This is a genomic window from Portibacter lacus (assembly GCF_021533215.1).
Lineage (GTDB): Bacteria > Bacteroidota > Bacteroidia > Chitinophagales > Saprospiraceae > Portibacter > Portibacter lacus.
The window spans coordinates 173,015-230,685 of record NZ_JAJNKA010000009.1 but is presented as its reverse complement, the minus strand read 5'-3'; the positions used below and the strand labels follow the sequence as shown (position 1 = coordinate 230,685).

At 36.5% G+C, this 57,671-nt stretch carries 34 protein-coding genes (2 of these 34 running past the window's edge); 14 read left to right on the top strand and 20 right to left on the bottom strand.

The genetic code is table 11. The features are described 5' to 3' along the window. From L2586_RS16260 to L2586_RS16240, 5 genes are all read right to left on the bottom strand, one after another. Positions 1 to 972: the 5' portion of a glycoside hydrolase family 130 protein gene (locus tag L2586_RS16260; RefSeq protein WP_235293988.1), read on the bottom strand. 84 nt of this gene lie to the left of the window's left edge; only the first 972 of its 1,056 coding nucleotides appear in the window; the start codon lies at positions 970 to 972; the stop codon falls past the left edge of the window. A gap of 72 nt (positions 973 to 1,044) precedes the next feature. Further along, complete coding sequence (locus L2586_RS16255) at positions 1,045 to 5,124, bottom strand: LamG-like jellyroll fold domain-containing protein (protein WP_235293987.1); 4,080 nt, start codon at positions 5,122 to 5,124, stop codon at positions 1,045 to 1,047. Between the two features lie 26 nt (positions 5,125 to 5,150). Continuing rightward, the gene (locus L2586_RS16250; protein WP_235293986.1) at positions 5,151 to 8,267 is read right to left on the bottom strand and encodes a LamG-like jellyroll fold domain-containing protein; all 3,117 of its coding nucleotides are present in this window, start codon (positions 8,265 to 8,267) and stop codon (positions 5,151 to 5,153) included. Beyond that, positions 8,267 to 9,724 carry a RagB/SusD family nutrient uptake outer membrane protein gene (locus tag L2586_RS16245; RefSeq protein ID WP_235293985.1) on the bottom strand — a complete coding sequence of 486 codons (1,458 nt, stop codon included), beginning with the start codon at positions 9,722 to 9,724 and terminating at the stop codon, positions 8,267 to 8,269. The genes L2586_RS16250 and L2586_RS16245 overlap by 1 nt, the downstream gene beginning before the upstream one ends. A 9-nt stretch (positions 9,725 to 9,733) precedes the next feature. Next, complete coding sequence (locus tag L2586_RS16240) at positions 9,734 to 12,811, bottom strand: SusC/RagA family TonB-linked outer membrane protein (RefSeq protein WP_235293984.1); 3,078 nt, start codon at positions 12,809 to 12,811, stop codon at positions 9,734 to 9,736. A gap of 298 nt (positions 12,812 to 13,109) precedes the next feature. Here L2586_RS16240 and L2586_RS16235 point away from each other — a divergent pair, with 298 nt between their 5' ends. The 3 genes from L2586_RS16235 to L2586_RS16225 all read left to right on the top strand — a co-directional run bounded on the left by L2586_RS16235 (position 13,110) and on the right by L2586_RS16225 (position 17,951). Beyond that, on the top strand, positions 13,110 to 14,087 hold the full coding sequence (locus L2586_RS16235; protein WP_235293983.1) for an AraC family transcriptional regulator: 978 nt from the start codon (positions 13,110 to 13,112) through the stop codon (positions 14,085 to 14,087). A gap of 284 nt (positions 14,088 to 14,371) precedes the next feature. Continuing rightward, positions 14,372 to 15,394, top strand: a complete 1,023-nt coding sequence (locus L2586_RS16230) for a hypothetical protein (protein ID WP_235293982.1) — start codon at positions 14,372 to 14,374, stop codon at positions 15,392 to 15,394. A gap of 28 nt (positions 15,395 to 15,422) precedes the next feature. Then, positions 15,423 to 17,951, top strand: coding sequence for a 3-coathanger stack domain-containing protein (locus L2586_RS16225; RefSeq protein ID WP_235293981.1), 2,529 nt, complete (start codon positions 15,423 to 15,425; stop codon positions 17,949 to 17,951). Between the two features lie 121 nt (positions 17,952 to 18,072). On the opposite strand, the gene L2586_RS16220 is transcribed toward L2586_RS16225, so the two are convergent. The 3 genes from L2586_RS16220 to L2586_RS16210 are packed head-to-tail and all read right to left on the bottom strand — an operon-like array spanning position 18,073 to position 21,451. Further along, a complete protein-coding gene (locus L2586_RS16220) occupies positions 18,073 to 19,257 on the bottom strand; it encodes an ATP-grasp domain-containing protein (protein WP_235293980.1) in 1,185 nt (394 codons plus the stop codon). Further along, entirely contained in the window at positions 19,257 to 20,669 is a 1,413-nt protein-coding gene (locus L2586_RS16215) for a leucyl aminopeptidase family protein (protein ID WP_235293979.1), read from the bottom strand. Before L2586_RS16215 ends, L2586_RS16220 begins: the two co-directional genes overlap by 1 nt. Before the next feature lie 8 nt (positions 20,670 to 20,677). Further along, complete coding sequence (locus tag L2586_RS16210; RefSeq protein WP_235293978.1) at positions 20,678 to 21,451, bottom strand: alpha/beta hydrolase; 774 nt, start codon at positions 21,449 to 21,451, stop codon at positions 20,678 to 20,680. A gap of 353 nt (positions 21,452 to 21,804) precedes the next feature. Between L2586_RS16210 and L2586_RS16205 the strand changes: the two genes are divergently transcribed. Next, complete coding sequence (locus L2586_RS16205; protein ID WP_235293977.1) at positions 21,805 to 23,268, top strand: tagaturonate reductase; 1,464 nt, start codon at positions 21,805 to 21,807, stop codon at positions 23,266 to 23,268. Positions 23,269 to 23,924: 656 nt separating this feature from the next. Further along, positions 23,925 to 24,716, top strand: a complete 792-nt coding sequence (locus L2586_RS16200; protein ID WP_235293976.1) for an anti-sigma factor — start codon at positions 23,925 to 23,927, stop codon at positions 24,714 to 24,716. Here the strand turns inward: L2586_RS16200 and L2586_RS16195 are convergent. The 3 genes from L2586_RS16195 to L2586_RS16185 are packed head-to-tail and all read right to left on the bottom strand — an operon-like array spanning position 24,713 to position 26,477. Then, positions 24,713 to 25,354, bottom strand: coding sequence for an NAD(P)H-binding protein (locus L2586_RS16195; protein WP_235293975.1), 642 nt, complete (start codon positions 25,352 to 25,354; stop codon positions 24,713 to 24,715). The genes L2586_RS16200 and L2586_RS16195 overlap by 4 nt on opposite strands. Then, positions 25,351 to 26,028 carry a hypothetical protein gene (locus tag L2586_RS16190; RefSeq protein WP_235293974.1) on the bottom strand — a complete coding sequence of 226 codons (678 nt, stop codon included), beginning with the start codon at positions 26,026 to 26,028 and terminating at the stop codon, positions 25,351 to 25,353. Before L2586_RS16190 ends, L2586_RS16195 begins: the two co-directional genes overlap by 4 nt. Before the next feature lie 47 nt (positions 26,029 to 26,075). Continuing rightward, positions 26,076 to 26,477 (bottom strand): CBS domain-containing protein, encoded by a 402-nt coding sequence (locus tag L2586_RS16185; RefSeq protein ID WP_235293973.1) that lies wholly within the window; start codon positions 26,475 to 26,477, stop codon positions 26,076 to 26,078. A gap of 352 nt (positions 26,478 to 26,829) precedes the next feature. Here L2586_RS16185 and L2586_RS16180 point away from each other — a divergent pair, with 352 nt between their 5' ends. Together L2586_RS16180 and L2586_RS16175 are read left to right on the top strand one after the other, a co-directional pair. Next, on the top strand, positions 26,830 to 27,405 hold the full coding sequence (locus L2586_RS16180) for a HupE/UreJ family protein (protein ID WP_235293972.1): 576 nt from the start codon (positions 26,830 to 26,832) through the stop codon (positions 27,403 to 27,405). Positions 27,406 to 27,638: 233 nt separating this feature from the next. After that, positions 27,639 to 29,048 (top strand): alpha-L-fucosidase, encoded by a 1,410-nt coding sequence (locus L2586_RS16175; protein ID WP_394804420.1) that lies wholly within the window; start codon positions 27,639 to 27,641, stop codon positions 29,046 to 29,048. A gap of 50 nt (positions 29,049 to 29,098) precedes the next feature. Here the strand turns inward: L2586_RS16175 and L2586_RS16170 are convergent, their stop codons facing one another. The 4 genes from L2586_RS16170 to L2586_RS16155 all read right to left on the bottom strand — a co-directional run bounded on the left by L2586_RS16170 (position 29,099) and on the right by L2586_RS16155 (position 33,379). After that, entirely contained in the window at positions 29,099 to 29,473 is a 375-nt protein-coding gene (locus tag L2586_RS16170; protein ID WP_235293970.1) for a hypothetical protein, read from the bottom strand. A 218-nt stretch (positions 29,474 to 29,691) separates the two neighbouring features. Then, the gene (locus L2586_RS16165; protein WP_235293969.1) at positions 29,692 to 31,020 is read right to left on the bottom strand and encodes an Ig-like domain-containing protein; all 1,329 of its coding nucleotides are present in this window, start codon (positions 31,018 to 31,020) and stop codon (positions 29,692 to 29,694) included. A gap of 287 nt (positions 31,021 to 31,307) precedes the next feature. Beyond that, entirely contained in the window at positions 31,308 to 33,020 is a 1,713-nt protein-coding gene (locus tag L2586_RS16160; RefSeq protein ID WP_235293968.1) for a GIN domain-containing protein, read from the bottom strand. Continuing rightward, complete coding sequence (locus tag L2586_RS16155; protein ID WP_235293967.1) at positions 33,017 to 33,379, bottom strand: BlaI/MecI/CopY family transcriptional regulator; 363 nt, start codon at positions 33,377 to 33,379, stop codon at positions 33,017 to 33,019. The genes L2586_RS16160 and L2586_RS16155 overlap by 4 nt, the downstream gene beginning before the upstream one ends. Positions 33,380 to 33,835: 456 nt before the next feature. On the opposite strand from L2586_RS16155, the gene L2586_RS16150 reads away from it, so the two are divergent. From L2586_RS16150 to L2586_RS16135, 4 genes are read left to right on the top strand one after another with little or no spacing between them, the layout of a single operon-like run. After that, positions 33,836 to 34,291 (top strand): thiamine pyrophosphate-dependent dehydrogenase E1 component subunit alpha, encoded by a 456-nt coding sequence (locus L2586_RS16150; protein ID WP_235293966.1) that lies wholly within the window; start codon positions 33,836 to 33,838, stop codon positions 34,289 to 34,291. Between the two features lie 31 nt (positions 34,292 to 34,322). Next, positions 34,323 to 36,116: a DUF1800 domain-containing protein gene (locus tag L2586_RS16145; protein ID WP_235293965.1), complete on the top strand. Its 1,794-nt coding sequence runs from the start codon at positions 34,323 to 34,325 to the stop codon at positions 36,114 to 36,116. Between the two features lie 2 nt (positions 36,117 to 36,118). Then, a complete protein-coding gene (locus tag L2586_RS16140; protein WP_235293964.1) occupies positions 36,119 to 37,576 on the top strand; it encodes a DUF1501 domain-containing protein in 1,458 nt (485 codons plus the stop codon). Between the two features lie 17 nt (positions 37,577 to 37,593). Then, positions 37,594 to 39,993, top strand: a complete 2,400-nt coding sequence (locus L2586_RS16135) for a PA14 domain-containing protein (RefSeq protein WP_235293963.1) — start codon at positions 37,594 to 37,596, stop codon at positions 39,991 to 39,993. A 280-nt stretch (positions 39,994 to 40,273) separates the two neighbouring features. Here the strand turns inward: L2586_RS16135 and L2586_RS16130 are convergent, their stop codons facing one another. Together L2586_RS16130 and L2586_RS16125 are read right to left on the bottom strand one after the other, a co-directional pair. After that, positions 40,274 to 41,731 carry a sulfatase gene (locus L2586_RS16130; RefSeq protein ID WP_235293962.1) on the bottom strand — a complete coding sequence of 486 codons (1,458 nt, stop codon included), beginning with the start codon at positions 41,729 to 41,731 and terminating at the stop codon, positions 40,274 to 40,276. Between the two features lie 12 nt (positions 41,732 to 41,743). Then, positions 41,744 to 45,835 carry a hybrid sensor histidine kinase/response regulator transcription factor gene (locus L2586_RS16125; RefSeq protein ID WP_235293961.1) on the bottom strand — a complete coding sequence of 1,364 codons (4,092 nt, stop codon included), beginning with the start codon at positions 45,833 to 45,835 and terminating at the stop codon, positions 41,744 to 41,746. Between the two features lie 319 nt (positions 45,836 to 46,154). Here L2586_RS16125 and L2586_RS16120 point away from each other — a divergent pair, with 319 nt between their 5' ends. The 3 genes from L2586_RS16120 to L2586_RS16110 all read left to right on the top strand — a co-directional run bounded on the left by L2586_RS16120 (position 46,155) and on the right by L2586_RS16110 (position 52,386). Beyond that, positions 46,155 to 49,208, top strand: a complete 3,054-nt coding sequence (locus L2586_RS16120; protein ID WP_235293960.1) for a SusC/RagA family TonB-linked outer membrane protein — start codon at positions 46,155 to 46,157, stop codon at positions 49,206 to 49,208. A gap of 19 nt (positions 49,209 to 49,227) precedes the next feature. Further along, positions 49,228 to 50,781, top strand: a complete 1,554-nt coding sequence (locus tag L2586_RS16115) for a RagB/SusD family nutrient uptake outer membrane protein (RefSeq protein WP_235293959.1) — start codon at positions 49,228 to 49,230, stop codon at positions 50,779 to 50,781. Between the two features lie 117 nt (positions 50,782 to 50,898). Next, positions 50,899 to 52,386, top strand: coding sequence for an arylsulfatase (locus L2586_RS16110; RefSeq protein WP_235293958.1), 1,488 nt, complete (start codon positions 50,899 to 50,901; stop codon positions 52,384 to 52,386). Positions 52,387 to 52,498: 112 nt separating this feature from the next. Here the strand turns inward: L2586_RS16110 and L2586_RS16105 are convergent, their stop codons facing one another. The 3 genes from L2586_RS16105 to L2586_RS16095 form a co-directional block, all read right to left on the bottom strand. After that, positions 52,499 to 52,675, bottom strand: a complete 177-nt coding sequence (locus tag L2586_RS16105) for a hypothetical protein (protein ID WP_235293957.1) — start codon at positions 52,673 to 52,675, stop codon at positions 52,499 to 52,501. A 124-nt stretch (positions 52,676 to 52,799) separates the two neighbouring features. Then, positions 52,800 to 54,380: a hypothetical protein gene (locus tag L2586_RS16100; protein ID WP_235293956.1), complete on the bottom strand. Its 1,581-nt coding sequence runs from the start codon at positions 54,378 to 54,380 to the stop codon at positions 52,800 to 52,802. 308 nt (positions 54,381 to 54,688) lie between these two features. Then, a protein-coding gene (locus tag L2586_RS16095) for a T9SS type A sorting domain-containing protein (protein ID WP_235293955.1) crosses the window boundary here: on the bottom strand, positions 54,689 to 57,671 show its end. 16,451 nt of this gene lie beyond the right edge of the window; 2,983 of the gene's 19,434 nt are visible here — the last part of the coding sequence; the start codon falls outside the window, past its right edge — the gene reads right to left on this strand; it ends in the stop codon at positions 54,689 to 54,691.

Below are 57,671 nucleotides of genomic sequence, written 5' to 3'. Positions count from 1 at the left end.
ATAATACATTGTTATTTTATCGCCATCTACAAGATGTCCATTAGTAAAGATGACGTTATTAAAAAAACCTTCCTGCTCATATGCTTCGGTAGGTTCCATTAAAGGGGCATCGGACCTTGCAATAACGATCGTAGGATCTTCTAAATCTAGAAGTACTGCCCCTAGACTATAACGACTATCCTCATCTGCACCATGATATATTTCTAACCAGCCATGTTCTGTTTTAATAGGCGATGTTCCAGCTCCTATTCGCTGACTATCCCATTTCCCATATCTTGTTTTCAGGATGCATATGTGATTTCCCCAATGAATTAAATCTGGAGAAGATGAAATCCACATATAATTGCCTCCTAATCCAACACCAGAAGGTCTACTAATTGCAAAATATTTACCATTGATTTTTTCTTCAAATAAAGCACAATCTTTATTATGTGGAAGAAAGATCATATCATTTTTTTCAAAATTCACCCAATCATCTGTTTTCATTAGACCTACACCAACGCCACTTTCCGATACTTGGGTATAAGTTAAGTGATACTTCCCTTCTAGGAAACTCACCCTACAATCTTCGATACCATAAGTTTCATAAGGACCACTACTTTTAATAATATCAGGAATATGATTAGGTTTTCTAAAATGCACACCATCATCACTACACATCAATCTTAAATGAGAAATAGTAGAAAGATAAGTGCCACTTCCATTTTCAAATTTCCTAGGATCTGAAGTATCCCAATTAGGATCTCCTTCTTTAAATTCTATGACATTTGTTTTGCCTTCTGGCGTGTATATAGGTAAGGACACCAAACCTGGCTTTTGGATAGGTCGTTCAGCTACTCTTATCAGTAACCAAATTTTATTTTCAAAAGCAAACACCCCTGGATTCATTACGCATTCTATCACCCAGTCTTCACGACTTGGCAAAAGGTCTTCCTTGGAAATAATTGGGTTGCTTCGGAATCTGTTTCCCATTTTTTCTTATTTAAAAAAGCAGGGAAATCGGTTAGAATTTCCCTGCTGAAAATTAATGTATCAATAAAACACTTACAATTTCACAAATTGAATCGAGCCTAGGTTCTTCCCTCCATAATTGATATTAAGAAAGTAAATTCCAGCATTAAAATCTATTACATCGATGTCGAAACTACCGTTAGCAACAGTCGATCTAGGAATGAGTGTTCTGCTTACTTGTCTTCCTGAAACATCATATACATTTACCACAGCATCTTGCTTGTATGGTAATTCATGAACAACGGTCAACTTCGTCGTGGCTGGATTCGGAAAGATATCTTTCACATATTTCTGAAGAACAACATTATCATTCACTCCAACTGTTCCATTAGTATATAATTTCGAAACTTCTTCAGCAGTTAATGCCCTGTTGTATATTTTCACTTCATCCAGTCCACCATTGAAATACTGGCCACCTTCTATCGGATTATTTCCCATAGCTAAAGGCCTAGCAGTTGTGTTCAACAATCCATCTAAAGGCTTTTTATTAGCTTCGACACCATTGACATAAATAATATCATTCTCACCATCATGAACAAAAGTTACATGCCACCAGAATCCTTTTACTAATTCATTGCCATCACCACTGTCCATATCAGATATAAAATTATCAAATTGGGTATTGTTACTATTTGTAGTTAAAACCACTTTCAAGTGCTGAGGAAGAGAAATCTTCATTCTTTCATCCCAGTGACCAAAATCCAAAATGTACGATTCTGCATCATCTAAATTCACTGAATCCACTCGTATCCACATCGAAATCGAAGTGTAATCAGACAATAGCTGAACGCCATTAGGGACTAAAATTGAATCTTGATCTCCATCGAATTTTATATTGGTTCCACCTAATGGATGCGTTGCTTCTTCGAATATCGGATCTCCACCTATGGCACCATGATTAGCGTATGGCGTTTCATCTTCTGCGTTGTTATTAAAAGGATAATGCGCAACCAGTCCCGGTTCTGCTGTTTCTAAAGGCTCCGTTGTACTAATTGTAATTTCTGCCAATTCTGACAAGTTCCCCGCAAGGTCAAACGCCCCTACTTCGAACGAATACAGTTCACTTGGATCTAATCCGCCAACTAAGATGGACAAATTATTAGCACTTAAACTATCATTGTATTCACCATCGAGATACACGATATATCCGTTCACTTTCGTATCATCGGTTGCCGCTTCCCAGTTTAGTAATACGGAATTAAAACTAGGGGAAGCCATCAGATTCATCGGCGCTGTCGGCGCTATCGTATCTGGTGTCTCATCTTCTAAAGTGGTTACCATTAATGAAGAAATACCCGATTCGTTTCCTGCTGCATCTATTGCGCTTACCCCAAATACGTAGTCCGTAAGTGGAGTTAAGGCGTTAAATGAAATGCTCGTTTCAGCTGTAACTTCTGTCAATATACTGTCTAAAAAAACATTGTAAGCAATAACACCTTCATTATCTGTCGCTGGCGTCCAACTTAAATCAACATTATTAAATACAACATTTGCACTCAAGTCCAATGGAACACATGGTGCTATAGAATCAGTCCCTTCAGCTGCTTCAGATTGTGCATTAAATAAATCGAGGATTTCCTGATCCGTAAGTGCCGTATTGTAAATCTGAACTTCATCCAAAGAACCCAAGAAATTTCCACCTCCATCAACTGAATTGTAACCTATTCCTAAGTCACTAGTTGTTGGATTCAAATCTCCCTCAACTGCTTTCTCAGCTATCTTATTTCCATTAAAGTAAATCTTATCATTAGTTCCGTCATGTACTAAAACGACATGCGTCCATTCTGCAATCGGTAACTCTCCACCATCTCCAGAATCCATATCTGAGATTCCGCTTGTATTATTCGTCGTCCAAACCACTTTTCCACTTGCAGGTAATGAAGTCTTGAATCTTTCTTGCCAGCCACCATTAGATACTAAGAATACTTCGCCTTGATCTGGATAAGTTTGAGGATTAACCCAAAAACTTAACGTTGTCAAAGGAGAATTCAATTGCGGTGAATTAGAAGCTGTTACTTCATTCGAGCCTGTAAATAATGCAGCTTTATTACTTTTTCCGAATCTATCTTTTCCAAATAATGCAGCAGAAGCATTGTTTTCATATCCCGTTACATCATTACTATTCCCAGAGAATGTATAATGAGCTACCAAATTTCCGTCGATCGATTCTGGCGTGGATTCCATGTCATACAAGTCACTCACTTCTTGTGCTGAAAGACCTCTATTAAATATTTTCAAATCATCAATCGCACCATCAAAAAAGCTTTCACCTCCGATCGGATCATATCCTATCCCAAGTGGGTAATTCGTTTTTCCTAACGGTCCTAAAGATTCTTTTTCGCCGACTAATTGCCCATTGACATAAATAAAATCTGTATCACCGTCATGAATCATCACTAGATGCGTCCAAGTATCCAATGCTAATGGCTCTCCTGTGTCCATATCATTACAACATGATGTCGCTTTTGTTGTAAAAACTGGTTTACCATGCGCAGGCAATGAAATTTTCCAGCGATCCTGCCATCCTCCATTCGAAAGGATAAATGCTTCTCCACTTTCAGGAAAACTTGTAGGATTAACCCAAAAACTAATGGATGTATTATCCGACTGCAATGCAGCAGATCCGTCCGCAATCATAGCGCCGGAAACCGCATTCCCTCCCCATCCATGTCGATTAGGTACAGCTGTAATATCTGAAACTGCCGTTGCATTATTATTAAATTGACTCGCATCATTTCCGTTTCCATTCAGCGCATAATCAGCTACTATATCTGTATCTGTACCTTGAAAAGTAGCTTGATCTGTATACAAGGCTTCGATTGCCGCAGCATCTAACGCATAGTTATATATTGCAACATCGTCAAATGCTCCTTGAACCCAGTTTCCGCCATCTATTGGATTATAACCTATTCCTAAAGGATGTGTCGTGCTATTCATCGTTCCAGCCACTTCTTTTTCAGCGACTTGAACACCATTCATATATATAATATCTTTTGCGCCGTCATGAACCATTGCTAAGTGCGTCCATTGACCAGCAACCAGTTCATTTCCATCTCCAGAATCCATATCAGAAATTCCACCATCATTATTGGTTGTCCATACTGGTTTTCCATGGCTTGGAAGTGAAATTTTCCATCTTTCTTGCCATCCTCCATTGGACATCAAAAAATACTCCCCGTTTTCTGGTAGCTTATCAAGCTTCACCCAAAATGAAACGGTTGTGTATGGAGAATTTAAATGCTCAGAACCTGCAGCCGAAATCTCAGCTGTCCCATCCATATAAACTGCACTCTTTCCATATCCGAATCGATCGGTTGCAAACTTAACACCTGTTCCAGATGCATGATTTCCATATTCAGAATCATCTTTTGAGTTCCCGCTAAATGAGTAAGCAGCAACTTCGCCATCCATAAATGTAGGAGCTTCATTTTGTGATTCATAAAGCGCCATGACATCTTCGTCTGACAGTGCAGCACCAAAAATCACTAAATCATCCAGATTACCATTGACGATATTTGCATTTGATGTAGGATCATATCCTAGACCAAGTGGAGAGGTAGAACTATTCAAGTCACCAGTCACATCTTTCTCCGCCACCAAACTACCATTCATGTAAATTTTGTCCTTAGCACCGTCGTGACTAAATGCTAGATGTGTCCAGACTCCTGCTACTAATTCATTTCCATCGCCAGCATCCATATCTGAAATCCCATCAGTACTATTCGTTGTCCATATTGCCTTTCCATGTGCAGGAAGTGATACTTTGAATCGCTGTTGCCATCCTCCATAAGAAATCAGGTAGACCTCACCTTGACCTGGTAATTCCTTCATTCTTACCCAGAAACTAACAGTTGTTGTAGGAGTATTCAATTGATCACCACTGGCTGCAGTTGCTCTGTCTTGAATACCATCGAACTGAATGGCACTTCTGCTCACTCCGAATCTATCAGTGGTAAGCTTTGTGCCGTTTACGTTTAAGTTGTTTTGAAAATCGGATCCATCTTTTATATCTCCAGAGAAATCATAAGATGCGACCACATCTTGGGCTTGCAATCCTGAACCAGCCAAGATCAGCAACACCAAGAAGGATAATGTTTGTAGTAACTTTTTCATATTCTTAATATTCTATTTTAAAAATGTCAATGTTTAATAATTTTTTGAGTTTCTAATATTTGCCCATCTTGCCTAAATTGTATGAAGTATATACCAGTCTGATAAGCATCAAATGGGATGACGATATGCTTTAGCTTTACTTTTTCTTGGAGAATTAACTTACCGTGTAAATTGAAAATCATCACTTGATCAATGTTGGATTCATCTTTCATTGAAACATTTAATTGATCCGTGACAGGGTTTGGGTTTAGGTCAATTTTTAAATCTTGGATGCTAACTGCATTTGTACTACTCGTAATTACTCCTGTTTCATACAGCAGCTTAGCCTCTTCTGGTGTCAATGCAAAATCAAAAATTTTCACTTCATCTAATATTCCTCTGAAGTTATAGGCTTGCTCATCTGGTAATGATTGTGCTAAAAAAAGAGGCAACGAAGTTGTTTTGATCTGGCCTGTCATAGGAACAAAACTTTCTAATGTTCCGTCTACATAAAGCATCATGTATTCACCATCAAAGGTTAACGTAGCATGATAAAATTGGTCTTCCACCAGTTGTGTTTTGCTATCCAAATCTTTAACTCCTGAAGCCGTCTTCACAGTCCATCTTATTCTGTTTTCAGGTGTGATAGAAGCCTTCCATCTATTCTGCCAACTCCCATGAGAAATTAAAAAACTTTCCCTTTCAGGTAACTGATCAGGATTAAACCAAAGGCTAACGGAAATGGCTTCCGTGAAATTAAGTTTAGGATCAGAATCTACTTTTACATGGTGGGTAGTTCCGTTGAAAAAATATGCTGCATTGTTTGTATCATCATATCCAGTCGTTAAAATCACTCCCACTAGATTACCGTTTAATTCATTTCCTGAATAATCATCGGCATTTCCAGCCAATGGATAATCTGCTATGATTTCCCCATCTTTTTTAGCAAAAATTCTAACAAGGATAGTGGTTTCTGCAGCTGAAGTGAGATCACTTTCATCTGTTACTTCTACTTTGATTTTATAAACACCCTCTTCCTGCGGAAGCGTCCATGTCGCTTTATCAGCTGTAGCCGTAATAGAACCTGCAGCTGATTCCCAAGAATAGGATAAGGAACCTCCATTAACATCTGTTGCCAAGCAAGAAACTTCAATCTCGGCACCTGGACTTGCATAGAGGAATTCTGTCAACATCGCCAAAATAATCGGCGGCTCTTCGATCTCTGGTAAAACATCGAAAGTTATACGAGCTGTATCGCTAGATTCTTCTCCTGCTGAAACGATGCATTGTAATTGGTAGTTTCCAAGCTCTGAAGCTCGAAAAACAAAAATTGAATCTGATTCGTTTTGCTTTGTACCATTTAATATCCACTCGTAGATGAGCTCCGAAAAATCACCATCATATTCAACTGTAGAATACACTTTTATTTCATCATCTATAACCTGTAGTTCCTGTTCTGCGGCTAGGGCTTTAATCCTAACTGCCTTAGAATAAGCTTGCGCGTGCTGGTCATAATCAACAACTACATTGTCAATTAACATTTTATGCTGCTCATATGAAATAGCTCCATTCGCGGGCACTATAACTGGCATAACTGCTTGATCAGCAGCAATCGTAATCGAAACATTTCCTACAACATTGCTTGCGATGAACGTTTCTGATAATGGATCATAAATATCACGCGTCTCATTTCCTATATTTATCGTAATTGTTTTTTCCACGTTGTGAGGATTGAAATACAAAAAACTTGGATAGGATTCGTTGCTAAAAAAGTCCGTTTTATTGAGGTCAATTTTTAATATTTTGTCAACATCAGTTGTAGAGATCATGGAACCTAAATAGCCAATGGAGGAAGTTCCATAAAGCGCAAGATTGGTTTTAGCCCATTCACCTCTTACTGCATCTCCAGTTGCATAAGGAGAAAGTCCGTTAAAATCTTCTTTTAAGGCTTCATAACCTATCACTTTAAATGGATCGTTATCTTCAGACCAGTCGGATCCATCTTGGAGGGATGAAGGTAGAAATGAGTGGTAGAAAAGTCTCGTTGAATTCGCTAAATTCAACATCCATTTTCCTATTGCCCTGGCAAATCGTTTATCATATCTAACCATTGGTACTAAAGCTGCGGCTTGCTGAACTCCATTTAACTGAAAAGCATAATCTGTATTGGTTTCTGACTCACCAACAAGACCACTGACTTCTATTCCACTCCACACGTCAGCTATGGTACCCCAACCTCTCAAGCTTCCTCGGTCGAATGACCAATTGACCATTTTTTCAATATCATAATTCGTCCCTACTTCCGCATTCATTTTGGCTGCAACATAGGTTCCATAAGGTAGCATCAGTTCATAAGACGGATTACTGGTTAAACTATTAAGATATTCCATTGCCCATTCCGCTCCTATTCTATATTTCTCTTCACCTGACTCTAAGTAGGCGTGGTACAACAACCAAGCAAATACACCTGCAGCTTCCGGTTCTGTCACTCCGCCCATTAGCGGTTCCATTGTTTCAAATTTCCAAGCTCTGTAAGTCATATATGGGTGACTCCACGGTGATGCAGATCCTCCCATAACTTTAACAGCTTCGAGCATTTTTTCAGCAATAGCAGAGAACTGAAATTCAGCATCGCCACCCATATTAGGGTATAAATCATACAATTGATAGAAGAATAAATTCGGCATCATATCATACCACCAGTCATGACCACTATTAGATGAGTTACCATTTAGGTAAAGATTCTGCCCATTTTTCTTATTGAAAAAATCTTGAGCCATCAAAACAAAATTATTCCCATTTTGATTAGACTTATCCACTCCTACTAAACTTGCACCGACTAAGCTTGGCAAGATATTAATCGCTTCTCCCCTTTCTGGATCATTAGAACCCACATAAGTTGGAAGGGTGAAAAATTGACGTTCAGGATAATTATTTCCTTGATTTTCAATTTTCAAGAAAGGAAGAAACTCTCCAGTCAAACTTAAATCATAGACATATCGATCATAATTTATTGCAACTTGTTTCCAGTCCCTCATACTATAAGGCGACGGTTGGTTAGACATCATCTCTATCCTTGGAATATCTATTTGAGCAGTCTGCCCACAAAGTATTTCAGGAATGAACATTCCCAGGACTAATAATATGTAAATTCTAAACTTCATTAATAACCGGCGTTTTGCACAAGTGCATTATTAAGATCAATTTCTATTTGTGGCAGTGGAAAGACTTCATGTTTTCCGACTTGGAATCCATCTAGCACTTCTCCTGCAATTCCCCAGCGAACCAAGTCAAAGAATCGATGCATTTCTAAACCCAATTCCACTTTGCGTTCGTGTCTTAAGGCTTCTCTCATCTGTTCCTCTGATGTTGCTTCGATATATGGTAGGGTAGTTTCTGGATTCTCTGCTTGATTTCTAGCTCTATTTCTTACTACTTCAAGTGGAGTTTCCGCTTCCGCTAGCCTATTTAATTCAATTAATGCTTCAGCTTCCCATAATAGGACTTCAGCATATCTGATTGCTGGATAATTGATATCGCCATCCGCTTTCTGTGTTGCGGTACTGTCAGGTTGAATAAATTTCTGTGGACTATGGCCCGTAGAACTGAATGATCTTTTATAAGTTAATCCAACATAATGTTCATTATTCGAAGCTGCCGTAAATGCTCTCCTAGGATCACCATCTTCAAAATCAGCAATATATTCCTCTCTAACCTCAGCGAATCCATATCCATCTATTTTCCTAGATGCCCACCATTGATTGAGAAAATTTCCAACGCCCAATTGGAGATTAGCATGTTGGATTTCCCAAACAGACTCAGAATTATTCTGGGTAGAAATTCCAAAGTTATCTTGGTAATTCACTGATAATTCATAAATATCGATTGATTTGATCTGGTCTACTTTCGATATAACTTTCTCCCATTCTTTAAGATACAAGTGTGTTTTCGCTGCCAATGCTAGAGCTGCTCCTTTAGTTGCTCTGCCTGTTCCACTACTTTCGTAAGATATCGGAAGAATGCTTGCAGCTTCCTCACAATCCTCAATAATTTGAGCAAAAACTTCCTTTCTTGCAGACTTTGGAATTTTTAATTCGTCAGGTGGGAGAACTGCTAGGTACAGAGGCACATCACCGAAAACTTGGGAAAGCATGAAATAGTAATAAGATCTTAAGAATAAGGCCTCGCCCATAATTCTATTTTTGTCTTCTTTGTCAATTTCTATATTCGGCAAATTATCTAAAACTAAGTTACACTGGTTGATTCCTTTATATTGTAACTTCCAGAAAGTGTTCAGTTCTTCCGTTCTAGGGGTATAGGTAAAGGATTCCATCTCTACTATTCCTGATCTAGATCCATCACCACCAGGAATTGCTTCATCTCCAGTAATGACTGCAAATGCCCAATAAAAATTATTGTTTGTATTGTTGAATAATAATGGATTATAAGCTGCATTGATCGCTTGTTCAGCATCTGCAGCAGTCTGAAAAAAGGAACTGCTATCTAAAGTCGCAATTGGATCCTTATCTAAAATTCCGGTACATGATCCTCCGATCAGCAATAAGCAAAGTGCTAATGACTTATAGAACAAATGATATTTAATTTTTTTATTCGTTAGCATAATCCTCCTTTAAAATTTAATTTGAATGCCTCCAATAAATGTTCGCGGTGCTGGTATGGTGCCCCAGTCTATTCCTACTGCTAAGTCCGATGAAATCCCTAACCCTCTTGTGTCGTTAGCGTTAGCTTGAATTTCTGGATCTAAACCTGGATAAGATGTAAAAGTAAATGCGTTCTGAGCTGTCACATAGACTCGACATCTATCTACCGTGCTCCATTTTAATATTTCCTTGAGATTATAACCGAGGGTTATATTTCGAAATCGGAGATAGGATCCGTCTTCTAAGAATCTAGTTGAAATTCTGCGATTTCCGTTACGATCATCTAAACTTACCTTAGGTATATCTGTATTGGTATTTTCAGGAGTCCATCGATTCAATATATCAGCATAAGAATTAAATCCTCTTGCTTGAGTTTCATAGGCAAAATTTCCATACAAGAAGTAAATGTCATTTCCTTCAACGCCTTGAACAAGTGTCGAAAGATCGAATCCCTTCCAATTCAAACTCAGGTTAACTCCATAAGTAAAATCTGGAAATGGGTTTCCTACATGTGCTCTATCTTTATCATCGATCACATTATCATTGTTCAAATCAGCAAACTTCACATCGCCAGGACTAGTAAAATTTGTTTGGAAAGGACTACTTTCTATTTCTTCTTGAGATTGGAATATTCCTTCCATTTGCCATAGATAAAAAGAACCAACTGGCTGTCCAACTTCAGTCCTAGTTAGTGCCCCATCGGATAATCCATAACCACCCAATATAGGTTCGCTGTCTGCAATAGAAACTACCTTATTACGAACTGTACTAAAGTTAGCTCCCACAGAGTAATCTACTTGACCTATTCGATCTTTAAAAATTAATCCTAATTCTAATCCTCTATTTTGGATTTTAGCAGCATTAACGAATGGCGGCCTTGTAGAACCTCCTGCCTGAGGAATAGGCACTCTTACTAAAATATCATTTGTTGTTTTATCAAATACATCAGCTACGATAGATAATCTATCCTTGAGCAAAGACATATCTAATCCTAGATTAACTTGCGTACTTACTTCCCATTTAATGTTCTCATTTCCAGTTTCTACGATAGAAGCTCCGGTCACCACATTGTTTCCGAAAACATATACTTTATCACCATTACTCACTAATGAGCTAAATGGATATACACCGATTTCTTGATTTCCTAATTGGCCCCAACTTCCTCTCACTTTCAAACTTGAAATAGCTTCGATTCCTTGAAAAAATGCCTCATTCGAAATATTCCACGCAGCAGAAACAGACGGAAAAACTCCCCATCTATTATTCTCTCCAAATCGAGAAGATCCATCTTGTCGAATGGTTGCATTTATTACATACCTACTTTTATAAGAATAGGAAACTTGACCAAAATAAGATAGAAGTGCCCATTCTGTCGCAATTCCAGATGCACCTACATTTTTTATATCCAATGGATTACTTGCATCAATGTATCTAAATAAAGGATCCGTTCTAGTGAAATTATTAGCAGATGCTCCCAGATAATCGGTTCTGTTCTGGATGGCCTCCATACCTATCAATGTTGAGAATCTGTTCCCATAAAATTCCTTTTGAAAATTAGCTGTATTATTCCATACTAATGTTCTATTGAAAACTCTTCCTTCTGTTAAGGCAGTCGGCGAGTAAATGGCCGGTGAGAGTCTTTCCACAAATAATTTTTCGTTTTCAAATAAGAAATCACCACCTAATGTTGAGCGCAAACTCAAAGACGGAAGTAAATCAAGCTCAGCATAAACGTTTCCGAAAACTCTATGTCTAGATTGTGTCCAACTGGTATGATCATTAAAGGCAACTGGATTAGGATTTCCATCTCCGTATAAAACAGGATCATCTAATTCTGATGTAGTATTTAATTGTGTACCATCAGGATAGGTTGGTGAAACTACTGGCGCTGCAATTAAGGCATATCTGATTCCACTTGGTTGGTTACCAGGTCCAAATCCGTCACCAGAGCTATTTATAATGTCTCTGAACGTATGAGAAAAAGATAAACTATTTCCTACTCGAAACCAGTCATTATTAATTTCACCGTTAAATCTTACTTGGTACTTATCGAATCCTTGTCCTTGGTATACACCATCTTGGTTTAAATATTCTCCAGACATATAAAATCTTCCATTTTCTGCACCACCACTAGCAGAAAGAGAATATCGCTGCATCATCGCAGGATTGAAAACCAAGTCTAGCCAATCGGTATCAGGTAGGTCCTTTAATATGGCTGGATCATACGTACTAATTTGATTCGCTGGATTCCTGTGTACATTTGCATTGACAATAGCTTCATTTCTAATGGTTAAATAGTCTGCACTATTCAGTAATTTTGGAAGTCCGACGGATTGTTGAAGTCCAGTGTATCCTTCGAAAACAAAGGAAGGTTTTCCACTTTTACCACGATTAGTTGTAATTAACACGACGCCATTTGCAGCTCTCGATCCATAAATAGCCGCTGCGGCACCATCTTTAAGAATCTCGATAGATGCAATATCAGAAGGCGAAAACATATTGATATTACCTGTTGTCGGAACCCCATCGATAACGTAGAGTGGATCATTGTTTCCGAAAGTTCCTGTTCCTCTGATTCTCACTTTGATATCATCACCTGGTGCACCCGTAACTTGAGTCACTTGAACACCCGCAGCTTGACCTTGGATCGCTTGATCTATTCCTACTACGACTAGGTTTTCTATATCCTTTGTCTTGATACTTGTAATGGCAGATGATACATTACTTTTAATTTCTTTTTTATATCCAGTAATTACCACTTCTTCTAAAACTTCAGAATCTTCTTCTAAGACGACATCTAATTTAAGACTGCCTCCTACTGGAAATGTTTTAGTAATATAACCGATATAGCTTACTTCTAAGGAAGCATTTTCTACATTTTCTATGTCAATTTTATAGCTTCCATCTATATCGGTAATCGTACCAATATTGGTACCTTTTACTAAAACATTGGCACCTATAAGAGGCATTTGATCAGTAGATGTTACAATGCCTGAAACAATCTGGGCTTGAGCAAAAGTGATCGTCACTACCATGAGAATAAGCATGGTAATAATTGATCTTAATTTTCGATGATGAATAATGCTGATCACAATTTTGTGTGTTTAATTTTTCCAACTATAAGAACAGTTAATCCTTTCTAATTGATCCAAAATTAAACAAGAATAGATCTACTTTTATATACTATTCAGCATATTTATAATACTTTTATGAATTACTTGATAATTAATATCATTTTAATTCTGAATAGTGCTTAATGTGTGGAATTATAATGAAACATTATTTCAATTTTGAAGTATAATGAATTGCGTATATCCTTTTAAAAGAATATAAAATAATTTGAATATGGAGTTTTTTAGAGAAGTTACCCCTTTAAATAATCAGGATATCTGCGTTGTATTAGACTCCGTCAATAATGGATTTGATTATCCCATTCATAATCATCCAGAATATGAAATCAATCTGGTTATGGGAACGGATGGCACTAGAATAGTTGGCGATTCCACAGATCGTTTTAGTGAATTAGATCTTGCATTGATAGGTCCTTACTTACCTCACAAATGGGAAGAAGATCAAAACTCTAGGGCCCTAGGCAAAAAGTATCGGGTGATCACTATTCAATTTGGGCTTAATTTATTTTCGATGAATTTCTTTTCCAAAGAGAGATTCCATCGAATAAAACTGATGCTTGAAAATTCACGTAGAGGTTTACTATTTGACAAAAAGGTCATTCTAAGCGCTATCCCAATTATGGTAAAACTCACTGAGCAAAATGAGTTTCAAAATGTAATTTATTTCCTCAGACTATTGAATTTGCTCGCAGGGGCGAAAGAGTTCAAATACCTCTCTAGCAGCGTAAATAGTGCAAAATCTTTATCATCAGAGAATACAAGGATTCAGAAAGCCTATAATTTTATCATGATGAATTATAAACGTCCTGACTTTATGATTCAGGAAGTCAGCGATGTCTTGAATATGAGCACTTCTGCTTTTAGTCATTTTTTCAAAAAACATGCTTTTCGTAGTTTCTCCAGTTTCTTGATAGACCTTAGACTTGGTTATGCATGTAATTTATTGCTTTCTAGTGATTTCACTATGGCGCAAATTAGTGTTAAGTCTGGTTTCAATAATATTTCAAATTTTAATAGACTTTTCAAAAAATATAAGGAATGTACTCCAAAAGAATATAAACGTAGATTGCTTGATAATACAAAATTTGACTGGGCTGATCAGCGAACTCCGTGGCAATTTATTCCAGATATAAAGAATAGTACTGCGAATATATTACCTGATTCTTATTCAACGAGATTAAATCATGTTTAAGATTAGTCGCTAGTCATTTTCGATTTCCATTTTTTTATGTTCAACTAATGTAGGCTTATATACAAGGCTCATATTTTAAAACTTTACGTTTTCTCGCAATTCTTAAAATTGATATAAATCAATCCTATTCATTCGTGGCAATAAACATAAACGAAACATTACGATTCCAATTTTGAGTATAAAATAATAGCATTATATACTATTCAATAATTGAAAGATACATTTCCCTCATTCTGTATCCCAACAAACAATTAAAATATTGATCTTAAATTAAAATACGAACAATGAGGACATTATTGACTATTACTTATTTGCTTGTTTTTACATCACTTTTTAGCCAAAAAGTAGGGATTAACACAACCACACCTCAAGCAAGTCTAGATATATTAAACATCGGAGACGGTGCAGAGTTATTGAGACTATCTACAGAGCGACCTTGGGTTTTCAAGCAAACTGAGAACAGTATTTTTACTAGATTAACTTTAAAGCCTACAACAAACGGTAAATCTTTTGAAATTGTTACCGATTCTGATTCCATCATTTTGGCTGAGTTTTACGCCCTAGACCCGGACCCTAGAGTTTTCCTCATCCCGGAAGCAGGAAGGCTAGGCATAGGAACTAAAAGTCCAAATGCAAGGGTCAATATCCATGGAACCCCAGAGCTGACAGAAAACCTGCTAAGACTTTGGGTCACCCATAATGAAGGCCTTGACACAAGAGGGATCGACTGCGAGAGTAAACCAGCTGAGGGATATGGAATCGGAGGCGACTTTATTGCTGGTCATCGTGGAGTAAGAGGTATAGTAGAAGCTGGTAATTCTTCAAGATTAGGAATTGGAGTTGTTGGTGCAGCTTCTGGTACAAGTACTACTGGAACACGAGTAGGTCTGTGGGGAAATGCATTTGGTGGACTAACCAACTGGGCAGGCTATTTTGATAATGGAAATGTATATATAAAGAATAATCTTCGTATTGGGTCAGGAGCTATTAATGGAACAGGTGATTACAGATTGGCAATAGATGGAAAAATAATTGCTGAGGAAGTAAAAGTACAACTAAGCACTGCTTGGCCTGACTACGTATTTGACCAAGATTATAAACTTCAAAGCCTTGAAGAACTTGAAAAAGAAATTAGTGTATTAGGGCATTTACCTGGAGTACCTTCCGCAGAAGAGGTTGCTAAAGAAGGAATCATGCTAGGTGATATGAACAAAATTTTACTTGAAAAAATTGAGGAATTGACACTTCATGTAATTGCCTTAAAAAAGGAGCTAGATGATTTGAAAAATAATGGAATTCAAGAATAACAAGTCAGTTAAAGTTCAAATGCTAAAAATGAAAAGATCATTAACAATAATTACGTCTGTCCTGATTTTAATGCTAGCATTCAATAATCTCAATGCTCAGCTTAGTGAACAATTAAAAGGGATCACAAAGTTTTCAGAGATACAAGCTATAACTGAAGCATATTACGCTAAACTGAAAAAGGAAGGTAAGGAAATACATTATAGTGACCCAAAATACAAACATTGGAAACGATGGGAATATGATATGCAACTTGAGCAAATGCCTAGTGGTGAATTGGCAAAGAATAAACTGGCATTACTCAAAGCAGATAAGCATATCAAGAAAATGGATCAGAGCGTAGATCGTAACACCCTGTCCAATTGGACTTATGCGGGCCCTGATGGTAGTGTGGCGGATCCAACTTCAACACATTTTATAGGAATCGGTCGTGTCAATAGAATGGCTTTCCACCCTACTAATGAGAATATTATTTATATAGGCGGTCCTGCAGGTGGATTATGGAAGACGATAGATGGTGGTAACACCTGGAATGTCCTTGATGACTATTTGCCTTCATTAGGTATCTCTGGCATTGTGGTTAGCCATGAAAACCCACAAGTCGTGTATGCATTATCCGGTGATGGAGATGGTGGAGGATACTTCTTTAGTTCTGGCGTATTTAAATCGACCAACGGTGGGGCTACGTGGATAGCTCAAGATTTAGGCATAGACACTACATATGCTGGATTTACCTTAGAGATGGATCCCAATGATGCAAATCATTTGCTTGCAGCCACAACAGAAGGGTTATATCGCACAACAGATGGAGGTAATAACTGGACGAAAAAGCGCAATGGTAAGATTTACGATGTTAAATTTAAGCCAGGATCATCAGACAAAGTATATATTGCAACTGACTTCACTATACTGAAATATAATAACATAAATACTTCGTATTGGGATGACCCCACAATAACTCCTATCATACAATTGAAGGGCAGAAAAGCACTTGCTGTTACCCCAGCTGATCCATCAAGAGTATATGCATTTATAGGACCTAATCTCCCAAATAACACATATCAAGGATTTTACATTTCACAAAATGAAGGGGAGAGTTTTCTTAGAGTTCATGATTCACCTAATACACCAGGAGGTCAAACTACATATAATTTCTGTGCAGCTGCTTCTCCGATTAATAAGAATACTGTAATAACTTGCGGTCTCAATGCCTGGAAAACAGTCAATGGTGGTGTACATTTTTCACAAATTACACACTATAGATACACCGATAGCATATCTTGGTATGTACATCCCGATTTTCATGATATTGCCTTTAATCCTCTTAATAATAAATTGTATGCTGCAACCGATGGAGGTTTCTATGTTTCTGAAAACCAGGGACAAACTTGGTCTGACCTGTCGGCAGGTCTGGGTTTAGCACAGTATTACAGAATTGATGTCACACCTGAAGATGAACATTATGTAGTTGGAGGACTTCAGGACAACGGTCTTAAAATCAGAAAAAGTAATTCAATCCTTCACGATCATATTCTAGGCACAGATGGCTTTGATGTAAAGTTCTATAATGGTGACAAGTCCAAATATATTGTTTCTACAAGTGGGAGCACAAAGAGGTTTGCTGATGATGGTAATATTGAAGTGAATTTCTTATCTCTTCCGCTTGGGTTTAGTAAACTGGCTATTAAACCTGATGATAACAATACAATGGTTGTAGCTTCTAGTAATTTCAATGGTAAACTATATAAATCAACAAATGAAGGCGTTAGTTTTGATTCTATTAACCTTCTAGCTGGTAATGCTTTAGAATCCTGTCCTAGCAATAATAATAGGCTATATTTGGCAGGGCCTAAGAAGATGTATATTTCTAATGATTTTGGAAGTTCAGTTGAAGAAATTTCTAGCAATCCTGAGTTTCCCGCAGCCTCTGAGTTTCCTTCCATATCCGATATTGCAGTGCATCCTCTCAATTCTAATTTTGTATGTGCTTCTTTTGGAGGGTATGAATTTCCTACAGGCGTGGTGATGTCAACAAATGCTGGTACCACCTGGACCAATATCACAGGTTCACTTCCTGATATTCCCATAAGATGTATTACCGTCGCAGTAAATGGTGATATTTATGTGGGTGCAAATATTGGCATTTTTTTAAGAAAAGCAGGATCGACAGATTGGATTCCATATAGGAATGGACTCCCTAATGTTGTTATAAATGACCTGGCAATTGAGCATGGATCGGGAACGTTATATGCTGGCACTTTTGGTAGGGGGATCTGGAAAGCACCAATTAGTCCTAGTGCATGCTTAGAAAGTCTTACCTTCTCTCCTTCAGTAACACACAGTGGTTTTAAATATTACGAAGCACAAAATAATATCACAAGTAGTGGTCAAGTTTTCGGAGAATTCACATCGAATGTCTTTTTCCAAGCAGGAAATTCTGTTACATTATTACCAGGTGCTCATATAAAACAAGGCAGTAATTTTAAAGCTTTGATTGGGCCGTGCGGCACTGGAATACCTGATATAAAAGATAAAAATGGAGAATCGGTAGATAGGTGAACGTGATTTTTAGAATTACGCTTTTCTATTTAATATTGACGATAAACCAATGACGATTTTCGACTAGTACCATAAAATAATAAAGAGATAATATGACGGTATTTTTTCGACTTTTTTCTATTTATTCCAATTTATCTGGCATATCTGCACTTGCATGAAAATGCTCTCCTATTACGCCCGTGTATTTATTTAATAACTCCGTAACTTTCTCTTCTTTTTTGTCCGCAACAATAAATCCTATATGCCACTTTTTATTCATCCTCCATTTGATTTCAGAATCCGTAAATGAAGAAGTATCTGGATATTCAAATCTGCTTAGAGATACCACAATTCCTGCTATACCTTTATTAATCTTTGGTAGTTTATATTTTTCGTTTTTCAAAACAGCAGTTTCAATCCTTGCCCATTCTCCCCACAAATTGATACCACTTGCGACCTCTACCATTTCAGCAAGATTCGCGCCTCCCACTCTACAAGATGTTTCCAGGAAAAACAATTCCCCAGTTTGGTGTGCTTTGATAAATTCAGTATGAGATGCTCCATATTTCAATCCAAAAGCCCTCATTACATCCGCATTAATCTCTAAAAACTCCCTCTCCTCTTTGCTTCCAGATGCCAAGGTTTGAGATCTGAAAATGCCACCACCTTGTGCTACTTCGAATGGAGTATCTAGGTATCTACTCGTTCGTGCAAAAACAACCTTATCTTCATAATTGAGGCTATCTACATGATATACATCTCCCGGCGTAAATTTCTCCACAAGGAAACGATGACGTTCATCTCCTAATTCATGTATCATTTCCCAAAGTTGCTCCTTAGAATGAATTTTCTTAATGCCCGCGGCTGATGCCTCACTTCTCGGTTTGATCAACCATGGAAGTGGTGTATGATCAGCGAAATGATTAATATCTTCATCATTGAACAAAGGGGTAAATTCAGGAACCGGAATTCCTTCGCTCTTGGCTTTTATCCTCATCGCCAATTTATCTCTAAAATACCTCCCTGTCGTATCTCCCATTCCTGGCATCCGAAAATGCTCTCTGAGTCTTGTTACTTTTTCAACATCAAAGTCATCCAAGGCTACAAACCGATCAAATTTAATAGACCTAAATTTATAAGCGATTCCATTAATCACATGATCATCCACCCAATCATCTACATAGAAAACATCATCTATCGAATCCCAAGGCCATGCTTCATGCTCCAGCTTTTTCTTCGTTAAAAGATATACTTTATTTCCTTCCTTTTTACAATAACGAAAGAAATCCTGTCCTTTAAAATAAGTACAAATACAAAGAAAATTCATTACTCGAGTGTTTTTATATATTCAACCATTAATCGCACACCATAACCTGAAGAACTCTTCATCTTAGCGTACGCATTCGCCCCAAAAGCAACACCTGCGATATCCAAATGAACCCACGATGGATGCCCTTCTGTAAAATATTCTAAAAATTTAGCTGCTGCACTTGCTCCTGCTACTGGCTTCCCACTAAAATTTCTTACATCAGCAATATCGGAATGAATATCATCTGACAGCTCTTCATATATCGGCAATCTCCATACCCTTTCAAAAATCTCGTCCCCAAGACTGTAAAGCTTAGCCGCCATTTTATCATTAGACGTAAACATGGCTGCTGCTGAATATCCTAAAGTACGAACAGCACTTCCCGTTAAGGTCGCAAGGTCTATTACCGTTTTAGGCTTGTGTTTCTTAATCGCATAATTTAATCCATCTGCTAACACTAATCTCCCCTCAGCATCCGTATCTATAATCTCAATCGACTTTCCAGAATAAGATTGAATAACATCACCTGGAAGGTAACTATTACCATCAACTGCATTTTCCGCTGCTCCTACTATTCCGACGATATTTACATTTAACTTCAATCGAGATGCTAACTCCACAGCTCCTAAAACCGCGGCAGCTCCACCCATATCACTTTTCATATAATGCAGGTTAGTAGATCCCTTAATCGAGAGTCCTCCTGTATCAAATGTAATTCCTTTCCCTACCAATGCGATGTCAACCTTTTTCCCATCTTTAGGCAGGTAGCTACATTGGATTAACCGAGGTGGATGTTGACTACCCTGCCCCACAGCTGTGATTGCTGCAAATCCGTCTTTTATCAGATCCTTCTCATTCCACACTTTGCATTGATACCCATTCTTCTTAGAAGACTCCCGTGCCCATTGAGCTAAGAAAGCTGGAGTTTTCACATTAGGTGGTGCATCAACAAGTACCTTGATTCGGTTAATGGTGTCACCTGTAACAAACCCTTCTCCCATTGCATAAGAAATATCCTCTCCAGAAACTAAGAGCACATCAAGCGTAGACTTAGACTTCTTCTCCGTTTTATATTGAGCAATTTCATACTGAGACATCGTCATTCCGATAACCGCATCATTAACTTCCTGAAGACTTAGGCAGATACAATCCACTTGAATTTCATCTCCTAGCTTACTTTTCTCATTGAAAAATAAGTGTCTGAAGCTTTCATTTATTCTGTTCTTATGCTTTGATTCTCCTAACCCCAGCAAATAGATCTTAGATCCAGATTTACTGTAGATCATGGTGTATGTTGAAAATTCTGCTTCAAAATCTACCTTAGAAACACCAGTTAGTCTTGTTATTCGATCCTGATCTATATCGTCTTTATAGAAAGGAATAATTAAATCACCCTTCTGGGATATACTTTTTTTATGTTTAAATTCCATTGTTAATTTTAAAATCTTTTGTCATAAAATAACCACTTTACAGCTTTCGGAAATTCCTGAGCCCAATACCATTCCGAATGTTTTCCTGTAGGATTAATTTTAACTTCCATATCAAAAAAGGCATCATCGGATATTTTATCCTTAAAAATCCCTTCTAGTCTTAATACATTATTCAAGTGTGTCTTGCTTTCCTTCCCTCCTGCATACACGTATACTTTTGTATCTGTGCGAGGAGTGAATTTCTTAGCTTCTTTGTAAATCTTTTTCGCAATCCATAAGCTTGGTGAAAACACCATCAATTTTCCGAAAATCTCAGGATGCTTTAGTCCTCCATATAGGCTAATTAATCCTCCCATAGAACTACCTCCAATTCCTGTATCAGCATAATCTGTAAGCACTCGATACTTATTATTCACATACGGGATTAATTTCTCCCGCATAAAGTTAATATACGACTTTCCTTGTCCTTCACCATACTTTGAATGTTTATAAGGTAAATATTCTGAGGTTCTTTTCTCATCCCCATGATCTATCGCTATGATGATTAAATCCTTATAACCGTCTTGTGCTAAAATCGCTAATGACTTATCTATCGCCCAATCACCAAATGGTGCATGTGGATTAAATAAATTCTGACCATCTTGAAGATAGAGCACAGCATAATGCTTTTCTGATTCATAATAATCATATGGTAGAAGTGCTGAAATTTTTCTAGTCGTATCGAATTCGGCAATATAATATGCCTCTTCTATCACTTCAATTATCGGATTGTAATTGGTCAATATAATTTTTAGGCAAACTTAATCAATAATCGCAGCTTTGTAAAATGAAAGTTATGGTGCTGTCAATTTTTGTGCAAGTTTATAACCGAAGTACTTTGAGAAGATCATTCAGTCGCGCTTTAACATTTTTATTTTTTGACTTCATACCATATGGATAAAGAGTCTAACATTGACAATAAACGATCTGATCACTCTAATTACTTAGCATAAATCTCCAATATTAAAATATATCCATGCAGTATAAATGAAATGTTTTGCATTTATTTAGTATTTGTTTCACAAAATAATCAATAATTAGCAAGAAAATATTTATACTTACCAACCCGATTACAAAAAAAAATTATTGCAAATCATTGAAGAATTTATCTCGAAAATCAGCAAATGTTACCCATGTCTATCCAGAACGGATACTTCAATTTGGTGGAGGAAATTTTCTACGTGGTTTTGTAGATTGGATAATAGACAAATATAATAGACAATCCAATGATGAAAAGATCGGCATTCTGGCTGTAAAAGTAAGAAAAGAAGGCAACTATAACCAGTGGGCTGAGCAAGATGGTCTGTACCACTTGTTTTCTAAAGGCTACATGAAAGGTCGTACCGTGGACGAAATGGTCCTTATAAAAAGTGTGGTTCGTATTCTCGAAGTTCATAATGAATACGACGAATTCTTAAAGTCCGCTTTAAATCCTCAGCTTAATATTATCGTTTCTAATACAACGGAGACAGGCCTGGCATTCGACAGCCAGGACAAAGCAGATGAGATTCCTAGTACTTTTCCAGGGCAGTTATGTAGATGGCTTCATGCCCGATGGACTCATTTTCAGAACGACAGAAGTGGAAAATGTGTGATTATTCCTTGCGAATTAGTAGATCAGAATGGTCAAGTGCTTAAAAATAGCATATTCGAATATATTAATCATTGGGACTTAGAAGATGCTTTTAAATTGTGGCTAGATGAACGTGTTCAATTCTGTAATTCATTAGTCGATCGAATCGTCCCTGGAATCAATCAAGATCAATTAACTAAATACCAAGAAAGAACTGGTTTCATAGATAATATGATTACAGAAGGGGAACCATACCACCTTTGGGCTATAGAAACTAAATTTGATTTAGCTCAATTATTGCCTCTAGATCGGATAGGATTAAATGTAGTTTACACTAAAGACTTAACTCCTTTCAAGGAGCAAAAGATAAAAATTCTAAATGGTGCTCATACTGCTATGGTACCTGTTGGCTTATTAATGGGCGTTCAGTTGGTTAAGGATGCAGTGAATCATTCAGCACTAGGACCATTTATCGAAAAAGTTGTTTTCGAAGAGATTACTCCATCTATTGATATAGAGCGTGAAACTGCTGAGCAATTTGGTCAAAGTGTTTTGGATCGGTTTCGCAATCCCTTCCTCGAACATAAACTGCAAAGTATTTCGATGTACTCTATTTCTAAGTTTAATGTTAGATTAAAACCTACTATCAAATCATATATCGTCCACAACAAAACCACTCCTAAAGGGCTTATGCTTTCCTTTGCTGCTTTGTTGATCTTCTATAAAGGTGATTTCAATGGAAAAGTATATACTGCGAATGATGAAGCAGAAAAAATTGAAAAGTTAACTCAGCATTGGATGAAAATTAATACCTCAGGTGTCATTTCAGCCGTGAGTATCTATGAAATGCTTGCAGATGAAGTTTTGTGGGAAGAAAATCTTAACCAAATTAGTGGATTTCCCGAAGCAACTGCTAAATATCTAAAATTAATCCTTGAAGGAAAATTAGATCAAGTGGTTACTGAGATAGGTAGCCAATCCTCTTAAAGCAATTCAAAAATGAAGTAGCATTTCCCACATAATTGTTTGATTACCTTCCACATCGATCGTTTCAATGTACTTATTATATACAAGGTTGAAACTCAAATTTCACTGAAAAATCTATGCGAAAATTAAAATTAAGACGTTTATAGCATTATTAGGAAGAAGCAAAATTTAAACTTAATTCAAATTGATATGTTTGAAACAATAGAATTTATGATAGAATAAATGAAAAGAACAGGATTACCATACTTTTCAAATCTATTGTGAATGAGTTCTTTACGTTTAAAAGTGAAAGATATTTTATGAGTGGCAGATGATGTATAGGAATATTCAATCATTTTCTAAATGTTAAAAAAGTAACACAGACCGTGACTTACTTTTAATGATTTGACCATATTAATGTATTGAGCTAACCACACTAATTTTTAGTGTAGAATGATGTTGAATCTTCTGAATATTTCAAAATAGTATTAATCCTATTTCAGATTTTTCTGTTAACCTTAAAAATTATTTTTACACCAATTGTTAAACTTAAAAATTGACGAAGTTTAAAAAGAGCCTGAAAAATAGCGCTAGAAAACCAGTAAAGCAAGCCAATTTTGGGTTCATGTGTCGGAAAATTGTTTGTCAATAAACAGGATTCCTATAAGCGAATTAAAATGAAAGAAGAAGCAAGAAAATTTCTAGAAAGCGGTTTGTTAGATGAGTATCTAATGGGAACTTGCAATGATGAAAAAATTGCTAAAGTGGAACATTTCATCTCTACCTACCCAGAAGTAAAATCGGAATATGAGAATCTCAAAGCCCACATCGAAAAGATGGCTACAAAATTAGATTCAGAAAAACCCGTGGGTCTAAAAGAGGCAATTATTTCATGTCTAGATGAAGATTCAAAATACACCTTAAAGTCAAAATACTATAAGAAATCTGCTAAGCCGAATACTATGATACCATGGGCAGCAGCAATCATAGGGTTCGTCGCATCCATCGCACTATTCAACCAAAAACAAGAATTAGCAAATGTGAACATGGTGGTTCATGCTCAGAAAAACATGGTCGAAAGACAGTTAGAAGCGACCAGAGATGAAGTTCACTTATTACAAGATGAATTAGCACTTTCTAGCCATAATAAGACAACTAGAATTCTACTTTCTGGAAACAATCTATCACCAGATTTTAATTCTACAGCTTTCTGGAATGACGTTGCAGAAAAAGCAATAATATATGTAAATAGTCCTGGCCAACTTGACCCAGGTCATTGCTATCAAATATGGGCTGATGTAGATGGTAAAATGGTTAACCTTGGCGTCTTGCCCTCGGAAAAAGGTTCTATTTCGATCAATCATTTAAAAAATGCGAGCTCTATAAACGTAACCATCGAGCCTAAAGGCGGAAGCCCACATCCGAATGTTGAAAAGATCGTCAGTAGTCAGGCTTTAGAAAAAATCTAAAGCGCAAATATTTCGTCTAATTTATATACTGTGGTACCTAGTGGAGATTTATCAACACTATTAATCATTCCTTGAGCAACTACATCGACGTGAATCGGTCTATATTTTCTTATACCAGGCACCCAAGCTAGCAATTTACCAACAACGATTCCTACTTTTTCACCTAGGCGCTTTTCTTGCCGATCTCCATCTAACACCGAAGGTTGTAGAAGAATTACTTTCTTAAATGGAAGCTTTAGAACGGCATCTTCTAGTTCTCCCTTCATCCTAGTGTAGAAAATAGAAGAGGACGAATCAGCTCCAGAGGATGAAACTAACACATAAGTAGGCACGCCTTTTTCAGCTGCCATCTTAGCGACTTCATACTGATATTCATAGTCTACTTTATACTGTGCTTCTTTGCTCCCAGCCGTTTTCATTGTTGTCCCTAGAGCGGAGAATAAGACGTCTCCCTTAACTTTATCTCTAAAGCTTTCAGGTTGATCAAAATCAATAACACTTTCCTTTATTTTCGCATCTTCAAAACCAGTAGTTCTCCGATGCAAGATCCGAATCTCATCATATGACTCATTGGTGATTAACTGTTCTACTAGAGATGATCCTACGAGACCTGTTGCTCCTATTACTATTGCTTTCATGCTTTTATTTTAGTACTATAGTCCATTAACTCATATACGAAGTGCAGAGATGGACCTAAATATATACCTGTTGACAATTTACTGTAATAAGAAGTCATAAAATCTTCATCCTTGGATAAAATGTTACCAACTGCGTTGACGATTTTATAATACCGTTCTAGGTCTGTATCTACTGGTATATCATTCACACCAATAACACGACAGAAATGTTCGAATTTTTCGAAATCAAATAGACAATAATTTGCTGGATACTGCAAACTTAAGAGTAAAGATGCTGAATAATAAGACTGTCGATGTGTATTTATCTTCAAATTATCTCGTTTTATATCCTTCAATATGATATCACAGTGATGAAGGAAACGATTTGCCTTCATAATGATCATTCGATCTTCATTGAATAGATCTTTGATCGCTTCCCAAAAGAGATCCGGATTGTGATTAGCAAGCTCTATTAAACTTGATTTAATAGAATGTAGATCACCTCCCCAATAATGGCCAGAGACTTTATTTTTTAGTGCCTGATCTAAGATCGGTCCTAGTCGCATTTCTTCTAAATCGAAATGTTTCTGCCATTCTAGTATGCTTAATCTAAATATCGAATCAGGAATAACTATACCTTGATCAAGGTCACGTTTATAGGCTTCCGCAAGCTGCTTAATTAAAGCTAATTTCATGTCACGAAGGTATTACCTTCATTTCACAAAAACAAAGCGCGGTTAATTTATACGAGAGCTAATTCAAACCTTTTTCTGCAACTCGCAATCAATTCAGGTGTTAAAATCCCAATAATTCTGTTTCTATCGATAACTGGAATCACTTGAAAAATAATTGATTTCATGATTTCAGATGCGATGTGTATTGAATCTGTAGGAGATAATTTCACGAGTTTCGTGGACATGATTTCACTTACCTTATGATGCTTTAATCTTAACAATTCATCAGGACCTAAGTGCCCATCCTTAATAAGTGTGGATTTGAAATATTCACAATCGCATAAGGAAACAAATCCTAAGAAGATACCATCTCTAACGACTGCTAAATGCTTGACATTCTTTTTGTTCATAATTTTCATGGCTTTACCTATCGATAAGTCTGGTAAAATCTCATAAAAATTCTTCTGCATAATTTTGGAAATTGGAGTAACTCTATTCATTTAATTTATTCTGTTATATCTTTTTGACTTGATTTGAACATCAAGTCACTCCTATTCATTCATATAAGGTGGTTGATGACATATTATTTGATATAGGTCAATTTTTAAAAGCACTTTTCTGCAATAGTAAAGCGAAATGAATTTCCAATTAGGATAAGCAGTCGTTTTAAATTTGGGTCAAACCAAACTAAATGGTATTTAAAAGCAGCTAGAGAATGGTCTTCTATCATTTTATCCGCTTGCGTGGAGATAATGGAAATATTTGCCTACGATTAATGGGCATAAGACTAAATAAATTCTTTAAAAATATTATTTTCGCTGCATGTCTGACTTTAGCCTTTATTTACAACTTGGCCTTGAACATATCGCTGATTTCGCGGCCTACGATCACATGATTTTCATCATTTCATTATGTGCTATTTTTCTGATTAAAGATTGGCGCAAAGTACTTATCCTAGTCACAGCTTTCACTATCGGACATTCCATTACTCTTGCTCTTTCCGTGTTAGATTTAATAAACATTGACAAGGACCTCATAGAAACATTAATTCCAATTACGATTCTGATCACTAGTATTATCAACATTGTTCTGGTGATGAAGAAGAAATCTAGTCAAGGAATCATACTTCATTATGCATTAGCCTTATTTTTCGGTCTTATTCATGGAATGGGTTTCGCTAATTATTTGAAGTCACTGCTAGGAGGAATGCAAAGTGTAACGATGCCATTGCTTGCATTTAACATCGGGATCGAGCTTGGACAAATAGGAATCGTTATCGTTTACTTTCTAATCTATGATATCATTCGCAGAATCACCAATCTTCAACACAAATTTTGGGTCATTATTGTTTCAAGCATAACTGCCCTTATTAGCTTATCATTGATATTGGGTATCTAAATGTTAACATTCACGCAAGGATTGATTGATTAAGTTTAATCGAAAGGAGAATTTTTATATCTTCCATCAACTTAATATTCAGCTTGTGCAATTCAGAATACTTACTGTTCTTTTAATTTCCCTTAATACAGATATAGGTATTCTAATTATATGTTGCTTCAGGAAGCAATATTTATGGTGGTGATTGTACCGTAAGCTATATTCTTAAAAGAAAATAAACCTAAATGAATACTATAAAACTCAACAACTTTCTAAGCCTTTTAATATTGATAGCACTTTGCTTCCATGTTACTGCACAGGATAATACTCCAGAAATCCCAAGACCCACGAAAGAACAAATGATGTGGCAAGATGCTGAATTAGGTGTTGTGTTCCATTACGATCTTCACGTTTTCGACAATGAAGTATACAATCAGGCGCACAATAGAATTAGTCCGATACTTGATATCAACATGTTTAATCCTGAGGGTTTAGATACAGATCAATGGGTAAAATCTGCGAAAGATGCAGGTGCAAAATTTGCAATACTAACAGCAACGCATGAAACGGGATTCGCCTTATATCAGAGCGATATCAATCCATATTCAATGAAGGCGCTAAAGTTTCAAGATGGCAAAGGTGATATCGTTCGTGATTTTGTGGAATCATGTAGAAAATATGGGCTCTTGCCAGGAATTTATATTGGGATTCGATGGAATTCATTTTTTGGCGTTTATGATTTTAAAGTTTCAGGTGATAATGAATTCAGTAAGAATCGCCAGTTAGCGTACAAGAAAATGTGTGAAGGTATGGTAAAGGAGCTCTGCACAAAATATGGAGACTTGTTTATGATCTGGTTCGATGGTGGAGCCGATGATCCTAACAATTACGGTGCAGACGTATTACCGATTGTCCAGAAATTTCAACCGAAATGCCTATTTTATCACAATTCTCAATTAGCCGCTTTCCGTTGGGGAGGATCAGAATCAGGAACAGTCCCTTACCCTTGTTGGGCTACATTTCCCTATCCGTTTTCACATTCTGCAAATCAGAAAATTGTATATGGAAACAACTTTGAACTCTTGAAACATGGAGATAAAGATGGAAAATATTGGATGCCCGCAATGTCCGATGCACCACTAAGAGGATATAAAGGTCATGATTGGTTCTGGGAACCTGAAAGTGAACACAAAATATATCCGCTTGATAACCTGGTACAGATGTATCTGAAGTCTGCTGGCAGAAATTCCACGTTGATTCTAGGATTAACACCTGATCCACGAGGTTTAATGCCCGATGCTGATGTTGCAAGATTAAAAGAACTAGGCGATTTCAAGAAGAAACATTTTAGTAATCCGATTGCTACTACTCAAGGAAATAGGAAAGAAGTTATATTGAACTTAGATAAAGAAACTCTTGTCAATACAATTATCATTCGAGAAGAAATTTCGCAAGGTGAACGCGTAAGAGCCTACACGCTTAGCGGTTATAATAATGGGAGTTGGTCTGAAATTTCTAATGGAAGCAACATTGGAAATAAACGGATAGAAGTTATCGAAAGTCAGCAGTTCTCTAAGGTAAAATTAACAATCACTGAGGCTACCAAACCGCCGATGATTAAGGAATTTAGCGCATTTCACATAGAAGATTTAGCAATTAAATAAGTCATTATGATAACGGGCTGATTCATGAACCTCTTTAATGACTTCAATGATTAAGTTCTAAATTCATTATAGATTACTTCATCTGCAAACTCAACCTTTGAAATATGCTTAACCGTGCTATTCCAGTCGAGCGGTGTCCAATGTTTCGGATATTTCACAACAATTGGTTTGCCGATTAACTTTTCTTTCAGATTATTTAAATTTAACCCATTCTCCAGCCCTCGATTAATGTAATATCTCTGTTGATTATTCTCCAATACAAATACAACATCATTTCCTTGACCTTCATAAATTTTAGATACTATCCCTTCTTTAATAATTGCATCTTTTTCGAACAAAATCGGGACGGGTCTAAAAATAAACATACAAGCAATGAAAAACAAAAGACCGAAAACAATCAGAGTATATTTTGCTACTTTTTTCATGAAATGTGATTTTCATATTTTCTATAAGACTTTAAATACAATCCTAAATTAAGCTTTTAATTGGATCAAAAACTACAATTCCATCAAAAAATATGAGTTGTCCTTTATCATTTTTCTCATCCTAATGGAGGGATTGGAAAATAGCGATATCACCTTGAAAATATCGCTATTCCTTATTCTTAAGATTGCCAAGAAATTAATCCTACAAGGAGTTGGTACTAGCTTTTTACTTTACTAGTTGTATTAAATTCAATCAGATAAGGAATTAATGGAATTCCTTGCCTGTTTCTAAAACCTGAACCAACAATTATTTGATATTTTTTCGATGGTTCTAATTCTTCAATATTAAAACTCACCGACTTACCATCCTCCGAGAAACCAATAAATATCTTAATTCTTATTACATTCTCTTCACCAAGTGGACCAAGTTGAAAATTTCGAAAACGAGTATCCATCGGTTCTGAGAAGTTAATTGTTAATGTCTCCATGTTCGTTTTAACATTCGAACTTCCATTTTTAATTTCTCCTAAACTTACTACACTCGGTCTTTTATTCTCAAAAGCGGCTTTATAGGATTTGAGTGGTTTACTGAAATAATTAGATTTTTCTACAAATTCAATTAACTCGCTTTCTTTATTGTAATCTAACTGAATCATTTGCTCAATAGCTATCTGTTTATCTTCTTGATTATTGTAATAATTTTCGCAAATTCTATATCCAACATAATATGCTAAATCACGCATTCCGAACTCATTATTAGTGCTGTTCCAAATCCAGTTGTAAACATTCGGCGAAAACATTTCGAGTTCAAATTTGGATTTTATTTTAGCATCATTTTCTTTTCCAAACTGAATTTGAGGATTTGGCGAACCTGTATTTAATGCTTTTTCTGCTATAAATTCAGCCACACCTTCTAATACAGTTTGAGCCAAAAGATTATTCCCGATTGTAGTTTTTTGTTGCGTATGAATATACTCGTGAATATTTAAGAATACAAGATTTTCACTCGGTTCAGTATCAAAATAATTTCTTAAATGAGAAAGATATTCTGGAAACTCCTCTGTAGGTATCTGCTTGTCAGCAAAAGCTAATTCTGTACCAATAAGTACTGAACTATCCATAGTGGTTCCATTACTTCTTAAGGCGCCTATTGTAAAATATATTTTTGCTGGTTTTACCTGTGGATATATTGATTTTAATTTATCAATACCAATTGAAAGTTCTTTATCAATTGTTTTGGCTTTTAAAGTATTTCCTCTAATAGAAGTCCAAAATTTTGGAAAATCATTAATCACGTTGACATATTCTTTATGTGAATAATTTCTTGCTTGAATCATCTTTTTTTGACCTTCGGAAGCTTTATCAAGAAATAATGATTTTAATATTTTGATTTGCTGAATAGTATCTTTCGTTGCCTTTATTCTATCGTAAGCATTCCAAAAATTATCAATATCCGAAGTGATAATATTTTGACTTAATCGATCAGTTTTATGATTACAACCCAATATTGTGATAACTAAAAGGACTATTGAATAAATATTTTTCATTCGATTAATGTTATTTTAAAAGATGATGCTTTTTTAAAATTAGAGATAAGGATTTCAGGGCTTGCAACAAACCTGATTACTCATCATCATAAAATTTGGGTAAATATTCGAGTCCTCTAACAAGGTAATTCGCCCTCTAACATTAAGAACGGATTCCTCGACTCGGTACACGCTATATTTATAATTAAGCTGCTAGGAGAATAAGTCAAACCTCTCCATGAGTAGGACTACTTTTCAGTTTCTGGGAAATCTCTTTTGCCGACTATAATCTAACATTGACCTATATCCTAATTTCTTCCTCTCCTATTAATGGTTGCATCTCCTGAAGAACTTGAACTCACCTTAGGATTTCCCGTATATTCTATGTCAGCGACACCAGAGACTGCTGTATTTAAACTTCGTTCTGCATGGACAGCAATTTTAGCATTTCCAGATATGCCCATATTGACATCTTTTGCTAATAATTGTGTGGTAGTAATATTACCTGACCCACTCATTCCGATATGGACTTTCTCTGTTTTTCCTTTCAGGACGATATTTCCCGAACCGCTGACCGTACAATTGGTAGAGCTAGATTCAAAATCTAATACAATATTGCCACTACCGCTTATGGAAACGTTCATTTCACCTGAGGTTTTGAAAACACCTTGTCCAGAAATGCTTCCTTCCCCGCTGATCGTCGCATTATTCAATTCTTTAACTTCCATCACAATACTGATCAAGCCACTTTTATCACTTTTATAGTCGTCGTCTTTTCCAATTTTTACATTCCAGAAGCCATTTTTCACTTCTAAGTTAAGTGCGTCTAACAAATGAGTTGGACCTTCTACGATGATCTTTTGCCTGTCAGATTTTCTAATAGAGATATTTGCATTATTTGCGATATTGATTCCTGTTACCGTTTCTAGATTAAGTTCTCGCTTTGCATTTTTCGGGTTAGCAGTGTCTGTAAGTGGTAATGACTTCCAATTTTTGTTTGTAGTTTCTACTGAAGATGAGGCTGAATTAATTGGATTTTCTGGAATGGCATCTTGTGCTAATTGTACAGTTTCATCACTTGGCAAAGCTTCGTCTTGAATAGCATTCAGACTGATCATGGAGAGAAAAAATAATGGAAGAATAAATAAATATTTCCAAATAGAAGCGATCGAAGATTTTTTAGAATTCATCATGATTATACGATTTTTTAAAAATGAATTATTATAACTGGTTGTGAGATTAAAGGGCTTCGTAGACACAGATACTTTCAGTAAACTCATCTGATATGATTCCTTCTCCATCCCTTTTTTAAGCAACATGTGGTCTGTCAGAAACTCAAGGTTTTTCCCAATGGCGCTCCTCAGCAACCACATTAAAGGATTAAACCAAAATAGGATAACTAAGAATTCAGCAAGTAACTTATCTACAAAATGAGCTTGGTCAATGTGTAATTTTTCATGCGCGATAATTTGCTCATAAGTCTCCGGATCATAGCTTTCCGGATTGATATAGATGGTATTCATAAACGAATATGGCTCTACATCTTTCACCAATTCCACTATCGTGTACTTTCCGGTTTTAACGGAATTCAGATTATACTTTCGAGTGAGTAAAATGATTAATTGGAGCAGGAAGACAATGAGAAAAATCACTACGCCTACTATATAAATGGCTAACAAAATAGACTTTAGACTCCATTTTTTAGCGGTCAATGTTGTCGCTTGTTTACGATCTTCCTCGTTCTGAATCGAACTAATATGTGCAATGTCTTTCTCATTTATCACAGCTGCCTTACTTTCATCAGGCTCCAATTTTGAAAAATCAAATGCTAAAGCAGGGATGGATTTCTGAATGGATAAAGAAGCTGGAATGCTAATAGATGGAAGCGCGAAAGACAATAAGATACAACACATGAAAGTCCACCTATTCAATGTAAAGAACGTTTCATTTTTCAGAAATAACCAATAAAAAATGATCAGTCCTGATAGTAAAATCGAAGCATGAATCAAGTATGCGATCATGACTTATTAGATTTAATTAACTTGATAATTTCATCAATTTCTTTCTGATCCATGTCTTGTTTCTTCGCAAAGTGGGCAATCATATTCACATATGAATTGTCAAAATACTTTTCTAGCAAGTCATCTACTTCCTCAGTCTTATAAGCATCGATCGACACTACAGGAAAGTACTGGTAGACGTTCCCATATTTAACATAGTCGACAAAACCTTTTTCTTGTAGAATCTTCAGCACCGTCGAAACAGTGTTGTAATGTGGCTTAGGCGCAGGAAGAGCATCTACGATATCTTTAATAAAAGCTTTGCCTTGCTTCCAGATTTCCTGCATGATTTCCTCTTCTTTCTTGGTTAATTTTTTCACTTGTATTGTATATTTTCAATAAAGGTAATACTAAGTTTTTAGTATTGCAACTATTTTTATAGTATTTCTACTAATTATTTAGTTTTAATACTATATTTTTAGTACCAATACTAGTTTTGTAGTACTTAGCTTGCGTTTGACCTCTTTTTTAAGCGGAAAAGTTTAGGTCAATGTTTAACCCAAAGCATCAGCAGAATAATTTTCAACGATTTTTCTGCTTATACATGAAGAATTAAGACAAGAATAACACATGCTTCACACGACATTCCTTCTCTTTTTGAGATTAGACTTTAAGATCACTTTGTTTTACTTCTAGCTTTTACTATTATTGTAATGAGAACAAAATTGTGCTCACACTCCACCCTGTAATTTTGCCACCTTACACCTTTTTATTTCCATTATTTATGGAGGTGAAATAGCCATGCTATTTATATCTCCGCTAAAACATAGACCGTTATGAAATTAATATTCGCGTTTGTTATTGTAATTGTATCTTTTAATATCGCATCTTCTCAAGAATTAATGATCTTAAAATCAAGTGGGAAGGTAATTATAGGAGATACTAGTCAAATTTCAACTCCTGGCCCTTATAATCTATATGTCCAGAACGGAATGATGACCGAAAAAGTAAAAGTCGCTGTTAAAAGCGCTGCAGATTGGTCTGACGATTCATTTGACAAAACACCAGCACTAAATGATGTTAAGGCATCTATCGATTCTAAGTCTCACTTAGTCAATATGCCATCTGCTGAACAGCTTGTGAAAGAAGGGTATGAACTCCAAGCCATGGATGCAAAAATATTAGAACAAGTCGAATGGCTGTGGCAACATACCATTAAATTATCAGAAGAAAATAAAGAACTTAAGGCAGAACTGGAAGATATCAAAAAACAACTTGCTAAGAAGAATTAATCGATTTAATAACACTAATAACAAGTTGATTATGTTTCAAAAAAACGTATTACGTCAAACGCTTTTCCTTCTCTGTATAAGTAGTAGCATTGTGCTTTCTGCTCAGCCTGACACCATTGTTATTGGTTTCGGAGGATTCGAAAGTGTTTCTATCTCAAGTAGTGATCCCAGTAGTCATCCTGAAGCAACACTGGACCAATCCGGATATCTTCCTAATGAAAACGCAGCGTCTAGATTCTTATCCCAAGCAGCACTTGGTTACAATCTGAATGACATCCAAGATGTTGCCAATACAGGAATAGAGGACTGGATCGATGCACAAATAGCAATGCCCCAACCATCTAACTTAACATCCATCGTCCAAGGATATCTCGATGAAACATTTGCGGCTCTAGGTACCTATGATGGCGCGTCTCGATACCTTTTCTGGGAATATGCATGGTGGCAATACCATATGACTAATAATGACTTACTAAGACAGCGAGTTGCTTTAGCATTAAGTGAAATTTTAGTTATATCAGAAAACTCTCCGTTTGGTGGAACTTCATTTGCTTTGGCTAATTACTATGACATCTTACTTAGCAATGCTTTCGGAAATTACAGAGATATCCTACAAGAAGTAACCTATCATCCTTCCATGGGTGTTTACCTTACTTATACAGGAAATCCTAAGACTGATGTTTCCCAAAATAGATATCCAGATGAGAACTACGCCAGAGAAGTGATGCAATTGTTCACCATCGGATTATTCGAATTAAATAATGATGGAAGCCGCAAATTAGATGAGAATAACGAACCGATTCCGACGTATGATAATGATGACATTAGTGAATTTTCGAAAGTATTTACAGGATTAACTTGGTCTGATGGCATGTATTTCTTCGGAGGTGCTCCAAGCGATCAAAGTTACTTATCTGACCTCGTGATGTGGGAAGAATACCATGAACCTGGTGAAAAACACTTATTAAACGGCTATACAGTTGTAGATCGAGATCCTGTCGATGGGAAAGCGGATATTAATGATGCACTCGACAACTTATTCAACCATCCCAATGTAGGTCCATTCATTTCTAAGTTATTAATTCAGAGACTAGTTACATCTAATCCTTCACCAGCTTACATAGACCGAGTAGCTTCTGCCTTTAATGATAATGGTCAAGGAGTAAGAGGAGATATGGCAGCAGTTGTTAAGGCAATTTTACTAGATCCTGTTGCTATCAGCTGCGATTCCGGAGAAGATGATACTTTCGGAATGCTTAGAGAGCCATTTATCCGATACTTCCATATCAACAAGGCATTTAATTCGAGTACAATCAGTGGACAACATAAAAATGTAATGTATTCCATAGAAGAACGTTTCAACCAGAAACCACTTTCTTCTCCTAGTGTCTTCAATTTCTTCCAATCTGATTATCAACCAATCGGACCTGTAGAAGAAAAAGGCCTTGTTGCCCCTGAATTTCAGATTACAGATTCACAAACCTTAACTGGATGGATCAATGGTCTCTATGATTGGTTAATCAATGGATACGTCGTAGATATATGGGATTTATATTCTAATCAACCTAACACGGCATATGAAAATGATTATCCAACATTAGACTTTTCGCCACATGCTATATATGCTGATGACGATGAATTACATGTGATGTTAGACAAGTTAAATCTTATTCTAGCACAAGGTCGCATCTCTGATCCAACATTGGAAATTATAAAGAACGCATTAATGCAATACGATAATGAAGATCAAGAAGATCGTGATCGTAGAGTAAAATTAGCCATCTATTTAATGATGTCATCACCAGAATATTTAATAAACAGATAAGCATGGGAAAACGAAATATAAATAGAAGAGAATTTTTAGGACAGGCTAGTTGTGCAGCTTTAGGTTCTACAGCATTTCTTTCATCAGTCCTGAATATGGGACTGATTAATACATTGGCCGCTAGGCCCCATATCCTTCAGAACTCCGGCGACTATAAAGCCATTGTTTGTGTATTATTAGCTGGAGGTGCTGACACCCATAACTTATTGGTTCCTACGAATCAAACGGATTACGATGCATATGCACTTACTCGAGGTAACCTAGCTTTAGACAAGAATAATCCTGCTGAGTTACTGGAATTAGGTATTAATAATAATGGAAAAACATTCGGGGTTCATGGCGGAATGACAAGAGTCCATGATTTATTTACACAAGATAAACTTTCCTTTATTTCTAATATCGGAACACTTATCGAGCCTATCGCTTCCAAGTCAGAATATGAAAGTAACTTAAAGAAATTACCGCTCGGTATGTATTCTCATAGTGATCAAATAATGCACTGGCAAACTTCTGTACCTCAGAGTAGGTCGGCAGTTGGTTTCGGAGGAAGAATGGCGGACATCTTACATGATATGAATACTATTCCAAATGTATCCATGAATATTTCCTTGGATGGAAAAAATAGGTTTCAGACCGGAAGAGATTACAATGAGTATTCTATAAGCAATAACACAGATGAATCAAATGTAGGATTCAAGGGACTGCCTTATTGGTGGAGTGATGCAGGTGCAAAGAATGATATTAAAGATGGCGCACTGAATAGTATGGTGGAACAACAATATTCAAATATTTTCCATGAAACGATAGGAGCACTTACGAAGCAGACTTCAGAAAGTATCGAAGTTTTTCAAAATGCATTCGCGAATGTTATTCCTTTAAGCACTGAATTTTCAGATACTAATATTTCTCAGGATCTTAAGAAAATGGCGGAAGTCATCAGTGTAAGGTCTAAATTAGGTGCTAATAGGCAAATATTCTTCACCTCTTACGGCGGCTGGGATCATCATGACAATGTCAAATCTTCGCAAAACGCCATGTTGCCGCAATTAAGCAATGCACTAGGTGAATTCCAAGAATCACTCGAAGAAATAAATATGGCAGACGACGTCATTACGATAACCATTTCTGATTTTGCCAGAACACTTACTTCGAACGGAACAGGTTCTGACCACGCTTGGGGCGGAAATCAGATCATCATGGGAAATGCAATTAATGGAGGAAGAGTTTTTGGTGATTATCCATCACTCGCATTAGATGGAAATCCATTAAATGTTTCTAATAGAGGACGAATAATTCCTCAAATTTCAGTGGATGAATTATATGCTGAGCTAGCCCTTTGGTATGGTGCATCACCGAATGACTTAGACTATATCTTGCCTAATTTGTGCAATTTCTATTCAACGTCAGGCTGCCCATCAACACTACCACAGAATTACGGACCAATTGGCCTTTTTGCTTAACCTAATATCGCAATAACATGAAAAAAATAGTCTTTACATTTTCTTTATTGTGTGCTTTTCTAGGCAGCATACATACTCAAATATGTGTTGGTACGCCTGGTGAACTTGAGTGGCACGCTTGGGAAGGGCTGTATGATGGTTACTTTTCAGAATTAACCGCTGATCCTAACTATCCACAAACGCCAGATGTAGTAAAAAATATCTTCAGACTTAAAAGTCCACCAAATTATAATGATTACTACGGAACGAGAGTGGAAGGATTCCTCCATGTGGAAAGCAATACGAGCGTTCAATTCAATGTTACGGGCGACGACCAAGTGCAATTTTACTTAAGTACCGACGAAAATCCTGATAACACCTCATTAGTTGCTTCGCTTCCTGAAACGGTAGGTGAAGAAGAACATGATGAATTTCCAGAACAAACTTCTACTACCTTCAACCTCATTGCAGGACAGTATTATTACTTTGAGATTATTCATGTAGATCGCTGGGGATCAGACCGTTTTTCTATCTTCTGGAAAACAGACTTGGTCAGTAGTACCGAATGGAATGTTATAACAGCAGCATATATCTATGGCGTAGGATGTAAAGAAGAAATTTGCCCAGAAGCAGGAACGCCTTGTAATGATGGTGATGCTTCTACTGTCGATGATATAGAAGATGGACATTGTAATTGTTTCGGAAAGGCACCAGAAGGGGATGCATGTGTAGGAGAACGTGGAACGCTAACTGGTTATCGATATGATGGTATTCCAGGTGGAAATTTAAATGACTTATATGAGGCTTCTAATTTTCCAGGTATGCCTTCCACTAGTGAGCAATATGAGTATTTTGGAAGAGAATCAACCAATGAATTGGCGGATGTTGGCTTCGGATTGCAAGCCTATCTCACCGTTCCAGTAAGTGGCAATTACAAGTTCAATGTGACGGGAGATGACAATGCTATTTTGTTTTTAAGTTCTAATGAAGATCCAGAAAACAAGCAAGCGCATCAAGCATTGGTTTCAGGATGGACTAATATGACAGATCATGACAAATACATATACCAGAGTACTTCTAACATTTACCTAGAAAAAGGAAAGTATTATTATATGGAAATCAATCAGAAAGATGGAGGTGGAAGTGAACACTTTTCTGCATTCTGGCAGACTCCATTTACAGAAGCAGGTGTCTGGAAACGAATTCCATCTGTTTACTTTTTTGACTATGAATGTGAATTAGCATGTATTCCTGCAGGCACCTTATGCGATGATGGGAACCCATTCACAAATGATGACCAATATGACGAAAACTGTGATTGTGTAGGGATTCCATGTTCAGGCCCTGATTGCGATAGTCCACTTGCTAATTATATTCCGAAGGAGAAATGTGCGCCGACAGATAACCTAGACAACAGAGAAGAAAGTGTGTGGGTTTCTTGTGAAAGAACTGCGAATCCTAATGCGAATCGGTCGGATGGACACTGGATCATGTATGACTTAGGAGAAAGACATGAATTGCACAATACGCAAATATGGAATTACAATGTCAATGGAAATACCCAGATAGGCATGACGGCAGTTGCTATAGATTTTTCTCTTGATGGAAGTTCTTGGACAGAATATGGAACGTATAATTGGGCATTAGCTACTGGAAACAGCAGTTATTCAGGCTTTAATGGTCCAAATCTGAATGGAACTTATGCTCGATATATTTTGATCAGTTCGTTAGACGCGGGCTCATCATGTAAAGGACTAGGAAAGGTGGCTTTCAGTGCTGTTCGTTGTCCACTTGCAGGAACGCCCTGTGATGACGGCGATATTCTTACGTCTAATGATTCCTACAATAACAATTGTGAATGCAGAGGATCAGAACTTAGCGTAAATGATTGCGGGGACCTTCAAGTTTTGCTTGGTGACAGTGTTTTATATGATAAGAAATATAGTGCGATAGAAAATGTACAGTCGATTAGTCAAGTTGCACCATCAGGACGAGTGGCTTTTGTAGGTGGTAAATCTGTAATTTTAGAACCAGGTTTCGAGACTAATGACCAGACAACATTTATCGCGTCTATCGATCCATGTGATACACCTGAGATGAGAGCGTTAGTACGAACTAGGGCACAAGAAATTGCAGAGAGAGCAGAAGAGCGAAAGAAGGATAAAATCAATGTTCTAACGGTCAGAAAGACAGAAAATGAATTAATCCAAGTTTCATATTTTATAGAGAAAGCAGGGAAAGCGACATTAGAAATATATGATTTAGCGGGAAATAAGGTTTATACTTTAATAGATCATGATTTTAAGAATCAAGGATTGTATCATAAGACGTTTAGGACTAAGAAATTAGGTGAAGGAAACTTGACGGTGAAGTTGATTACAGGCGAGACTGCATTGAATAGACAGATTCCTATGGTTGCGGAGGAAGTTAAGAAGTAGAGGATTTTGTGTGTCTTGTGAGTCTTTTTTCTCGGGTTAAAACCCAAGTTCCTATAGTTTCCTAGTCTCTATTGTAAATTTCTTATTCAGGAATTATCCTCGAGATTCATTCTCCCAATGGACCTTGTAGTTCAGTATGAGTCTTTTTTCTCGGGTTAAAACCCAAGTTCCTATAGTTTCCTAGTCTCTATTGTAAATTTCTTATTCAGGAATTATCCTCGAGATTCATTCTCCCAATGGACCTCATACTTCAGTGGGAGGCTTATTTCTTATACAGGAATCAGTGCGAGACTTCATCAATTAATTTCTTCTCAAAATCCGCATTATATACAGGATTTACTTCGGTAGGTTCTGGAGCATTCATCCGCTCCTTCCACTCTTCCATTTTCCCCAATAACTCCTCCGCCTTTTCTGGCTCTATCAGAGCCAAGTTATTCCTCTCTCCTATATCCTCTTTCAAATTATAAAGCTCTAAAGTCTTATCCTCATAATAATAATGCAACTTCCAGTCACCTGAAATAATTACCGTTCCTGGTCTTGTCCGAAAAAGTGGATCTCTACCATCGTCTAACTTCTTATTATATGCTTGTAAGTAAATCGGAAAGTGCCAAAACAAATCTCTAGTCTCTATCTGTTTACCAAAAAACAATGGTGAAATATCATTTCCATCAAAGACTTCAGGACCATTCTGAGATTGAAGAATAGACTGAAATGTTGGAAAAAAATCAAGATTCGTAACTCTTGTTTCATTTTCACTTCCCGCTTTGATTTTATTAGGCCACTTCGCAACTAACGGCACTCTAATGCCACCTTCATAATAAGAGCCCTTTCCAGCACGAAGAGGTGTCTGGCTTGAAATGGCTCTGATACCGCCATTATCCGATGTGAAAACAATTAGAGTATTTTCTTCAAGTTCTAACTCCTTCAACTTATCCATTAATCGACCTACATTCTGATCCATGGAATAAACCATGGCCGCAAATTTAGGATTAGACTGTCCATTACTACCTTCCTTATTTTGAAATTTCTTAAGCAAATCTTCTTTCGCCATGATCGGCGTATGAACCGTATAAAATGGCATATACAGAAAAAATGGATTAGCCTGATTGTCCTCTATAAATTGAACCGCCTCTGTCGTTAATCGATCTGTCAAATATTCACCATCAGGCCCATTTTCGATATTTTCTATGATATACGGTGAGAAGTATCCACCGCCTCCTGGATTTCCTCTACCATTACCACCAACATTGACATCAACTCCCTGTTTCAGTGGATCATCTCCCACATGCCACTTCCCAAAACTACCCGTGACATATCCCTCTGATTTAAACATATCCATCATCGTAAACTGATCTTCTTTCAGATGCTTGGTATTTTTAATTGGGATTACTTTTCTTGTTTTTGCATTTCCACGATCAGACGGACTTACCGTATAAACACCATGCTTGGGAGATTGCAGTCCAGAAATCATACATGCCCTACTCGGTGCACAATTCGCTGCCGAAGCATATGCATTAGAAAATACCATACCTTCCTCTGCTAGTTTATCCAAGTTCGGAGTGTCATAGTATTTACTCCCCATAAAAGCGAGGTCTTTCCATCCTAGATCATCTACTACAATGAGCACCACATTTGGCGAAGACGATGGCTTTTCAGACAACATTTTCGGGCTACAAGCAATAGCAAATATGGATATGATCAGTAGGTTAAAAACAAATTCAATCTTTCTAAATTTCATCGGTGTTTATTCTTATTCAATGACTTCATGCTCAGCACCAACAACTTCATTTTCCTGCACAAACTGCTTATTGTAGGCCATCGGTGTGATATTATATTCCTTCTGAAAACAAGTACTAAAGTAACGTTGGCTTTTAAAGCCAGTCATTTCAGCTACCTCCACAATATAGAATTTGTTAAGTTCTATAATTTGTTTAGCCCGCTTTAATCTCATTTTTTTTATCAGATTAACCGGCGTATCATTCATTAATTTCTGAATTTTCCTGTACAAATTAGCTCTACTCATGCCTACTTCAGATGAAAGGAACTCTACACTTAGATTCGTATTTGCAATATTCTTTTCAATAATTTCAATAACATCTTTTAAAAGTCGCTCATCAGGTGATTCTATTTCGACTTTACTTGGTTCCGCAGTTATCTTTTTACTATAGATTTCCATCATAGATTTCTGATAACTTAACGTATTACTTATTTTCCATTTCAGAAACTCAAGACTGAAAGGCTTTTCTATGAAGTCTTCCGCGCCGCACTGAATACTTTCTTTTTTCGTCTTTTCGTCAATATTAGCTGACAACATGATCACTGGAATATGGCTCAGGTCATCATTCTTTTTTATTTTTTTCAAAAACGAAATCCCATCTTCCTCAGGCATATAAATATCACATATGATTAGATCAGGGCGCTGTTCGCTTGCAACCTTCATTGCATCAAGACCGTTAATCGCAGTGATAATTAAATGATCCATTTCCAACTGCTCTTTTATCATATTCTGAAATTCTTCATTATCATCGACGATTAAGATCTTCCCTTGTTGATTTACTTTTTTCAACACTGATTCCGGCTCAACAACGGGCAAAGCAATGGAAGTCGCAGACTTCAGCATTTCAATTTCATAATCTTCTATTTCTTCCTCTTTAGACACTTGATGCAAAGGATACAAATCTCGATCTGCCGGTAACCAAATGGTAAATTCTGTAAATTCATTAACTCGACTGTCCGCTTTTATATGTCCAAGATGCAATCTCACTAATTTACTTACCAATTCCATCCCTATTCCGGTGCCTTTCATTTGAGCGACTGGCTCATCTTTAGCTTGGTAGTACCGATTGAAAATATGTTGCAAATCAACCTCATTCATTCCCACGCCAGAATCTCTTACAATACATCTCAGATATCTTCCTTCTTTTAATTCAGGAGAAGGCAAATTTTCCAGGTCAATTTTTACTTCAGATAGATGAATCTCAATTTTTCCATTTGCCGGAGTATGTTTTAATGCATTTGACAATATATTATTAACGATTTTCTCAAGAATTGCTAAATCAATAAAAGAAACAATCTCCTCCTTATCGGCATGAAAGGTCAAGGCAACTTTATTAATTCGTGCAAGGTCAGAAAAATTAGCTTGAATGGTCTTGATCACTTGAACTGCATTGCATTTTTTAACTTGAAGTTTGAATTCTCCCTCACTGTGCTTTCTGATATCCATTATCTGATTAATCAGATGCTTCATTTTGTTTGCATTATTAAATATTCTAGATCTATTCTTATGATTTCCGTCTCCTTTATTCTTAGAAATAAAGTGTTCCATTGAACTTAGGATAAGCGTAAGTGGTGTTCTCAGCTCATGTGCGATATCTGTAAAAAATACCATCCTCATATTATGAAACTGATTATCTTTTTCTCTGGAAACCCTTGTTTTCAGTAAGTTCTTTTTCAGGGTATACCATCTCCGATAGGCAATATAAAAACCATATAATAGACCAATTCCACACAGCACGTAAAAAACACAAGCCCACCAGCTTAACCAAAATGGTGGTGTAATTTTAATCTTCAATGTAGTAGGAACATCATTCCAGAGACCATCACTATTCGTACTTTTTACTTTAAATGTATACTCGCCTGGACTCAGATCAAAATAATCTGCTTTATGTGTATTATCTGTTGGAAAAATCCAGTAATTATTAACACCTTCTAATTGGTATGCATATAGATTTTTAGCGGGAGCACTAAGATCCGAGGAAGAAAATTCTATCGATATATCATTTTGATTATAAGGTAGGCTTATCTCTTCTTGCTCACTATCAGAAGCAAAATCAAATTCTTTCTGGTTGCGCTGGGATTCATTTCCGTAAATTTTTAACGAACTAATTCTAGTAATAGGAACGAGAGTGTTTTCTACATAATTATCACATATAATCTCATAAAAACCACCTCTAAATCCAAAGTAAATCTTCTCACTATCAATAGACTTCGTACTTGAATTAAAGTTGAATTGTGTAACTTCTAGACCATTTATATTTCCGAAACTAGCAATAGACTTATCATCGAAGGAGAGCCGAGCAATCCCATTCTGCGTGCTCATCCAAATATTATTCCTATGATCTTGTTCTAAAGAAGAAACCGTGTTAGAAGGCATCCCCTCTTTAACAGTATATGATGTAAAAACATTCTTCTCTCGCTCGTAGTATATTAGTCCGCCACCTCTTGTCCCGAACCACATATCACCATAAAAATCTTCACAATAACTCAAGAAGGCATTAGAGGTAATGCCGATCTCTAAGTCAGGAAGAAATTGGGTAATTTCTTTCTTTTCGACATTAACTTGATAAAGTCCTTTACCACGCGTTCCTACCCAAATTATTCCCTTTTTATCCCGATATGTAAAACTGATGTAAGCCCCCTTCGTTTTTTCAACGACCTCTTTCTTGAATTCTGAAATGGCCTTCAAGTCATCTTTAATCTGAATTCCCACACCCCAAAACCCAATCCAAAATTCATCAGAATTTATTTCTAGAAAATCATCTACTCTATGACCCAGCGGGCTAAATGTTGTGATTTCTGGTTGATCATTCGAAGTATTATCTATCTGACCAATGGCCATATCTGAAATTGTCCAATACTTCCCTTTCTGCAAACTAGGTTTTATTTTATAGACGATATCATCTACTGGATACGTCGCCAAGCTCTTCTTTGATATAGTATTAAATTTTGAAATTTTATCTAAGTACAGGGCTATCCATAGATTATCTTGGTCATCGTAATAAAGAGATGAAACATTAGCATCATGCAAACTTGGATCAAAATGCTCTAAAGCTACCATATTAAACACTGAAGCATTTCGGACATATTTCTTCAGCCCTTTTTGCGTCCCGATCCATAAATTACCATTTTGGTCTTCAACAAAGCAGTTAATAGGAGTGCTACCGATATTCAAGTCTAACTTTTCAAACCGAAATTGCCCATTCGTTATAACACTTCTGAAAAGTCCTTTATTCGAACTAACCCATATACTATTATCCTTTCTTTCTAGAATAGCTGAAATCTGACTTAATCCATCTTGGTCATTTTCGGATAGGTCAAATTTCTTAAGCACATTGATTTCATGGGAAGAATTAGTATATGAAACCTTATACAACTGATCCTCTGAGCACAGCCACATTAATTGATCTGATGACATCAATATATGATCAACTGAAAAGTCAAGTCCCACTGATTTCAATTTCGACTGATCTAAAAAGAACAATCCTCTATTAGTGGCAACCCATATGCGATCAAATTCATCGGTTTTAACTTCATTAATGAGTAGCTTCTCTCCGCTAAGCTTTTTAGCATTGAATAAAGTATCAACTTCTATATGATCTAGCAGCGATTCAGATTTAATATCCAGCAGCACACTTCTTTGACTCACAGCTTGAATATTACCATAACTACTGATTTCTAGGAACGAAAAAACCTGTCCTTTAAAATAACTATAGAATGCATCTTTTCTTCTAGAATACCTGACTAAGTAACTTTCAGTCCCTATCCAAAGATTTTTTTCTCGGTCTTCATAAATGTGCTTAACCGAATTATTAGGAATGCTGGTTGGGTCAAAAACATCATACTGAAAATGCCTGACTTTATTTCCATCATATTGGTAAAGACCTGAATTAGTCCCTATCCATAATAATCCTTCTGAATCTTCGAAAACACAAACGATCGATTGATGATATGGAAATCCAGGATAATCAAAATCTGAAATGCTAATGCTACTTTTCTGTGCATTGCTGCCACAGTAAATAAACAACAATACAAAAATTAGAACACCACATTTAATAATTCGCATCCGTTATTTTTATTCCTTAAATATCATTTTTTTGTAGAAATGCCATGTAATTGAAATTCCTCCCACGAGCAAATAAAATTCGTTTTGACTTAAAATCCAATCTTACATTACTTTATAAGGCTCCTTCCTGATCACCCCATAAAAATGGCATCATTAGTTCGTGTTTCAAAGAAATAGTGCATATAAAATCTCATTTGCAACATTTTTATACAAAGATTGAGACAAAATTTAATTATGCCGTAGGTAAATTTGCCATATAATAATGTGATACTTATTGTTAATCATGGAATTAAATTTCAAATCCAAAACTCTTACAATTATGCAAAACAAAATTAAAAACTGGATATTTGTACTCGCAATTATCTGTTTTAACGCTTTTGTCTCAAATGCTCAGTCCGAGATTTCAGGGAAAGTCACAAGTGCAAATGACGAACCCATTATCGGAGCGACCATTATTATCAAAGGGACAAATGTGGGAACAACAACTGATATAGATGGCTCTTTTAATATAGCCGCTAGCGAAGATCAGACCCTTGTTTTTTCTTACATCGGTTACAGTGACCAAGAAGTTGTAATAGGCACACAGACACAACTTTCCATAATACTTGAAGAAAACACGGAAGTCCTTGATGAGGTAGTTGTCATCGGATATGGTGTTACTGCTAAGAAAGATTTAGTTTCAAGTGTCTCTTCTATTAAAGGTGATCAATTAAAAAACCAGCCAGTTGTAAGACTTGACCAATCTTTACAAGGTCGAGCCAGTGGTGTAGAAGTTACTTCACAAAATGGTGCCCCAGGTGCTGCAGCAACCATTCGAATTCGAGGAACTAATTCCATTAATGGAGAAAATAATCCTCTATTTGTAATCGATGGATTTGTTTCTGGGTCTGGTTTCGATCTTAATAATATAAATGCGAATGATGTAGAAAGTATCGAGATACTGAAAGATGCTACCGCGCTAGCCATCTATGGTACAAGAGGAGCTGCTGGAGTCATTATTATTACTACGAAAAACGGTTCTGGAGTAAAAACAGGGAAACCTCAAATTTCCTTTAACCAATATTATTCTACTCAGAATGTTGCTAATCCAGTGGAAATATTAGGTGGTGAAGGATATGCAGATTACATAAATGAGTCTGGTCAGTTTGTTCCAGGTCCAGAGGGATATGGCTTTACAGATACTTCCCTCCCACTTGCTATAGAAGATCCTTCAAGTGCTGCGAACACTGATTGGTTAGACTTAATAACTCAAACCGGAACAGCAATCAACACGGATCTATCCATCGCTGGTAATAGCCAAAACACAAATTACTATCTTTCCTTTAACAGATTCGATCAAGAAGGTATCATTCAGGGAAGCGGAATAGAACGTTATCAATTCAGGTCTAATTTTGATGTCAATATTAACAAAAAACTAAAGACTGGAATCCGTCTAAATGTTGCTAATTACCGAAGAGAAAATAGCAAAACTGACTATGGTTTTATAATAGGAGGTGTTCTACCGGTTAGGACGGTGTATGATGAAGACGGTAATTACACAGGTACGAATCCTATTACTTCCGGTAGCCAAAGAAATCCTATTGCAGATATAGATCTAAGAGTAGATCATACCTTATCTAATAATATTACAGGAAATGCTTACTTGTCTTTCGAACCATTAGAAGGTTTATTACTTAAAACAAATGTAGGAACACAATTAGATAAGACTAAAAACAATGACTACTTACCTGGCGCGCTACCAGAAAGGATTTTATCTGGTTCAGGTGGATATGCATCTATTGCCTATTCTGACTACCAGAGTCTATTAAATGAAAATACAATTAGTTATAAAATCCCGCTTGGGCCAACTCACAAACTGGACATCTTAGGTGGATTTTCATTTCAGAAAAATAAGACAGAATCATTTAGTGCAAATGCTACTGGATATCCGAATGATGTTGTACAATTTAACAACCTAAGTTTCGGATCTGATCCTGAAACCTTTAGTATAGGGTCAGGTTATTCACAACGAACATTTGTATCTTCATTCGCAAGGATTAACTATAGTTTTAATAGCAAATACTTATTAACTTTTGCAGCTAGAAGAGATGGTTCATCTGTTTTCGAAGATGGAAACAAATATGCTTTCTTTCCTTCAGTTGGATTTGCTTGGAACATACATGAAGAATCATTTCTTAGTGGAAACAATGCCATTAACAGATTGAAATTCAGAGGTAGTATTGGACAAGTTGGCCAGCAAGGTGTAGGTGTCTATAATTCTATTGCCAAGTTTAACAATACGAATACTTACTTTAATGAAACCTTAGTAAATGGAGTCTTAATTGGTTCATTACCGAGTAAAGATTTAAGTTGGGAGACCACAGAGCAAATAGATTTAGGTCTTGAATTAGGTCTTTTCCAAGATAGAATCATTATGGAGCTAGATTGGTATCAGAAAACAACGAAAGACTTGCTTCTTTCTAAGCCACTTCCTAATACAGCGGGTGGTACGCAATTGCAGAACATTGGTTCTATCCAAAATAGAGGCTTAGAATTCAGCCTCAGATCTTTTAATCTTGCTAAAGGCGATTTCAAGTGGGAAAGCCAATTGACATTATCAGGGAATAGAAATGTTGTGTTAGAATTAGGCGGAGATGAGTTTATCAATCTTAGACAACCTACGAATCAGGGAGGAAACGGAGTGCGATTAATTCCAGGATACGGTGTGCCAGTTTTTGTCGGAGCAACCTACCTTGGCACTTATAAAACAACAGCTGAAATAGATGAAGATGGGACGAAAGGCAAGTCATTCTTAGGAAGTCCTAGATATGTTGATGTTGATGGAAATGGTGTAATCAATAGTGAAGACTTTGTCGTCATCGGAAGTCCTGAACCAACGTTCTATGGAGGGTTTAGAAATACCTTTAGCTATAAAGGATTATCTCTTGATGTATTTCTTCAAGGTGTATATGGCAATGACATTTACAATGGAAGAAACCAAACACACTTATTCGGTAGAGGTGATCAGAATATTTTTCCAGCAGTGCTCGATCGATGGATTCAAGGTGTAAACGAAACATCGGATATCGGAAGAGCAGGTACTTCTACTAGTTTATTCAATCCGAATAGTACTTTGGGTATAGAAGATGGCTCTCACCTGAGACTTAAAGCATTGACCTTAGGATATGACTTCCCTATGATAGGCAGAGGAGCAAGTAGCGTTTTCCAAAGCTTGCAAGTATATGTAACTGGAAACAACCTATTCTTATTGACAAATTTCACCTTAGGTGACCCGGAAGTAAGTAATTACGGATCTTCATTAGAGCAAGGAGTTGCGACGGGACAATATCCCTACGCAAGATCTTTCACAATGGGCGTCAATGCAAAATTCTAAAAAATCTAAATTGAAAAAAATGAAAAATATAAAATCAATAATCATACTGTTTATTCTAGGTTTCTCCATAGCTGGATGCGACAAGTTTCTAGAAGAAGACTTTAGATCTGGTATCACTACAGACAACTTCTTCAATAATGATGGAGAGGCACAACTAGCAGTTAATGGCTTATATAATCTTCTTCATAGCACTAATACTTACACGACTAGAGGATTAGATAATTTCTATCAAAATGGAACGGACGAAAATGGTCCTAGTCGAAATGTAAACGGAACTATATTTAATTACTATGTGGCAGAAGGTGTTGCAGATGGCAATGGAACTTGGTCTGTTCTGTATTCCTTAGCTAGAAATTCAAGTCTTTTTTTAAATTCAATAGATGGAAATGATAAAATTTCTGATGGTGTACAAAAACAAGCTGTAGGTGAAATCTTATTCTTAAGGTCCTTGGCTTACTACCACTTAACCAATATATGGGGGGATGTTCCTTACTTCAGAGAATTACTTTCTGTAGAAGAATTATCGGTAATCGGTAGAACTGATCAAAACTTAATCAAATCCGATATGAAAACTGATCTAGAACGAGCATATTCTCTGCTACCAGTTTCTTATTCAGGTTCTGATCTTGGGAGACCTACGAAGTGGGCTGCTGCCATGTTAAAAGCGAAATTCCATATTCTTGATGAAGAATGGGCGCAGACCAAAGCTGCTTGTGATGATGTAATAAACAATTCACCTCATGTTCTTTTAGATCATTATGCTGATGTTTTCGATCAATCAGATCCTGCTAATCAATACAATGATGAACACATATGGGCTGTAGATTTCACTTCTAATGCCGTGAATGGCAATTTTCAATCAAAAAGAACTGATGATTACAATCCAAGAATCAGAGATGAACCAGCGAATAGAAATGCAAGACCAGGAGGAGATGGCACACCTTCTAACCTCGAGTTATTCCAAGCCTTGTTAAAAGAACAAAATGAAGACATGACCGGTTATGGATGGTCTGTTCCACTTCCAGAAATCGCTAGACAAGAAAACTGGGAAGATGGAGATATGAGATATGATGCGACGATTGTAACGGAACATTTAGGTTTCCAATTAACTCATCCATACTTTAGAAAAAACTGGAACCTTGATCAAGAACACTCATTACGTGGAAATCACCCAGAAAATTACATCGTTTTCAGATTGGCGGATACTTACCTGATGGCTGCTGAAGCAGAAAACAACTTGAATGGTCCAGAAGGAGCATATAGCTATGTGAATGCAGTAAGAGCGAGAGCTTTCGAACCAGACAAACCTTGGTCCGGAATGAGTAAGGATCAATTTAATATTGCACTCCGAAATGAAAGAAAATATGAGTTAAGTGCAGAGGGACATAGAAAGATGGACTTGATCAGGTGGGGCATATTGGTAGAAACCATTCAAACTACTGAACAGCGTGCTTGGAACAATCCAGCGTCAAATATTAAACCGCATCATATACACTGGCCGATTCCACTAGCTGAAATAGAATTAAATCCTAATTTACTGGATTCCGATCCAACGAATAATGGATACAGATAAAAGAAAGTGAGATTTCTATATTTTTGTCAACTGGCAAGTGCTCTTAAATTTACAACGGGGCTTTATAACTGTTATTTTAAGAGTTCTTGCCATTTTTTACCTCGTACAAAACACTTTATGAAAAGAATAAGCTTTTTAATCCTAACTGCAGTATGTTCTTGCTTCTTTATTGCTTGTAATAACACAGCAAATAGTGCTCATAATAATTCAGACAATAATGTGAGTTTAAAACTTAATCAACCTAATATCATCTACATCTTAGCAGATGATCTAGGATATGGTGACTTAAGCTGCTACGGACAGGAAAAATTTACTACTCCTAATATCGATCGACTAGCAAGTCAGGGCATGTTATTTACACAGCATTATTCTGGAAGTACCGTATGTGCGCCTTCTAGATCGGCATTAATGACTGGACTGCATACTGGACACACCTATGTGAGAGGCAATAAAGAAATTATGCCAGAAGGCCAATATCCAATTCCTGACTCCACCTTCTTACTTCCTGAAATGCTTAAGAAAGTAGGATATACAACGGGAGCATTCGGAAAATGGGGCCTTGGATTCCCAAGATCAGAAGGAGATCCAATGAACCAAGGTTTCGATCGGTTCTACGGCTATAATTGCCAAAGATTAGGGCATCATTATTATCCATATCATCTATGGTCTGACAGAGATTCTATAAGCCTGAAAGGAAATGCTGGTAAACAAAAAAATGAATACGCTCCAGCACTTATCCATGATCAGACATTAAAATTTATAGAAGACAACAAGGATAATCCTTTCTTCTTATTCGTAGCATCTATCATTCCTCATGCTGAATTAGCAGCACCCGAGGAATTTATGGAAAAATATCGTGGAAAATTCTTGCCAGAAAAAAAATACATTGGAACAGATAGCGGCCCTTCCTACCGCACAGGACCATATGAATCACAGGAAGAAACACATACAGCATTTGCTGCAATGATCGATTTATTAGATACTCAAGTAGGAGAAATCATGGACAAGGTGGAAAAGTTGGGTATCGCAGATAATACCATTATCATTTTCACTTCTGATAACGGCCCGCACACAGAAGGTGGCGCAGATCCAAAATACTTTGACAGTAACGGCCCGCTTAAAGGAAGCAAAAGAGATCTATATGAAGGTGGAATCAGAGTTCCTATGATCGTTAAATGGCCGGGACATGTGGAAGCTAAATCAACATCAGACCATGTTTCTGCGTTCTGGGATGTCTTCCCTACTTTCGCGGAAATAGCAGGTTATGATAACAAAGAAGACATAGATGGAATTTCGTTCTTGCCTACATTAACTGGAACAGAACAAGCAGAACACGAATATTTATATTGGGAATTCCACGAAAAAGGCGGCCGTCAAGCAATCAGAAAAGGAGACTGGAAAGCGGTAAAGTATAATGTGCTAAGAGATCCTGAGAAGCCTTTAGAATTATACGATTTATCCAAAGATATTGGTGAAAAAAATAATGTTGCTTCAGAACACCCAGAGATCATAAAAGATATGGAAGAAATTCTTAAAACAGTAAGAACGGATTCTGATATTTTCAAATTTGAGCAATCGGGTTATTTACAATCTAAAGCAGATTAAAGAATACATTTACTAATCTCCAAGGGTATTAAGGGTTAAGGAATTATAAGTATATGTAGGTTTACAGCGTTCAATAAAAAAAGCCAGAATAAATATTCTGGCTTTTTTATTTCTATTTTGCTTTCTTCTTGCCGCCTTTCTTCGACTTTACTTTTTTAGACTTTGTCGCTTTAGACTTTGGCTTCGAAGAAGATTTTGTTTTTTTAGCTTTTTTCAGTTTGCTTTGCTCTTTCTTTAACTTCGACTTTAAAGATTTAATGCTCTTTTTGAGTTTCTTTGTATTTGTCATTCTTATTATTTATTAACATTAATTAAACCTAAAGTTAACATTAAATTTACATAGGTCAATATTAAAGCTAAGAATGATATAAAACTTAATCTCCGATTATAAATGTTTCTTTAGATTCAAAGACTTAATGAATAATATGCTTGTAACTCCCAATTCGGCCGTCTAGGATTACTTGAAAAACAAACGCTCCTTTTAACTGACTGATGTCATGACGAAGGTTTGTAGTCAAGTCCATTGATTGAATCAATTTGCCATCTAAATTGAAAATATTAACCGAAGCAGATACAGCACTCGAAGAATTTATAGTGATCCCATTCCCTTCAAAACGAACATCTAATTGATTACTTTTCATCGAAGATATTGAACTAGGAGGTCCTAATGGTAGATAATAAAGTTCTCTCCCTAACTGAGGATCAAGGTTGCTAATGTAATACAAGTTATTATCTACTACACCTAGAATATAGATGGAGTTTAAATTTAAGGAACGTTCTTCGAATTCTTTCAACAATTTATACGATCCATCATCCATATTGATTTCATATAAAACCGGTTCGAATCCATTAGAAATATCTTTCGCAACGTATGCGAACTGATTATTAGTAACGATATTAGAATTGTATTCTCCCATTTCAATTAACACCTTAGATCCTTCAGCTGTTCCGTCCGAATAAATAATGTTATTACTCCCATTAAAAAAGCCTCCTTCTGGCAATTGAATGATAAATTTATCACCATAATTAGCTTTTTCAAATCCAAAACCTTGAGTTGTGGATACCTCTGTTGTCTCGCGAATTAGATATTCTTCTCCAGCTACACCATTTATCGCATAGTATCCTTTCTCTCTAATTAATCCTACACTAACTTTATCAGAAACGTTTTCTAATCTATCAAATGGAGCTGTACTGCCATCGGTTTTTAATTTTGAAAAACTGAAGTTTCCATCTAAGTACTTATATGTTGCTGATTCCTCTGAGTCTCCACTGATAACGAAAACAAGCCCATTAGAAACTGGATTTAAACCAAATGGCTTGGAAAAAAATGCAGGATCAACGATTTCACCAACTTCTTTGAACTGTCCATCCTTAAGAATCACAAGTTGGATGTTATCACCAAAAGGACCAGACTCTTCTAAGAAAGCAATATCATCACCGTACAGACAATATAGATTTGATGCTGTAGCAAAGTCACTTACAAAGTTTACACCGTTTCTTAATTTTTTATTTTCTGTCCCATCATAACTATATAAATTCCCCGCGTAGGTGTAGTACAGCACATTAGACTTAGAAACTATTAAGCCAATTGGACTATTAGAATTCCCATCTATTTTGAAAATCATTTCTGTACCTTCTTCCGTTCCATCTGTTTCCCAAAGTCCACTTCCACCAGAGCCATCCTTCGCTGCAAAATATACCTTATCATTGTACACGGTTAATTCTTTAATGTCAGAAGATTCACTTCCTTCTAGAATGTCCTTCACAACTTTGATTTCATTATTTTCAATGATCCCTATTTCCTCTCCCGTTTCTTCAGTAGTGACGGGTAGAAAAATCTTGTTGCCTACTTGAACAGATGAATAGCTATATTCATCACTTTGGAATGCATCCTCAAGGCCTTCATAAAAATCGGTAACTAAAACAGGATCTTGTGCTAACAAGGAATTATTCAGTAAAAAAAGAAAAAATATAGTCTTTAATAGTTTAATCATGTGTATGTCAATCTGTATTTAAATATTTCAATTAGACCACAATTATACAGATTCTAATGTATTACATATGTTAAATTTTAATAATGTTTAAACTAAAAAAGCAGCACCTGACTAGGATGCTGCTTTAAAATGCCTATAGGCATTTAATAAACTACTTTTTTCTTTGTTCTTAGCTTTTAGATGTTGTTTTTAGTAAATCTGAAGTCGTAAATCACAATTCCAAAATCATAAATCGTCAATCAAAATGTTACAAGCTATGAGCACACCACGGCTCATAACTCATAACTAACTCAATCTAAATGCTAACTTTATTTTATCAATACCATTTTCTTAGATAGTTTGTAATCATTTGTCAATAGCTCGTAGTAGTACACTCCTCTAGAACTAAACTCTTCTTCGATCACCTCATACTTATGAAGTCCCGCTTTGTAATCTGCAGTATGCTCTTTTACAAGCTTTCCTGCAACATCGTAGATTCGGATACTTGCACGCGCTGCTTCTGGTAAACTGAAGCTAATTATCGTACTCTTAGCCCAAGGATTCGGTTGGTTCTGGAACAATTCTGGTAAACCAACAATTGCTGCATCACCTCTTAATTCTAACTCGACATCCATCAACTCACCTTTCGAAGAGTATGCTTCAGCTTTTGTCACATCACTTGACAATGATAGAATTTCTGACAACCTTACTGGCTCATGCGCAATTACACTTACCATGAATATAGGTGACGTTCCATCAACATCTTGACCCGCTGAATTATCCCAACTACTTGTCAAGATTCCTTTGTCTGCATATCTCTGTCCGAAGTTCAGGCCACTTACATTTGTACCTATTCCTGTAACCTCTCCGATAGTTGCTAATCTAGCATCAACATTAAGTGTGAACTGGTATCCAATGATATTATGTATGCTATCAGCGTATACCGGAACATTCACTAATTCTCCAGCTTTCAACATTCTATCTTCATAAGATAATACAAATGGCGCTTCCGTACTTCTAACTTCTGCATGCAGTGGCAATCCGCTCATCTCTACACTTCCGTTGATATCTCCCACTTTTAAACCGTAGAAATCTACCTTCGTATCTTTGTTCAATACATCGATCGTAGTCGTTTCAGGAATCGCTTGAGCCCAAGGATCACTGCTATCTATGAAACTATGTTCACCATCTACAAATCTCCAACTTGTATTATTAGGGAACTCATCGTAGATTCCTAAGATTAATTTCCTTAATTCTAATAAGTCAGAACCCGTAATCTTTCCGTTGTTATTTATATCAGCTGCTAATAACTTGTATGGACTTTCTATCTCTGTGATCCCTAAAATATGCTTCTGAATCATGATTAAATCTAAAGTCGTAACTCCATTAGAATGATCAGTGTTCTTCTCTGGCATTACCTCATAACTTCCACCTTTCGGCATATCTGAGAAGTTATAGTTTCCAGTCTCGTCAGAAACATTCATTAAGTCACTTCCATCTAAGTAAACTTCAACTTCACTAATTTCAACATCCTCTTCAGTAAACAACGCTCCTGTTATGTCAACTAACTCGCTAACACTTGGACATAGATCAACATCATTATTATCCTCTACGATGATAAAGGTTGCACAGAAATCTTGATTTCCATTCTGATCTGTCACCCATAATTGGATTCCTTGTTGACCTAAATCATCACATCCAAAGATTCTTAGCGTATCATTCACATCAGCTGAGAAGCTTAATTGTAGATCATATCCGCATGGATGATCACTTCCAGCATCTATATAATCTGGAGTTAACATTAGCATTTCAGTATCAGCAATATTGTCACCAGTCGTATCCATAGGTGTCAGACTAGCTGATAATCCTTGGAAACATTTCGGACTTGGTGCTTTTACATTATCCACTTCGAATGTATAACTACATCCAGCTAAGTTTCCACAACCATCGCCTACGATGAAGTTAACTTTATGAGTTCCTACAGGATAAACTGCACTTGCATCATTTCCTGTTCCTGTACTATCTATCGTTCCATCAGAATCGAGATCTACTGTCCATGTCCAGATTAAGTTTTCAGCTGTCACACAATCATCCGTTGCACTTGCTGTTAAACTAACTTGAGCTCCTCCACATGCGCCATCTAAACTTTCAACTCTAATGTCTTCACACGTAGAAGTGATAACAGGAGCCACATTATTATTGATCGTAATCAACTGTACATCTTCGAAAATGACGTATTGATTATTCACTTTCTGACACCAGTCACTTACGTACCAAGTTCTTTCTATCACTAGACAACCTCCACCGTTTGGAGTATTTGATAACACTCTATCTTCATAGGTAGAGCTAACCATATCACAGTTATCTTCTGCATATATAGGGTAACCTTGACCTTCTGGTAGGTTCAATGGATCTAATCCATCTCCATTACATTGATTCACTGTGATGTCTATAGGCCAAGTTATATCTGACTCTACGAATGGTGTTGGGTTAACCAAGGTAATTCGCTGAGTTAAACTTGTTGTTTCACCATTAGGACTTGTAGCAGTTATCGTTCTTATCATTGTTCCACTTCCACAACTGTTCAAGTCACCACTCATCACTTCACTCATTGCTGCTGTCGAACAGTTATCTAAGATTAATCCATCTTGTGCTGGTCCACTGAACTGAACTGCAGGATCATCAATTACTATTGCATTGATAGAATCTGCATCATTTACAATCGTTCCGAATACACTCAAATTATCTTCAGAGAATGGGAATGTACAAGAGATCGTGATGTCAGGTAATCCAGAAATTAATACTGGTGGCACTTTATCTTGAATCTCTACTTGTGCCATACATGTATTACTATTGCCAGAAACATCTGTTACTCTAAGCGCAACCATGATATTTTCTGTCCCGATATCTGCACAACTGAAGTCTACTGCTTCTAAGAAGCCTAATTCATCATCCATTCTGCTGATCTCAAGCGTAACCGGTCCACATTCATCCATACTTCCATTATCCAATTTCGTCGCACTCAATGATGCTTTACCTTCACTATTCAGACTAACCGTTGTGAATGCATCGCATATTGTCACTGGCTGTTCAAGATCTTGAACGGTTACATTGTAGCTTGCTGTACTAGTGTTGCCACAAACATCATAGACTACATAGGTTACCGTACTCGTTCCAGCACTTAATCCTACGGTCACTCCATTCTGATCTTGTACGAATCCACCTTCATACTGAATATCTACTCGTATTCCTTCAGGATTACATTCATCTACTGTTGTGATCGCTGGTATTGCTACTTGAGCTTCACAAGTG

Coding starts and splice junctions, on each gene's coding strand:
- L2586_RS16255 (WP_235293987.1), bottom strand. CDS start 5,124: ATGAAAAAGTTACTACAAACATTATCCTTCTTGGTGTTGCTGATCTTG.
- L2586_RS16250 (WP_235293986.1), bottom strand. CDS start 8,267: ATGAAGTTTAGAATTTACATATTATTAGTCCTGGGAATGTTCATTCCT.
- L2586_RS16245 (WP_235293985.1), bottom strand. CDS start 9,724: ATGCTAACGAATAAAAAAATTAAATATCATTTGTTCTATAAGTCATTA.
- L2586_RS16240 (WP_235293984.1), bottom strand. CDS start 12,811: ATGCTTATTCTCATGGTAGTGACGATCACTTTTGCTCAAGCCCAGATT.
- L2586_RS16235 (WP_235293983.1), top strand. CDS start 13,110: ATGGAGTTTTTTAGAGAAGTTACCCCTTTAAATAATCAGGATATCTGC.
- L2586_RS16230 (WP_235293982.1), top strand. CDS start 14,372: ATGAGGACATTATTGACTATTACTTATTTGCTTGTTTTTACATCACTT.
- L2586_RS16225 (WP_235293981.1), top strand. CDS start 15,423: ATGAAAAGATCATTAACAATAATTACGTCTGTCCTGATTTTAATGCTA.
- L2586_RS16220 (WP_235293980.1), bottom strand. CDS start 19,257: ATGAATTTTCTTTGTATTTGTACTTATTTTAAAGGACAGGATTTCTTT.
- L2586_RS16215 (WP_235293979.1), bottom strand. CDS start 20,669: ATGGAATTTAAACATAAAAAAAGTATATCCCAGAAGGGTGATTTAATT.
- L2586_RS16200 (WP_235293976.1), top strand. CDS start 23,925: ATGAAAGAAGAAGCAAGAAAATTTCTAGAAAGCGGTTTGTTAGATGAG.
- L2586_RS16195 (WP_235293975.1), bottom strand. CDS start 25,354: ATGAAAGCAATAGTAATAGGAGCAACAGGTCTCGTAGGATCATCTCTA.
- L2586_RS16190 (WP_235293974.1), bottom strand. CDS start 26,028: ATGAAATTAGCTTTAATTAAGCAGCTTGCGGAAGCCTATAAACGTGAC.
- L2586_RS16185 (WP_235293973.1), bottom strand. CDS start 26,477: ATGCAGAAGAATTTTTATGAGATTTTACCAGACTTATCGATAGGTAAA.
- L2586_RS16180 (WP_235293972.1), top strand. CDS start 26,830: ATGTCTGACTTTAGCCTTTATTTACAACTTGGCCTTGAACATATCGCT.
- L2586_RS16170 (WP_235293970.1), bottom strand. CDS start 29,473: ATGAAAAAAGTAGCAAAATATACTCTGATTGTTTTCGGTCTTTTGTTT.
- L2586_RS16165 (WP_235293969.1), bottom strand. CDS start 31,020: ATGAAAAATATTTATTCAATAGTCCTTTTAGTTATCACAATATTGGGT.
- L2586_RS16160 (WP_235293968.1), bottom strand. CDS start 33,020: ATGATCGCATACTTGATTCATGCTTCGATTTTACTATCAGGACTGATC.
- L2586_RS16150 (WP_235293966.1), top strand. CDS start 33,836: ATGAAATTAATATTCGCGTTTGTTATTGTAATTGTATCTTTTAATATC.
- L2586_RS16145 (WP_235293965.1), top strand. CDS start 34,323: ATGTTTCAAAAAAACGTATTACGTCAAACGCTTTTCCTTCTCTGTATA.
- L2586_RS16140 (WP_235293964.1), top strand. CDS start 36,119: ATGGGAAAACGAAATATAAATAGAAGAGAATTTTTAGGACAGGCTAGT.
- L2586_RS16135 (WP_235293963.1), top strand. CDS start 37,594: ATGAAAAAAATAGTCTTTACATTTTCTTTATTGTGTGCTTTTCTAGGC.
- L2586_RS16130 (WP_235293962.1), bottom strand. CDS start 41,731: ATGAAATTTAGAAAGATTGAATTTGTTTTTAACCTACTGATCATATCC.
- L2586_RS16125 (WP_235293961.1), bottom strand. CDS start 45,835: ATGCGAATTATTAAATGTGGTGTTCTAATTTTTGTATTGTTGTTTATT.
- L2586_RS16120 (WP_235293960.1), top strand. CDS start 46,155: ATGCAAAACAAAATTAAAAACTGGATATTTGTACTCGCAATTATCTGT.
- L2586_RS16115 (WP_235293959.1), top strand. CDS start 49,228: ATGAAAAATATAAAATCAATAATCATACTGTTTATTCTAGGTTTCTCC.
- L2586_RS16110 (WP_235293958.1), top strand. CDS start 50,899: ATGAAAAGAATAAGCTTTTTAATCCTAACTGCAGTATGTTCTTGCTTC.
- L2586_RS16105 (WP_235293957.1), bottom strand. CDS start 52,675: ATGACAAATACAAAGAAACTCAAAAAGAGCATTAAATCTTTAAAGTCG.
- L2586_RS16100 (WP_235293956.1), bottom strand. CDS start 54,380: ATGATTAAACTATTAAAGACTATATTTTTTCTTTTTTTACTGAATAAT.